Source organism: Aeromonas sp. 600276, from assembly GCF_049175815.1.
GTDB classification, from domain to species: domain Bacteria; phylum Pseudomonadota; class Gammaproteobacteria; order Enterobacterales; family Aeromonadaceae; genus Aeromonas; species Aeromonas dhakensis.
Genome location: NZ_JAAKVU010000011.1, coordinates 1 through 57671, shown reverse-complemented (window position 1 = coordinate 57671; position 57671 = coordinate 1). Strand labels below are relative to the sequence as shown.

51 protein-coding genes (1 of these 51 running past the window's edge) are annotated in these 57671 nt (G+C 56.0%); 15 read left to right on the top strand and 36 right to left on the bottom strand.

Going from position 1 to position 57671, the window contains the following annotated elements; genetic code table 11:
- Nucleotides 1–219, top strand: the 3' end of a protein-coding gene (locus G5134_RS12490; protein ID WP_043169717.1) for an EamA family transporter. The gene continues 675 nt to the left of window position 1, outside the view; 219 of the gene's 894 nt are visible here — the last part of the coding sequence; the start codon falls outside the window, past its left edge; the stop codon is at nucleotides 217–219.
- 121 nt (nucleotides 220–340) lie between these two features.
- Nucleotides 341–2191 (top strand): extracellular solute-binding protein, encoded by a 1851-nt coding sequence (locus G5134_RS12485; protein ID WP_065016993.1) that lies wholly within the window; start codon nucleotides 341–343, stop codon nucleotides 2189–2191.
- A 107-nt stretch (nucleotides 2192–2298) separates the two neighbouring features.
- Here the strand turns inward: G5134_RS12485 and G5134_RS12480 are convergent, their stop codons facing one another.
- Both G5134_RS12480 and G5134_RS12475 read right to left on the bottom strand, forming a co-directional pair.
- Nucleotides 2299–2691: a DUF2750 domain-containing protein gene (locus tag G5134_RS12480; RefSeq protein WP_005302792.1), complete on the bottom strand. Its 393-nt coding sequence runs from the start codon at nucleotides 2689–2691 to the stop codon at nucleotides 2299–2301.
- A 94-nt stretch (nucleotides 2692–2785) separates the two neighbouring features.
- The gene (locus tag G5134_RS12475; RefSeq protein WP_065016992.1) at nucleotides 2786–3343 is read right to left on the bottom strand and encodes a hypothetical protein; all 558 of its coding nucleotides are present in this window, start codon (nucleotides 3341–3343) and stop codon (nucleotides 2786–2788) included.
- Between the two features lie 248 nt (nucleotides 3344–3591).
- Here G5134_RS12475 and G5134_RS12470 point away from each other — a divergent pair, with 248 nt between their 5' ends.
- Nucleotides 3592–3840 (top strand): TIGR02647 family protein, encoded by a 249-nt coding sequence (locus tag G5134_RS12470; RefSeq protein WP_005302794.1) that lies wholly within the window; start codon nucleotides 3592–3594, stop codon nucleotides 3838–3840.
- Here the strand turns inward: G5134_RS12470 and G5134_RS12465 are convergent.
- The 7 genes from G5134_RS12465 to G5134_RS12435 form a co-directional block, all read right to left on the bottom strand.
- Entirely contained in the window at nucleotides 3827–4132 is a 306-nt protein-coding gene (locus tag G5134_RS12465; protein ID WP_065016991.1) for a hypothetical protein, read from the bottom strand. The genes G5134_RS12470 and G5134_RS12465 overlap by 14 nt on opposite strands.
- 120 nt (nucleotides 4133–4252) lie before the next feature.
- Entirely contained in the window at nucleotides 4253–4462 is a 210-nt protein-coding gene (locus G5134_RS12460; RefSeq protein WP_005302803.1) for a cold-shock protein, read from the bottom strand.
- A 204-nt stretch (nucleotides 4463–4666) separates the two neighbouring features.
- Nucleotides 4667–5767, bottom strand: coding sequence for a dihydrolipoamide acetyltransferase family protein (locus tag G5134_RS12455; protein WP_017778578.1), 1101 nt, complete (start codon nucleotides 5765–5767; stop codon nucleotides 4667–4669).
- Nucleotides 5764–6750, bottom strand: coding sequence for an alpha-ketoacid dehydrogenase subunit beta (locus tag G5134_RS12450; protein WP_065016990.1), 987 nt, complete (start codon nucleotides 6748–6750; stop codon nucleotides 5764–5766). Before G5134_RS12450 ends, G5134_RS12455 begins: the two co-directional genes overlap by 4 nt.
- Nucleotides 6747–7838, bottom strand: a complete 1092-nt coding sequence (gene pdhA / locus G5134_RS12445; protein ID WP_017782312.1) for a pyruvate dehydrogenase (acetyl-transferring) E1 component subunit alpha — start codon at nucleotides 7836–7838, stop codon at nucleotides 6747–6749. Before pdhA ends, G5134_RS12450 begins: the two co-directional genes overlap by 4 nt.
- Nucleotides 7839–8118: 280 nt before the next feature.
- The gene (gene astE / locus G5134_RS12440) at nucleotides 8119–9144 is read right to left on the bottom strand and encodes a succinylglutamate desuccinylase (RefSeq protein WP_065016989.1); all 1026 of its coding nucleotides are present in this window, start codon (nucleotides 9142–9144) and stop codon (nucleotides 8119–8121) included.
- A gap of 284 nt (nucleotides 9145–9428) precedes the next feature.
- A complete protein-coding gene (locus G5134_RS12435) occupies nucleotides 9429–9638 on the bottom strand; it encodes a DUF1127 domain-containing protein (protein ID WP_005302810.1) in 210 nt (69 codons plus the stop codon).
- 504 nt (nucleotides 9639–10142) lie between these two features.
- On the opposite strand from G5134_RS12435, the gene G5134_RS12430 reads away from it, so the two are divergent.
- Complete coding sequence (locus tag G5134_RS12430) at nucleotides 10143–11036, top strand: DNA replication terminus site-binding protein (RefSeq protein WP_065016988.1); 894 nt, start codon at nucleotides 10143–10145, stop codon at nucleotides 11034–11036.
- A gap of 114 nt (nucleotides 11037–11150) precedes the next feature.
- Here the strand turns inward: G5134_RS12430 and G5134_RS12425 are convergent, their stop codons facing one another.
- The 21 genes from G5134_RS12425 to G5134_RS12325 form a co-directional block, all read right to left on the bottom strand.
- A complete protein-coding gene (locus G5134_RS12425; protein ID WP_065016987.1) occupies nucleotides 11151–14990 on the bottom strand; it encodes a DEAD/DEAH box helicase in 3840 nt (1279 codons plus the stop codon).
- 223 nt (nucleotides 14991–15213) lie between these two features.
- Nucleotides 15214–15867 carry a YceH family protein gene (locus G5134_RS12420; protein WP_017765643.1) on the bottom strand — a complete coding sequence of 218 codons (654 nt, stop codon included), beginning with the start codon at nucleotides 15865–15867 and terminating at the stop codon, nucleotides 15214–15216.
- Nucleotides 15868–15999: 132 nt separating this feature from the next.
- Nucleotides 16000–17715: a PglL family O-oligosaccharyltransferase gene (locus tag G5134_RS12415; protein WP_065016986.1), complete on the bottom strand. Its 1716-nt coding sequence runs from the start codon at nucleotides 17713–17715 to the stop codon at nucleotides 16000–16002.
- A 108-nt stretch (nucleotides 17716–17823) separates the two neighbouring features.
- The gene (locus G5134_RS12410) at nucleotides 17824–18906 is read right to left on the bottom strand and encodes an LPS O-antigen chain length determinant protein WzzB (RefSeq protein WP_231939751.1); all 1083 of its coding nucleotides are present in this window, start codon (nucleotides 18904–18906) and stop codon (nucleotides 17824–17826) included.
- Nucleotides 18907–19247: 341 nt separating this feature from the next.
- Nucleotides 19248–20285 carry a UDP-N-acetylglucosamine--undecaprenyl-phosphate N-acetylglucosaminephosphotransferase gene (gene wecA / locus G5134_RS12405; protein ID WP_065016985.1) on the bottom strand — a complete coding sequence of 346 codons (1038 nt, stop codon included), beginning with the start codon at nucleotides 20283–20285 and terminating at the stop codon, nucleotides 19248–19250.
- A gap of 52 nt (nucleotides 20286–20337) precedes the next feature.
- Nucleotides 20338–21405, bottom strand: coding sequence for a DUF1972 domain-containing protein (locus G5134_RS12400; protein ID WP_082969906.1), 1068 nt, complete (start codon nucleotides 21403–21405; stop codon nucleotides 20338–20340).
- 137 nt (nucleotides 21406–21542) lie between these two features.
- Nucleotides 21543–22751 (bottom strand): hypothetical protein, encoded by a 1209-nt coding sequence (locus tag G5134_RS12395; protein WP_156559745.1) that lies wholly within the window; start codon nucleotides 22749–22751, stop codon nucleotides 21543–21545.
- Nucleotides 22751–23863, bottom strand: coding sequence for a glycosyltransferase (locus G5134_RS12390; RefSeq protein ID WP_156559742.1), 1113 nt, complete (start codon nucleotides 23861–23863; stop codon nucleotides 22751–22753). The genes G5134_RS12395 and G5134_RS12390 overlap by 1 nt, the downstream gene beginning before the upstream one ends.
- Nucleotides 23860–24681, bottom strand: coding sequence for a glycosyltransferase (locus G5134_RS12385; protein WP_197495581.1), 822 nt, complete (start codon nucleotides 24679–24681; stop codon nucleotides 23860–23862). The genes G5134_RS12390 and G5134_RS12385 overlap by 4 nt, the downstream gene beginning before the upstream one ends.
- Before the next feature lie 50 nt (nucleotides 24682–24731).
- Nucleotides 24732–26168, bottom strand: coding sequence for a hypothetical protein (locus G5134_RS12380; protein WP_156559736.1), 1437 nt, complete (start codon nucleotides 26166–26168; stop codon nucleotides 24732–24734).
- 18 nt (nucleotides 26169–26186) lie between these two features.
- Entirely contained in the window at nucleotides 26187–27437 is a 1251-nt protein-coding gene (locus G5134_RS12375) for an O-antigen translocase (RefSeq protein ID WP_065016983.1), read from the bottom strand.
- Nucleotides 27434–28537 carry a DegT/DnrJ/EryC1/StrS family aminotransferase gene (locus tag G5134_RS12370; RefSeq protein WP_065016982.1) on the bottom strand — a complete coding sequence of 368 codons (1104 nt, stop codon included), beginning with the start codon at nucleotides 28535–28537 and terminating at the stop codon, nucleotides 27434–27436. Before G5134_RS12370 ends, G5134_RS12375 begins: the two co-directional genes overlap by 4 nt.
- A gap of 26 nt (nucleotides 28538–28563) precedes the next feature.
- Nucleotides 28564–29091 (bottom strand): GNAT family N-acetyltransferase, encoded by a 528-nt coding sequence (locus G5134_RS12365; protein ID WP_065017048.1) that lies wholly within the window; start codon nucleotides 29089–29091, stop codon nucleotides 28564–28566.
- 13 nt (nucleotides 29092–29104) lie between these two features.
- Entirely contained in the window at nucleotides 29105–29506 is a 402-nt protein-coding gene (locus tag G5134_RS12360; protein WP_082969904.1) for a sugar 3,4-ketoisomerase, read from the bottom strand.
- 1 nt (nucleotide 29507) lies between these two features.
- Entirely contained in the window at nucleotides 29508–30053 is a 546-nt protein-coding gene (gene rfbC / locus G5134_RS12355) for a dTDP-4-dehydrorhamnose 3,5-epimerase (protein ID WP_082969903.1), read from the bottom strand.
- Between the two features lie 101 nt (nucleotides 30054–30154).
- On the bottom strand, nucleotides 30155–31030 hold the full coding sequence (rfbA, locus tag G5134_RS12350) for a glucose-1-phosphate thymidylyltransferase RfbA (RefSeq protein WP_065016980.1): 876 nt from the start codon (nucleotides 31028–31030) through the stop codon (nucleotides 30155–30157).
- A 110-nt stretch (nucleotides 31031–31140) separates the two neighbouring features.
- Nucleotides 31141–32028: a dTDP-4-dehydrorhamnose reductase gene (gene rfbD, locus G5134_RS12345; RefSeq protein WP_017783932.1), complete on the bottom strand. Its 888-nt coding sequence runs from the start codon at nucleotides 32026–32028 to the stop codon at nucleotides 31141–31143.
- Nucleotides 32028–33113 carry a dTDP-glucose 4,6-dehydratase gene (rfbB, locus tag G5134_RS12340; protein WP_065016979.1) on the bottom strand — a complete coding sequence of 362 codons (1086 nt, stop codon included), beginning with the start codon at nucleotides 33111–33113 and terminating at the stop codon, nucleotides 32028–32030. Before rfbB ends, rfbD begins: the two co-directional genes overlap by 1 nt.
- A gap of 781 nt (nucleotides 33114–33894) precedes the next feature.
- Nucleotides 33895–35304: an efflux transporter outer membrane subunit gene (locus tag G5134_RS12335; RefSeq protein ID WP_065016978.1), complete on the bottom strand. Its 1410-nt coding sequence runs from the start codon at nucleotides 35302–35304 to the stop codon at nucleotides 33895–33897.
- The gene (locus G5134_RS12330; RefSeq protein WP_065016977.1) at nucleotides 35297–38446 is read right to left on the bottom strand and encodes an efflux RND transporter permease subunit; all 3150 of its coding nucleotides are present in this window, start codon (nucleotides 38444–38446) and stop codon (nucleotides 35297–35299) included. Before G5134_RS12330 ends, G5134_RS12335 begins: the two co-directional genes overlap by 8 nt.
- A 17-nt stretch (nucleotides 38447–38463) precedes the next feature.
- Entirely contained in the window at nucleotides 38464–39657 is a 1194-nt protein-coding gene (locus G5134_RS12325; RefSeq protein WP_065016976.1) for an efflux RND transporter periplasmic adaptor subunit, read from the bottom strand.
- Between the two features lie 143 nt (nucleotides 39658–39800).
- Here G5134_RS12325 and G5134_RS12320 point away from each other — a divergent pair, with 143 nt between their 5' ends.
- The 3 genes from G5134_RS12320 (at nucleotide 39801) to G5134_RS12310 (ending at nucleotide 42557) form a co-directional block, all read left to right on the top strand.
- Nucleotides 39801–40442: a TetR family transcriptional regulator gene (locus G5134_RS12320; protein WP_029305789.1), complete on the top strand. Its 642-nt coding sequence runs from the start codon at nucleotides 39801–39803 to the stop codon at nucleotides 40440–40442.
- Nucleotides 40443–40679: 237 nt separating this feature from the next.
- A complete protein-coding gene (locus G5134_RS12315; protein ID WP_193557976.1) occupies nucleotides 40680–41183 on the top strand; it encodes a methyltransferase domain-containing protein in 504 nt (167 codons plus the stop codon).
- A gap of 195 nt (nucleotides 41184–41378) precedes the next feature.
- Nucleotides 41379–42557, top strand: a complete 1179-nt coding sequence (locus G5134_RS12310) for a dicarboxylate/amino acid:cation symporter (protein ID WP_421232043.1) — start codon at nucleotides 41379–41381, stop codon at nucleotides 42555–42557.
- Between the two features lie 64 nt (nucleotides 42558–42621).
- Here G5134_RS12310 and tesB read toward each other — a convergent pair whose 3' ends face one another.
- From tesB to rnm, 6 genes are all read right to left on the bottom strand, one after another.
- A complete protein-coding gene (tesB, locus tag G5134_RS12305; protein WP_024942564.1) occupies nucleotides 42622–43485 on the bottom strand; it encodes an acyl-CoA thioesterase II in 864 nt (287 codons plus the stop codon).
- A gap of 189 nt (nucleotides 43486–43674) precedes the next feature.
- Nucleotides 43675–44598, bottom strand: coding sequence for a 23S rRNA pseudouridine(2605) synthase RluB (rluB, locus tag G5134_RS12300; RefSeq protein ID WP_005302885.1), 924 nt, complete (start codon nucleotides 44596–44598; stop codon nucleotides 43675–43677).
- Nucleotides 44591–45187, bottom strand: a complete 597-nt coding sequence (scpB, locus tag G5134_RS12295) for an SMC-Scp complex subunit ScpB (RefSeq protein ID WP_017783927.1) — start codon at nucleotides 45185–45187, stop codon at nucleotides 44591–44593. Before scpB ends, rluB begins: the two co-directional genes overlap by 8 nt.
- Nucleotides 45188–45219: 32 nt before the next feature.
- Entirely contained in the window at nucleotides 45220–46155 is a 936-nt protein-coding gene (locus G5134_RS12290; RefSeq protein ID WP_421232042.1) for a segregation and condensation protein A, read from the bottom strand.
- Complete coding sequence (locus tag G5134_RS12285) at nucleotides 46103–46723, bottom strand: L-threonylcarbamoyladenylate synthase (protein WP_005302891.1); 621 nt, start codon at nucleotides 46721–46723, stop codon at nucleotides 46103–46105. Before G5134_RS12285 ends, G5134_RS12290 begins: the two co-directional genes overlap by 53 nt.
- 116 nt (nucleotides 46724–46839) lie before the next feature.
- Entirely contained in the window at nucleotides 46840–47721 is an 882-nt protein-coding gene (gene rnm, locus G5134_RS12280) for an RNase RNM (protein WP_017780787.1), read from the bottom strand.
- A gap of 437 nt (nucleotides 47722–48158) precedes the next feature.
- On the opposite strand from rnm, the gene G5134_RS12275 reads away from it, so the two are divergent.
- The 8 genes from G5134_RS12275 (at nucleotide 48159) to G5134_RS12240 (ending at nucleotide 57593) form a co-directional block, all read left to right on the top strand.
- Nucleotides 48159–49790 carry an anthranilate synthase component 1 gene (locus G5134_RS12275; protein WP_421232041.1) on the top strand — a complete coding sequence of 544 codons (1632 nt, stop codon included), beginning with the start codon at nucleotides 48159–48161 and terminating at the stop codon, nucleotides 49788–49790.
- On the top strand, nucleotides 49787–50404 hold the full coding sequence (locus G5134_RS12270) for an aminodeoxychorismate/anthranilate synthase component II (protein WP_017780789.1): 618 nt from the start codon (nucleotides 49787–49789) through the stop codon (nucleotides 50402–50404). Before G5134_RS12275 ends, G5134_RS12270 begins: the two co-directional genes overlap by 4 nt.
- A gap of 10 nt (nucleotides 50405–50414) precedes the next feature.
- Nucleotides 50415–51428, top strand: coding sequence for an anthranilate phosphoribosyltransferase (gene trpD, locus G5134_RS12265; protein ID WP_421232040.1), 1014 nt, complete (start codon nucleotides 50415–50417; stop codon nucleotides 51426–51428).
- Nucleotides 51428–52924 carry a bifunctional indole-3-glycerol-phosphate synthase TrpC/phosphoribosylanthranilate isomerase TrpF gene (gene trpCF, locus G5134_RS12260; protein ID WP_408840037.1) on the top strand — a complete coding sequence of 499 codons (1497 nt, stop codon included), beginning with the start codon at nucleotides 51428–51430 and terminating at the stop codon, nucleotides 52922–52924. Before trpD ends, trpCF begins: the two co-directional genes overlap by 1 nt.
- A gap of 80 nt (nucleotides 52925–53004) precedes the next feature.
- Nucleotides 53005–54198: a tryptophan synthase subunit beta gene (trpB, locus tag G5134_RS12255; RefSeq protein ID WP_017410364.1), complete on the top strand. Its 1194-nt coding sequence runs from the start codon at nucleotides 53005–53007 to the stop codon at nucleotides 54196–54198.
- Nucleotides 54195–55001, top strand: a complete 807-nt coding sequence (gene trpA / locus G5134_RS12250) for a tryptophan synthase subunit alpha (protein ID WP_421232039.1) — start codon at nucleotides 54195–54197, stop codon at nucleotides 54999–55001. Before trpB ends, trpA begins: the two co-directional genes overlap by 4 nt.
- Nucleotides 55002–55673: 672 nt before the next feature.
- On the top strand, nucleotides 55674–56510 hold the full coding sequence (locus G5134_RS12245; protein ID WP_421232038.1) for a restriction endonuclease: 837 nt from the start codon (nucleotides 55674–55676) through the stop codon (nucleotides 56508–56510).
- 96 nt (nucleotides 56511–56606) lie between these two features.
- Entirely contained in the window at nucleotides 56607–57593 is a 987-nt protein-coding gene (locus tag G5134_RS12240; protein ID WP_279972040.1) for a hypothetical protein, read from the top strand.
- Nucleotides 57594–57671 lie beyond the last annotated feature (78 nt).

Sequence of the window (57671 nt, the reverse complement as noted above, 5' to 3'; positions counted from 1 at the left end):
TACGGCCTGTGGGGACGGCTGCTGATGCACTACCCGGTGGCGCAGGTGGCCCCCCTCTCCCTGCTGGTGCCCTGCGTCGGCATGGTGGCGGCGGCCCTGTTGCTGGACGAGCACCCCACCCCCTTGCAGTGGCTGGGCTCGGCCCTGGTGTTGCTGGGGTTCGTGGTGCATCTGCTGGGCGGGCGGCTGCGCTGGTTCAAATCGCAGACCGCCGCCTGACGCTTATTTATCCGTCGCCATTGACCGGGGCGGAGAAACTTTTCATGATGAGCCAGCCCCCAACGGGGCTCGCGTCATCAACACATGGCCTGCAGGACGCAGCCATCAGGAGAGCAAGGACATGCCATCGACAGTCACCGCCGGCCCCCGGATCATCCCGCGCCTTCTGCGCACCAGTGCCATCACCCTGACCCTCTGCCTGAGCCACTACGGCTGGAGCGCCACCCTGCCGGCTGACCTCAAGTGGGAGAGCAACAACACGGATCCGGTGTTCGCGGATCCGGCCGCCAAGCGAGGCGGCACCTTTCGCGGCTTCATGACCAGTTTTCCGCTGACCCTGCGGGTGTACGGTCCGGACTCCAACGGCGGCTTCGCTGGCTATGTGCGGGAGACCAACCTGCCGCTCTTGAGCACCCATCCCGTCACCGGCAATCCCATGCCCATGCTGGCCAACGAATGGGCTTTCGGAGCCGACCACAAGACCCTCTATCTGCGCATCAACCCTAAGGCTCGCTGGTCAGACGGCCAACCGGTCACCGCCGATGACTGGCTGTTCACCCTCAAGCTGCTGCGCAGCAAGGAGATCAACGACCCCTGGTACAACAACTACTACAGCACCCAGATAAGCGACGTCACCAAGTTTGACGACCACACCCTGGCCATCTCCAGCGGCAGTGCCAAGAGTCGCCAGGATCTGCTGGAATCCCTCCCCTTCACCCCGGCCCCCAGCCACGCCATCAAGATCACCGCCGACTGGGTCAAGGAATACAACTGGAAGGTGCTGCCGGTGACCGGCCCCTACCAGCTTGGCGAGGTGAAGAAGGGCAAGTCGGTCACCTTCGAGCGGGTCAAGGATTGGTGGGGCAATGACGAGCGCTACTTCCAGCACCGTTTCAACCCGGACCGGATCGAGCTCAAGGTGCTCAGGGATCAGAACATCGCCTGGCAGCACTTCCTGCGCGGCGAGCTGGATACCTTCCCGCTGGTCATGCCCAACTGGTGGCACGACAAGACCAGGACGCCTGAGTTCGAGCAGGGTTATATCGAGCGACTCTGGTTCTACAACCAGACCCCCCAGTCCCCCATGGGGCTCTATCTCAACACCGCCGATCCGCTGCTGCGCGACCTCAATGTGCGGCTCGGCATCCAGCACGCCCTCAACCTCGACAAGATGCTCACCACCCTGCTGCGGGGGGATTACCAACGCCTCAACAGCTACGGCTCAGGCCAGGGGGAGTTCACCAACACGGCGCTCAAGGCCCGCCCGTTTGACCCCGAGCTGGCGCGCCAGTACTTCGCCAAGGCCGGTTTCACCAAGCCCGGCCCCGACGGTACCCTGCAAAACGACAAGGGCCAGCCGCTGACCCTGAGCATCACCTACACCACGGCGGAGCACGCCCAGCGCCTCACCCTGCTGCGCGAAGAGGCCAAGAAGGCGGGGCTCAACCTCGAGCTCAACCTGATGGATGCCTCGGCCGGCTTCAAGTCGATGCTGGAGAAGAAACACCAGAGCGCCTGGATGGGCTGGAGCACCAGCCGCTATCCCGCCTACTGGGAATATTTCCACAAGGTCAACGCCAACAAGCCACAGACCAACAACATCATGAACATAAATGACGACGCCATCACAGCCCTGGTGGAGCAGTACGACAAGGAGTTCGACTTCGCCAAAAAGGCGGCGCTGTCGCGCCAGATCCAGCAGCGGCTCTATGAACTGGCCAGCTTCGTGCCCGCCTATCAGGTGCCCTACACCCGGGAAGGGGCCTGGCGCTGGATAAAACTGCCCAAGTTGCCGGCGACGCCCAAGAGTGAACTGCTCTACTGGCCGCTGGACGGCAGCAACAGTGGCTACAGCTACGGCGGCCTATTCTGGATTGATGAAGAGACCAAGGCGCAGACCCGGGCCGCCATCAAGGCAGGCCAGCCCTTCCCGCCCGTCACCCTGGTTGACACCACCTATCAGCAGAAATAGGGCAACCTGCTTCTCTGCCAGGGTGTGCCAAGGCCATCAACAAAAAGACCCCGCACAGTGGCGGGGTCTTTTTTGCAACCTGGGTTGCTCGCTGAGGCAGAAGGCGCTTAGCCGCGCTTGGCCTGCTTCTGGGCGATGGCGTCGGCCACGTCGGCCGGCTCCAGCACGATACCTTCCTGATCCGGCGTCGGGAAGACGGCCACGCACAGCTCATCCTGCTCCATGCCGTCAATCCAGCGCTCCAGCCACACCTTGAGGGTGATGGACTGCGGCTTGCAGTCGGCCCACTCCCCTTCGGCCCACGCCTTGGCGTACTCCGGGTGCGGCCATACCGGGATGCAGTCTTCATCGTCGGTGGTCAGCATCATGACACCGTGCTCGTCGGTCAGAACGAACAGCTCTTCGTGCTCGACCAGCTTGCTGATGAAGTGATCAAAGCGGTAGTCCGCGTTCAGTTGCAGCGCTGCATTGCGCTCGGTATCGCTCAGTTCATAGCTCATCGGTCAAGTCTCTTGTGCAATAAAGGGCGCCATGTTCACATCTTGCCGGCGCCTTGTCCAGTATGAGAGATCGGTCACCGATTTTTGGGCCGGTTCACCCGAGCTCAGGAGTCACCAGGTCGATCTCCGCCATCTCGCCAAGGCGCTGGCGCAGCCAGTAGGCCGCCTCCACTTCGACGAAGCAGAGCTGATCCCGACCGGCCCTCGCCCCCGCCAGGATCTGTGCAAGACGAGCCTGCTGCGCGCTGTCCCAGGCATCGGCCAGCTTGCCGCCATGAGCCTCTTCCACCACCTCGCGGCGCAGCTCGAACAGGTTGTCGGTGATCGGGCTGTTGATCTTGGCCGGGCTGTGCCAGTACATCTGCAGGTTGTCCATCATCTCGCTGTCGTAGTTGGCCAGCGCGTCCAGCTCAGGCGTCGCCCCCTCTTCACCGATCGCGAAGTCACACCAGGCCGCCGTCAGCGGCGCCAGGCTCTGGGCGGTTGCGCCCTTGCCATGCTGGCGCAGGGCGGCGACATCAGCCCCCTTGCAGGCGGGTAGCCAGAGATCCCCTTCATGTTGTTCGAGCAGCGGCAACAGCAGAGAGACCGGGTAGACGGAAAAACGGGAACCCAGGGTGTGCAGCAGGGATACCAGTGTGATCTTGACCATGGAATGCGCCTTGAACCGGGGGCCGACAGACAATATCAGCCAGATAGACAAAGGAAGCCCTATCCTATCATGTTTGGCGCCGCAAAGCCGGACTCAAACAATTCTCAATTTATTCACCAGATGACGGCCAAAAAAGCAGCGTTCGAGCACGCCAGGGAGAGAGAAAGCCCAATAGTTTGAGCCAGCGCCCACTAAAGTGGATCCGGGAGTGCTAGTTTGCATACATCTTTAGCGTAAGGAGTGCATTCATGATCGGGATCGACCAGGTTTCCAGCGAGTTTGTAAACGATTTGAAAATACTGGCATGCTTTGATCCGGCCAACATGAGCCTGGGGATCAAGTTGCGCAGCGACATGTCCGACGAACTCTGCCAGGCGGCTGTTCGCCTGCACCAGCAGGGACTCATCAGCGCGGAAGATGGCGGCTATCTGACACCATTCGGCATGACCATGGTCGAGCACCTGCAGCACCTGCTGGTGGCACTCAAACCGCTTTGACCGCCTTGGGAGCCCACAGCGAAAAGTTGAGCAGCTCCCAGCGTTTCCCTTGACGCAACAGACAGGCAAACAGCAAAGGACCTTCGGGTCCTTTTATCTTGCCATCGACCATCCACTCCCCCGCCCGTTGCGGCAACGACTGCGCCCTGATCTCGTCCGGGAGCCTGCCAGCGCCCACCCGCACCTGCACAAACTGCTGGCACACGGTCATGGCCTCTTTCTCAACGAGGTTCGGCCCCTGTTTATCGGTGGAGGCTATCAGAGTGGTGGCGAGCAGAAGGGATGGCAGCATAGTCGGCACAACATGCAGAAGTAGAAGGTCACGCCTCCCACCGACGGACGGTGAAAAGCGCCCATAAACAAAAAGCCGTGGAACCCAAAGGCACCACGGCTTTCTTAAATTCTGTAAGAATTACAGAGCAGTTACGTTCTCAGCCTGCGGGCCTTTTTGACCTTGGGTCACGGAGAACTGTACGCGCTGACCTTCAGCCAGGGTACGGAAGCCGTTACCTTGGATGGCGCTGAAGTGAACGAAAACGTCCGGGCCGTTTTCTTGCTGGATGAAGCCAAAACCTTTGGTTTCGTTGAAAAACTTAACGGTACCGGTGATCATGTTAGACATATCTTTAAACCTGTATTCAAAATAATTACTTATGCTTTTCAGCGGATAAAGCTCAAAAAACGGGATTAACTTATGAACAACAGGAAAAGATGTAAAACATCATATTCATTGACATAACTATCGCCCTTTCAAGCTGGTTGAGATTATACGTGGCTTTGGGGATTACGCAAACAATTTGTGCCCTGCCACGGCAGGGCACAAACGTTACAGCGTAGGTGCTTCCAGTGCTTGAACCAGGGCTTTGAGGAAGCGTGCCGCCTCGCCGCCGGTACAGGCTCTGTGGTCGAATGTCATCGACAGTGGCAGCGCTCTGACCGGGCGCGCCTCCCCATGGATGAACACCACCTTCTCGAACAACTTGCCCGCGCCAATGATGGCCACCTGGGGCGGCGTCACGATCGGGCTGGCATAGCGGCCCGCGATGGCGCCGAAGTTGGTGAGGGTGATGGTCGCCCCCTGCAGCATCTCGCGCGGTACGGCGCGCGCCTTCACGTCGGCGATCATGCGATCCAGCCCCTGGCGCAGATCGGCCCCTTCCCGCTCGGCCACGTTTTCCATTACCGGCACGTAGAGCCCATGTTTGGAATCCACCGCAATGGCCACGTTGACCTCCCTGAACAGCCGTCTTGACAGGGTGTCGCCGTCGAACCAGGCATTCATGGAGGGCTCGGCCCGACAAGCCACACCGATGGCCTTGATGAGGCGCACCGTGACGTCTTCATCGGGACGCCAGTGGCGCAAGTCCACCTCGTCGGTGATGCTGACCGGCACCACCGTCTGGTGCGAGAGTTCCATCGCCTTGGCCATGGCCCGGCGCGAGCCCTTGAGGAACTCGTTGCCGCTGCTCTGCTGGGCCTCGAACGCCTGCTGCACGTCCTGCTCGGTCACCATGCCGGCACTGCCGCTGCCCTTGATCCGCTCGATGTCGAGCCCCAGTTTCTGGGCCAGCAGGCGCACCGCCGGCATGGCCTGCACCAGGGCGCCGCCGGGGGCGATGGCGCCCACCACGAAGTGATCCTCGATATGCTGTTGATGAGCGTTGACCTTGCCGACCACGGTGCCGTCATCCTCGCCGCCTTCGAACTCCACCAGCGGTGCACCTATGTGCAGAATGTCCCCCTCGGCACCACACAGCCTGGCGATGACCCCAGCTACCGGCGAAGGAACATCCACCAGCGCCTTGGCCGTCTCTACCGACAACAACACCTGGTCGACACTCACGGTATCGCCGGCGCTGACCTTCCATTCGACGATCTCGGCTTCGGCCAAGCCTTCACCCAGATCCGGTAATTTGAAAAATTTCATAGCCACTGGTTCTCCATCAGCTGATGAGCCGCATCGGCAATGTCCTGCTCGGTGATGAGGTAATACTCTTCGTTGCGGTAGTAGGGGACGGCGGCGTCCACCCCGGTAAGCCGTCTGGGCGGAGCCTTGAGGGAGGTGAGCGCCTCCTCGGTGACCCGTGCCACGATTTCGGCGCCGACTCCGAAGCTGCCGCACGCCTCGTGCACCACCAAGAGGCGGCCGGTCTTGCGCACCGATGCCAGTATGCTCTCCATGTCCAGCGGCTTGATGGTGGCCAGATCCAGCACCTCGCACTGGATATCCTGTTCCGCCAGCAGGTTTGCCGCCCGCATCACCTCCTGGATGCAGGCCCCCCAGGCGACGACCGTGAGGTCGCGGCCTGGACGCAGGGTGAAGCAGACATCCAGCGGCAGGCCGATGCCGTCATCCACCACGTCGGACTTCATGGAGCGATAGATGCGATCGGGCTCGAAGAACATCACGGGATCCGGGTCACGGATAGCCGACAACAGCAGGCCATATGCCCGCTTCGGGCTGGAGGGGATCACCACCCGCAGCCCTGGAATGTGGGCAAACAGGGCTTCCACGCTCTCGCTGTGGTGCTCGGGGGAGTGAATGCCGGCGCCGTAGGGGGAGCGGTAGACGATGGGACAGGTGATGCGGCCCCGGGTGCGGTTACGCATCCGCGCCGCCTGGCAGATGATCTGCTCCATGCCCGGGAAGATGAACCCCTGAAACTGGAATTCAGCCACGGGTTTGAGCCCCTGAGTGGCCATGCCGACCGCCACCCCGGCGATCAGCCCCTCGGCCAGCGGCGTGTCGATCACCCGCTTGAAGCCGAACTTTTCGCGCAGGCCCACGGTGGCGCGAAACACCCCGCCGTTGACCCCCACATCCTCGCCGAGCACCACCACATCCGGGTCCCGCTCCATCTCGTGATGCAACGCCAGATTGACGGCCTCGAGCAACGTCATATCACTCATGCTTCCTCCCCGCTGTGCTGCTGCATGCCTTTGGCGATGATGCGCTGGCGCTGCGTGCGGTAATCCTTCGGCAACTCGGCAAACTGATAGTCGAGCAGGGTTTCCGGGGCCTGCGCCGCCGTTCCTTCATAGACGGCCACGGCGCGCTCGACCTCGCGGGCCGCCTCGGCCAGCAGTGCCTGCTCCTGCTGCTCGTCCCACCAGCCCTGTTCAAACATGAACTGACGCAGCCGCTTGACCGGCTCCTTGGCCCAGGCGGCTTCCACTTCGGCCGCTTCCCGATAGCGGGTCGCATCGTCGGCCGTGGTGTGATCCCCCAGCCGATAGCTGACCGCTTCGATCAGGGTCGGTCCCTTGCCGCTACGGGCGCGTTCGACGGCGCTGCGGGTGGCCTCATAAACGGCGACCACGTCGTTGCCATCCACCTGGATACTGCGCACACCGGCCCCTATCCCCTTCTGGGCCAGGGTGGGGGCGCTCGACTGCAGCTTGCGCGGCACCGAGATGGCCCACTGGTTGTTGTTGATGATCATCACCATGGGCAGGTGCCATACGCCGGCACAGTTGAGCCCCTCCAGGAAGTCACCCTTGGAGGTGCCACCATCGCCGATGGTCACCACGGCGACCCTGGGTTGATTGCGCAGTTTGAAGGCCGCGGCGATACCGGCGGCATGGGTGATCTGGGTGGCGATGGGCACGCAGATGGGCAGATCCTCGGAGAGTTCACCGTCGGCCTTGTAAAAGACGCTGCCGCGCTCGTCCCCACCCCAGTACTGCAGGTTTTTCTCCATGGGCACGCCCCGCACATAGAGGGTGGGCATGTCCCGGTAGTAGGGCACGTAGACATCCTGCGGCTGCATGGCGAGCCCGACGCCTATCCCGACCGCTTCGGCCCCCAGATGGGAGGGAAACGTGCCGAGCTTGCCGGTTCGCTGCAGCGCGATCGCTTTCTTGTCATAACTGCGCACCATCACCATGTTTCGGTAGAAGGTGTGCAGCATCGCCTTGTCCAGCCAGGTCGGTAGTGTAGCGACCGGGCGCCCTTCCTCATCGAGGTAACGAAGGAAAGGGATGTCGACATGGGTCATAACTGGCTCCTTGCCGTTGTCAACGTCACCACCATGAGGTGACCCTTTGAATGTAAATAGATTGTTAACCAAAGGGCAATGAGATTTAGCCAGGTAAGACCAGTAGAAACTTCTTTAATTTCAGAAAGAAGCTGGATTTTTCGGCTGAAAGAAAACGAAACAGGGAGCCACGTCGGGCTCCCTGTCAGGGCGGAGCGGGAGCTCCTGGGGCTCCCGCTCCGAGCTGCACGGCCGGCAAGGCCGGCGGCAGCCTGAGATTGTCATCAGGGGTAGCGCCGGGTTACTCCCACAGCCGGGTCGGCACCACCAGCAACACGGTGCGCTGGCCGATGGCCACGTTGGCGTTGGGGAACACCACCGCCTCCCGCGGTTTCTCTACCATGTAGCGCAGTTCGCCATCCTCGGCCAGCACGAAACCCTGGGGAAATTCGGTGAAATTGTCCACATCGCTGGCAAACAGGAAACGAAACTGCTCCGAGCGTTTGTTGATCACCCGATCGATGGCAAAGATGGTGAAGTCATCCGCTCGCCAGGGCTCCAGCTCCACCTCATCCCGGGTCACCAGATCCTGCAGCGCCTGCCGGGTTTCGATGAAACGGGTCATGTCATTCTCGCCAAACGGACGCACCTTGCCCAGCTCCACCGTGAAGGCGTGAGCGCCATGGCAATGGGAGCTGTAATAGCTGAAGGTGGTGGTGGGGCCGCTGGAGAGCAGAATGGTGCGCACGCCGCAGGCACCGAGAAACTGTACCTGCTCCTTGCAGTGAGGCCGCTCGTGGGGGAAGGGGTAGACGGCAAACTTCTCGTGGCGCGAGCCGCGAATGGCGGTGTGCAGATCGTAGTGGTAGCGAGGCCTGGCCGCGTCGGCAAAGAAGCGGCTCACATACTGCTCGAGGCGCATGGCGCGGATCCGCTCCTGGTTGCACAGCCCCTCCCCCTTGCTGTGGGCGCCGGAGAAGAGCCGGTTCATGTTCTCCTCCACTTCCCGCACACCCAGGTTCATGGCTGCCGGGTTGCCGAACAGGAACAGTACCCGATGGCGGGCCTTGAGCTCACCGCAGAGCAGGCGAGTCAGCAGCTGGTTGCAGATCTCGATGGGCGCGGTTTCGTTGCCGTGAATGCCGCAGGAGAGCACGATATCCTTGCGCCCACCCGGTTGCTCACCGGCCCCGAAGGCGGGCTCGAGGCAGAGCACGCCGGTATCCCAGACACTCACCCTGTCGCCATTGGCCAACGCATAGGAAAAAGGCTCAAGCTGCCACTCGTGGCGGCGGGTCAGGGCCAAAAAGTCATGCTGGGGAATCATCCATCTCACCCTTTTGTCAGGAACGCTATGGGCGGATTATACGCAAGGCGCTTCGGCTTAAAATCAATTTTTAAACAAATTCAAACAGTAATGTTACAAGTTTGAGTGAGGAGCAGGATCGGGGCGCGGGGAACAGAGAGAGGTCGGCACAGAGCCGTGAGGGAGGAAATCGGGTAAGGCGATCAGCGTGAGGCAGCTGATGAACAGGGCAATCCATCAACCCGTGACGGCGGCGGTCTGCGGCCGTGGATCAGCAAAAAAACGAGGCATCCTTGCCCGGCAGATCAACCACGCCAGAACGGCTTGGTGGTCTCTTGATAACGATCGGCTTCGTTCAGACCGATGTCCTTGAGCAGGTATTCGGGCAGCTCGGAGAGCTGACGACGGCTGCGGCTACGTTCCAGCCAGGTCAGTACGGTCATTTTGACGCGAGCAACCAGATTCAGTTGGCTGGAATGCTGGTAACCGGCGGCGGTATAAGTCATGTTGGCCATGATATGGCTCCTCTGTAGGGTGTCTGCGCGGGTGCAAATTTGTTGCGCAAAGCTTAGTCAGGGGGTATGGCCGACTCAATTGACGAATTTTGATAGCAGACATTAGTAAAACTAATGGTTGATGTCCGTGGTGGGATAAACATAAGATACTGATTATAAAAGACTAACAAACCTTTTCTGGGCCTAATGAAAGGCTGCAGCATATTCTCCTGCATGGCTCCCTTCTAACTATGCAGTTTCCTCTGCTGGCTATGCACTCCCGTCCTTGGCAAAAAGCAGGGTCAACCGACTGTTTACATTCAATTGTTAATGAAGAGATCTTTCATTGATCTTCAATTAACACATTGATACACAACAGTTACCTTCCAGTGACCCATCGCCTTGCCCGCCTCTCGCTCCCACTTGGCACGCATGCACAGGGCTGATATGGTTATTTATACAGTACCTTTACCGCCTTGCCGTTTCCCGCCCCATGGGCCGGCAAGGGCGACACAGGATATGCCGATGGAGACATTCACCCCCACCGCCGCCTTGCGCCAACAGATGGAGCGGCTCGAAGAGGCGCTGGCCAGGCTGGCGGATCAATTGACGCAGCTGGAGCTGCTGGAAGCCCACGTCTATCCCCTGCCCGCCGTCGCGCAGGGAGCGGAGCACGAGCCCATCGACACCATCACGGTGGGCTACCTCGATGGTGAAGAGGCGCTGGCCGCCACCCTGGCCGCCTATCGGGATCACTGTGCCCGCGCCGGCTGCTCCACCAAGGCCACCCATCGCCTGCCGGGCTGGCTGCGCCTGCCCGCCGCCAGCGCCCCGCTGCTGCGACCGCTGATCGACGAGATCAATGAGTGCAAGCTCACCTTCAAGGCCCTGGTACAGCAGGCGGGCAGCCGGGACGAGAAGTTCGAGCTGGTGCACAGGGCGCTGCCCGGGGTCATCACCCTGCAGGTCTATCGCAAGCTGACCCTGCTGGAGGGTGACCTGCATTCGCTGGGCTTTACCTGGGCCGACAAGCAGAGCATCAACCGCCTCAGCCGCGAGCAGGTGCTGGAGATGCTGGAGCGCAGCCGCCGCTATGTTCCGGCGCTGTCGGACAACGAGGAGTGGAGCAAGATGGTGGATCAGGAGGTCTACGATATCCGCCGCCTGCCGGCGGATGCAGAGCTTAGGATCCGCCGCCCGGTCAAGACCCACCCCATGATCAACCTGCTCTGGCTGGATCGGGAGCCCCGCAAGCAGCAGATCAAGGCGAGCCTGCCTCTGCTGCTCTGCTCGGACAACCAGCCGGCCGTCACCCATCTGGGCCACTACCCGCCCAAGCTGCGCCAGGCCAGGCAGGATCGCAAGATTGGCGGCGAGCCCGTCATAGAGCGGCTCCACCTCTACCTCTATCAGGGCTAAGGGGCCCTTGTCCACCAGGCACAACCCACTCACCTCACAACACGTATCGCCCAACAACAAGGGGGAGCATCACAGGATGCTCCCCCTTGTTTCTTGCGCCGTGTCAGCCCCTCGTCAGCTCATCAGCAGGGCCCGCAGGCTCTCCACATCCAGCCCGCGCACTTCCGACTGGCCGCTCAGCAGGCCATCGGCCAGCGCCCGCTTCTCGTCGTGCAGGGCGACAATCTTCTCCTCCACCGTCTGCTCGCACACCAGGCGATAGACGGTGACCGGCTGGGTCTGCCCCATGCGGTGGGCCCGGTCGCTCGCCTGATCCTCCACCGCCGGGTTCCACCAGGGGTCGAGGTGCAGCACGGTATCGGCCTGGGTGAGGTTGAGCCCTGTGCCCCCCGCCTTGAGGCTGATGAGAAACAGCGGCACCGCTTCGTGGCGAAAGCGCAGGATGGAATCCTGCCGCGCCTTGGCCGAGCAGCCACCATCCAGATAGCAATAATCCCACTGCCGCTGCTCGATGCGGGTGCGCAGCAAGCTCAGCAGATCGACGAACTGGCTGAACACCAGCACCCGATGACCGCCGTCGATGGCCTCCTCCAGCAGCGCCATCGCCTCGTCCAGCTTGCTGCTGGCCTCGGCCCACTCCGGCATCACCAGCTGGGGCGAGCAGCAGAGCCGGCGCAGCCGGGTCAGGCCGCTCAGCACGTGCATCAGGGCGCGACCATCGGCACTTTGCACCTGCTGCACCACTTCGCGCCGGGTCGCCTCGTAGAGCTGGCGCTCCGCCGGGGAGAGGCTGATGTGGTGGATGATCTCGGTCTTGTCCGGCAGCTCGGTCAGCACCTGGTGCTTGAGCCGGCGCAGGATGAAGGGGCTGATCACCGCCCGCAGCAGCGCCATGTGCTGGGGATCCTTGACCGCCTTGCCAAAGCGGCGCTTGAACTCGCCAAGGCTGCCGAGCAGCCCAGGGTTGATGAAGGTGAACAGGCTCCACAGCTCCCCCAGATGGTTCTCGATGGGGGTGCCGGAGAGGGCGAGCCGAAAATCACCGTCGAGCTGGAACAGCAGCTTGGCCCGCTGGGTACCGGCGTTCTTGATCTGCTGCGCCTCATCCAGCACCATGCTGGACCAGCGCCGCGACTTGAGCGCCTCCGCCAGGCTGCCGAGCATGCCGTAGTTGAGCAGGATGATCTGCCCCGCCTTTGCCTCGCGCACCATCCCCTCCCGCTCGGCGGGGTTGTCGAACACCACCACCTCCAGCTCGGGGGCGAAGCGGGCCACCTCCTCCTGCCAGTTGGTGACCACTGACTTGGGTACCACCACCAGGGCCGGCCCCAGATGCTGGCGCATGCGCAGCACGATGAGGGCCTGCAATGTCTTGCCCAGCCCCATGTCATCGGCCAGACAGGCACCGAAACCGTGATGGGCCAGGGTCGCCAGCCAGCGCACCCCCTCCTTCTGATAGTCCCGCAGCGGCCCCATCAACTCGTCCGGGCACGCCACCTCCTGTTGCCACTCCTGCTGAAGGTTCTGCCAGGCGGCATCCCCCTCGGTGGTGATGACGGAGAGCAGCCGGGTGAGCGGATAGGCCAGCTTGTTGTTGATGCGCTGCTCGTCATCCAGCATGGCCCCCAGCATGGTGAGCCGCTCCACCAGCTTGTCGCTCAGCATCAGGCTGGTCTTCTCGTCGAGCTGGACGGTGCGCTGGCCCGGCGTCAGCTGGCGCAGGATCAGGCGCAAATCGAGGATCTGGTGCTCATCGAGGGAGAGGACCCCCTCCACCTGGAACCAGTCCTGACGCCGCTCGATGCGCAGGCTCAGCGCCGCCTCATCGAGGCTCTTCAAACGTGCGCTGTCCTGATGCCAGTGAATGACCACGCCGGCATCCACCAGCTCCGGCAAGGCGTTGACCAGCGCCAGTGCCTGCTCCCCTTCGAGCCGCCATTCGCTGCCCGGCAGCTCGATGGGCAGCTGGTTGCGCAGCAGCTGGGCCTCGCCCCGCTCGGCCGCCAGATCCCGCTGCCAGTAGTGATCATCCTTGATCCCCTGGCGCACGATGGCTTCTCCCTTGCCAAGGGGCAGCGGCGGCAGCTCCTCGAACCGGGTCACCAGCCTGACTGCCAGCTGGCCATCCTGCCAGTCGAGCTGCACCGAGGCCACACCGGGCCAGGGCGTCAGCTCGGCGTTGCCGTGCAGCCCCGCCACCTGGCTGTGCCAGGGCAGATCCGGGATGGCATCCAGGGTGCGTTGCAACTCAGCCAGTCCCTCGGCCGGCAGGTCTGGAATGGCCTCCAGCGCCGGCAGGCGATCCTGCAGGGCCTGGGGGGTGAGGATGAGCTGCCACAGATCCTGCGCCAGCGGCAGTATATGCGCCCCGCGTGCGGCTGCAGCCGGGCTCAACACGGCCCCCATGCCCTGCTCGGTGGCCACGATCTGCAGCAGTGGCGCCGTGATGGCGAGCTGCAGCTTCTGCCCTCTGGCATTGAACAAACGGGAGTGGTTGGCCAGCGGTGCCCACACCTCGCGCGGCAGCCGCCCCATGTTGCGCGGCAGGGTACGCACCAGCGCCCAGTCCTCTTCGTCGAGCAGGGCGGCGTACTGGGTGGAGAGCAGGGCGGGATCGACCCGGCGACCGGCGGTCCACTCCCCCTTGGTGCTCTGTTTCTGGATCTTGCACTCGAGCTCGGGCCCTTCGGCGTGAAGCAGCCAGACCAGTCGTTCCTGCGGTTTGCGCACGCCGCTGGAGCGGCCCAGTCCCTGCAGCCAGTTGAGCCAGCTGGCCGAGGCGGGAGCCTTCTCCTCATCTTCAGGCGCACTCCCCTGCTCATCCTGCCCGGCGGCCCGCAGCTGCTGCAGCGGGGCGCGTTTTGCCCCCTGCCCCAGCATCAGGCGCAGCAGATCCTGGCAGAAGGCCATCAAGCGGTGGCGGGGCGCGGCCTCCAGCACGTGGGAGAGATCCCACTTGTGCAGGATGGCCACCTGGGGACTCTGCTCGCCGTGCCGGGCCAGCGCACAGAGATCGAGCCAGAGGTAACCCCAATGGAGCTCCTCCAGCGGCAGTTGCAGGGTGTCGAACAGCCCGACCGCCTGGCCGTGGCGCTCCCCTGCCCACTGTCCCAGCAGATCGGCCAGCAGGGGGAACTGATTGGCCAAAGTGCGCAGCCACTTCTTGCGCTGCTCGCTGGCCAGCACGGGATCCGCCTGCTGCAACCAGCCCAGCCAGAGCAGGGCACTGAAGGTGGCAGGCCACTGACCCGCGCCCGTCGCGTCCGCTGACGCCTGCCAGGCACCCAGCGCAGCCAGCAGGCGCTCGGCCAGCGGCTGCTCGTCTTCCTGCTCCGCCAACTGCTGCAGGGCGGGCCAGTAAGTGGTCGCTTCCCCGCTCGGCTCGCCGCAGAGCCATTGCCACTCGGCGGCAAAGCCCTCGGTCAAACTTGCCAGCTCGGGCGCACAGTGCTGGGCAAGCGGGGTGAGCGGCCACTGCGGGTGGGGCTCGGCATCGAGCAGGGTCTGCAGGGCAAAGTGCTGCATCAGCAACCGCTGCCACTGCGGGCTCGAGCCGGCCAGCAGCAGCTGGGCGTCGGGCAGATCGAGCAGACTCAGCAGGTCGGCCGCCAGATAGTAAGCGGGTACTTGCCCGGCCTCTCCCAGACAGAGCTCGCGCACCAGCGCCTGGGCCATCTCCTGACCGGTGACCGACGGCACCCGTGCCCAGTTCGGCATGGGGCAGTCGCCGCGGCGCACCGCCAGGATGAGTGCCAGCGTCCCCTCCGCCGTCAGGCTCCACTGCTGCTCCCCGCGCTGGCGAACCAGCCCCTGCTGCTGCAACTGACCGAGCCGATCCGGCAGGGCCTGTCCAGATGGCAGTTGTTCTTGCAAATAGCGGGTACTGGCGGTGCGCTGCAACTGCAGCTCGCCAAGCAGGGCATAACAATCTGAAGAGAGAGTGGACGCAGACATCGAGACTCACGGGCCGGTGCAAAAGCGGAATTTTAACGGGAAAGCGACTGCGGCTCGACCCTTAAGCGCGAAATAACGCAAAAAAGCTGGCGCCTGCTGGTCGGGCCGACCATGACGACGGGACGCAGACAACCCGTCATTGCCGCCCCCGCAGCCCTGACGGGGAAACGCGGCCATAAAAAAAGGCGCCGTAGCGCCTCTTGGAAAAGATCCTGTTCTGGCGTCAGCCTTCCAGCCGGGCCAGACGCTCGGCCAGCGCCTGCAGCTGCGCCTTGAGGCTCTCGACCTCCTCTTCCAGCGCACTCAGCCTGTCCGCCGCCGGCGATGCATAGTTGCCGACGGGGGCCGCCTCGGCCAGCGCCTGCAGATCCACCTCGCCGCTGAACAGGTGGGCGTAACGGGACTCCCGCTTGCCCGGCTCGCGCGGCAGCTTGACCACATAGGGGCCACGCTCGATGAGGGTTGCCAGCACCGCATCCACCTCGGTCACGTCATCGAAGCTGCACAGCCGGTTGGTGCGTGAGCGCAGTTCACCCGGCGTCTGAGGGCCGCGCAGCAGCAGCTCGCAGATAATGCCGAGCTCCTGGGCGGTGAACTTCAGCTCGCCGAACTCGGTGTTGCAGAAGCGGTGTTGATAACGGGGAACCCGGGCGTTGAAGCCGGCGGTATTGACCACCAGCCGCTTGCGGATCAGCTCATCCACCACGGCCCGGATGTCGAGCTCGGACAGCTCGAGCACCGGCTCGCGGTTGCTCTTCTGGTTGCAGGCGTTGACCAGCGCATTGAGAGAGAGGGGGTATTGATCCGGGGTGCAGATCTCTTTTTCGATCAGACAGCCGATCACGCGGGCCTCCAACGGGCCAAGCACTAACTCCATTTCATACTCCCTACTAAGCAAGACGTTGAGGCCACTATCTTAGCCATGGCGCCTCTGCCGTCCAGCAGTGGCCGCCATTTTTGCGAGGCGATGGGGCAGTTGATGAAACATCGCACAACCGCCCCGCCACCGTCAGGAGGAGGGCTTGCGCTCCAGCGCCGTGGCCACGGATTTGGCGGCCGTGCCAATCAGCAAGGGATCTGCCGGGTAGAGTGCCAGCGCTTCGCTGCGCAGGGCCCGCGCCTCCTCTTTGCGTCCCAGCGCATCCAGCGCGATCACCATGTTGGCGTAGATGTTGGCCCTCGGCGTATGCTGCACGAAGGCTTGCCCCCAGTCGAGATAGGCCTCCAGCTCCGCCTTGTTGTTGCTCTGCAGGCCCACCGCCAGCCGCACCGAGTTGACGTCAAACTCCACCCGGGTCAACCAGGCCATGGGATTGATGACATCGAGCAGCAGGGTCGGCTCCTTGTAGCCGCCGCGCTCGTACTTGGTCACCACCCAGGCGGTGTGTAGCGCCGTCAACATGAAGGGCACCACCAACAGGGGGATGGCAATGGCGGTAAAACGCAATAACAGCCAGGGGCGGTAGACATGCTCGCGCCAGCTGGCTCGTCCTGCCTCAAGCAGCTCCTCCTCCACTTCCGCGTCCAGCACGTACAGCAGCATCAGCAAGGCCCACCAGAGCGCGATGGCGTGGTAGAGCGGGTATTCGGTCTGGGTATGCAGCAGGATGGGGGTCACCAGCGCCAGCAGGGCTGTGCCCTTGCGCCAGCCGGCCCTGCTCGCCCGCCACAGCAGGGCAGCGCCCATCAGCACCATGCCCAGCATGGGGGCTATCCCCCCCTCTACAGCCCAGTAGAGGAACTCGTTGTGGGGGTGATCGAGGTTGTAAATAACCATGCCAACATTTGGATCTACTTGCCGGGCCTCTGTGTAGGCGTGAAAGAATGTGGATTCAAATCCACCATACCCAACCCCCAGTAACCAATGTTGAAGAAGTAAATGTAAAGTAAAGGGCCAGATATCTGACCGTGCTCCACCAGAGATATATTCATTCATCCCCCGGTTGGAACCTGCCACCCAATATTGGGAAGCCAGTCCGACAATAACGCCAAGTAAAACCAAGCAGAGTATTCGCACCAACAAACCTTGTCGATGTAACTGGGGTACAAGCAGCAACAGCGCCAGCAAGCCTCCCAACTGCCCCACCCGGGATTGCAGCACCACCAACAGCAGGCTGGCAGCCAGGATCACCCCGTAGCGCAACCCACGCAGCCAGACATGGGGATTGCCACGCAGCTCCAGCCAGCTGGCCAGCACAAGTCCGGTCGCCATGAAACTGGCCATCACATTGGGTTGTTGAAAGATGCCGTAGGGGCGGTTGGCGTGGGTGTCATAGCCGATCCAGTTGCCCGGCACCAGCAGGTAGTACTGCACCAGGCCCAGCAGAGCCTCGATGGCCACCGCCCCTAGCAGCAGATAGATCAACCGGTCACGGGAAGCCCGCACCAGCTGCCACTGATAGAGACAGAACAGAAACAGCAGACCGGCGAACAGCCCCAGCAAACGGGGAATGGCGTAGTCTTTCAGTTCAAAGCCGGGATAGGCCATGGGCAGCAGCAGCAACAATCCCCCGAGCCAGAGCCAGCCCTGCAACAAGGAGAATACCAGCCGCTGCTGCAGCGTCACCCGCCACAGTCCCAACCCGATGACCAGGCTGGCGAAGATCCAGCCCCAGGCGTTGAACGGCAGATAGAGCCCGGCCCCACCGGGGTTGTGCATGAAAAAATGCATACCCAGCAACCAGTAGAGCGCGCTGACGGCAGCAAAGAGACCCGTATTGGTCATCTTCCTTGATCCCCTTTATGTTGTTGAGCAATGTTCATACGTCAGTGGCGCTGATGCAAACATCAAAAAAGGGGGCCATGGCCCCCCGTTTATTATTTCATTTTGTCATCATACCTGTTCTGGCCGGCGAAAAGCATGACGCATCAATACAATACCGACACCTAGTATGGCGCCAAGTAGGGTGGCTAGCGCTACGACCAAGGGACGCTTGGGCTTGTCACGACTCAATGGTTCATTTGGAGAGGACTGATAGGAAAAAGACTGGAACGGCAGATCCTGGAGCTTGATAGCCTGAAGGCTACCCAATTGTAGACGCAGGCCGCTCAACGTCGGGTTCAAGAATTCGGGGTTTTTGATCTCCTTTAGCACTTTGAGTTTCTCGGCCAAGGCGCGAGCTCCGAGATCAATGGCAAGACTACCCTGATTCTGCAGATTCTGTATTGGTGCCTCCAGCCCTGCAGCCCGACTGATTCGCAGACTGTATTCGGTACGCAGGATATCGTCCTGCAACATTTTGAGAGTATCGACCTTGGCACTATCGAACTGGGTCTGCAATGTCTTTATACGGTTTTGCCAGATAGTGTTGAGCTCTTTGCCCTTAGCCGACGACTCCTGCTGCTGAATAAAGGTTATATATTGCTCCAAGAGTAACTTGGCATCGTCTGCCGTTTCGGCAGCAAAAGAAAGGGTGACGTCCTCACGCAACTTATCTGAGGCCTTGGCATTGATCCCCTCAGCCATCGCCTTGAGCAACATCCGTTTTCCTTTCGAGTCGGTGATCCCGCTCTTAGTGGCATTGGCATCCAGATAACCCCTTTCAACCAAGAACTGGCGTTTGTTATTGAAGCTATTGAAATTGTCGACGAAGTCAACATAGAGCGCCTTTTTGTCAAAGGAAGTGAAAGCCGTTGCAGGCACCTGAGCATTCATCAACTGGTTAATATTGAGCTCAAGTGACTCTACCTCTTTGAGTGTGGGCAACTTGATCTCAGCCTGACTGACCCAAACCTGAGGAGCCAGCAGGGCATAAGCAATACCTGCCGCGGCAAATACTCCTGATACTAATAGGATGAGGACTTTCTGGCGCCACAACACCATGAGCAGTTCGCGCAGGTCGGTTTCATCGCCAGAAGAGGCTTGCCAACCCTGAGGCAACTGATTGCCTGAGTTATCGAATATCTGTTCTTTCATAATGGACTCTAAAAATGAAGTAATTTTCAAAGAAGGGACGTGATGGTCTTTGTTTAGATAGCACAGTGGCGCATTCCCGAAGAGTAGTAACTCAATGGCCTGTGTCGCATATGACCTATTTTTATTAGGGAACATAGCATTTGGTGCACCAGAAGTTTTTCAATCCCCCAAAATCATTCAGGTATCAAAAGTCGTTAACTGCTCGTAGAGGCAGAGTAAATTAGGATGGCTAGATTACTTATATAGTTCCCTTCACATAAACGGCCTCTTTCCAGCAACATCAAACAATAGAAATAGCTCAAGTTGATAGATAAAGATGCGGACTCATCAGCAAGACTACCTTATAATTTCAACCTTATTTTCGCCAGTATTCGCCAGATATTATTAAGTAACTGGTAATATAATAAAAAAATCAGTAAAAACAACAATAAACTAATCCATTCTGGCACGCCACTATATTCAAGAGTTATGCCAATAATGGCCAGAAACATGGCAAGACCGCAGATTACAACCAACGCCTGATGGGATGATAGTCCCGCTCGCAAACAAATATGATGTAGATGCTCGCGATCAGGTTTAAAAGGAGAAACGCCCTTACGGATACGCCGCACCATAATGCAAGTCATATCCATTAATGGAATGGCAATTAGCCAAAGTGCGGTAACTGGGGTCATCTGTGCTTTTGGCCCCTGAGTGCCTTGCAACAACACCCAAATCACGGTAAAACCGATCAACATGCTGCCAGCATCCCCCATAAAAACCTTATTTCGCCCCCCGAAGGGAAAGCCCAGATTGAGGCAAATATAGGGTATCACTACGATCATCATTAACAGGCAGAAACGGGCTAATGGCAATTGCCCATCAGCGTAGTGAATATAAGCTAATGCACCAAAGGTTACCATAGTTAACCCGCCTAATAGACCATCAATGCCATCTACCATATTAAAAGCATTAATCGCACCCAGAACAGCAAAAATAGTCACGATATAGCCAAACGGTCCCAAATTAATTTCATAATTCAAGAGTATATGACCAATGCTTTTTAAAGAAAGACCGGCGGCAAAAATCATCGCACAAGAGATAAGAATCTGTACAACTAACCTGACGCGATAATCAACATCATACTTATCATCAATGGCGCCCATCATCACTAAGATTGATGCGCAGAGCACATAGATATCCGAGTTGGTAAGTAATTCAGGTTTAAACCATAATGCTAACATAAGTGTTAGATAAATTGAAATTCCTCCCACCAAAGGCACAAGACCTTGGTGTAGCTTTCTCTCATTAGGTCGATCAACCAAATTTACTTTTTTTGCTAACTTCCTAGTGAAAAACAATATCAAGAACGAAAAAATAAAGAATATTATATATAACATACTTAAGCGCCCTAAGAGTGCAACAACAATACGCGATGGCTAAAGTTATCTACTACTTAGTAAAAATTTCTTCGTATCTATAAGAAATATAAGCCCATTGATATTTTTCGTTTGCAATTCTCTTCATTATGTCACCCGAAGCATAATTGTTATCATCGTCCAGTGAGAACTGCAAAGACTCGCTATTGGTAAAGTATAACGCTTGACTTCCAGTTGTATACCTATTAAAGGAACAATCAAAAGCATAAATAGGCATTCCAAACTGCATTGCCTCAACTAATGAAGGATTTGTCCCACCAGCAGAGTGCCCATGTATATATCCCTTACACTGAGATCTTAATTCAAAAAGAGTTTCGATATCATAAATAGGATCAATTATTTCAATATTATTATATTGAGAATATGCCTCCCTCAAGCTGCGCCCATAAGCACTTGCATTCCAGTTGCCAACAAAACGCAATTTTGCTGAGCTTTTTGAAAATGCATCCAATATCATTGCTACATTGTTTTCTGGCTCTATACGGCAGATAGAAAGAAAGAAATCTTCCTTTGTTGAGGGTATCTCGTGACCTTCTAATAAAGTATGATCACCACCATATGCAATTACTTCGCTTTCTATACCGTACTCAGACTTAACATAATCTGCTATTGCTTGATTATCAGATATAACCGTATCAGAAAATAAAACAGCAATTTTTTCTGATAATTTCAAGAAAGCTTTTGTTAATTTACCCCACTTTTCCCTTTTCCATTCTAAACCATCAATGTTTACAACAATCTTTGAATTACTCAAGGCTTTATATATTGGTAAAAAGATACAACCAGAAACACCAAGTATAAGCGTTACATCAGGTTTTTTAAAAAGGCAAAAAATAAGGCTGAGAATATCATAGGCAATACTAGAAACACCATTTGCTTTCAGTGGGAGATATAACAGACTGGCATTCTTATATAGTTTATGTTTATGAATATAGGATTCACTAGAGCAGAATATTTTATATTTTATATCCTTGGATTGATAATCGACCAAATTCTGTACTAAAGATTCAAACCCACCATAACACGCTGGAACACCAACAGTACCGATAATATAAACTTCTATCTCTTTTCGGCAGTTCATTTATTATATACTCGACAGATAACTCTATGCATAGACAAACACCACTACTAAAGAAATAGCTGGATGACTTTCAACTACATCATGACAGATTTATATTTCCAAGGTGGCACCATAAACTACTTCACGGAGCAAGAAAATTAGCTATATTTAACCTTACTTATTGATAATATATAGAAACAAAATATCCACACAAAATAATACCCTATGTTCTGAAAAAGACAGAGATAACATAGACTAATAAATAATGATATTGCAAATCCATTCTGACAAAGGCATTTAATAACATTGTAATAGCAATAAAAAAATATCATTATACTAATAATGCCACCCATATATAGGTACGAAATAAATTGGGAATCAGGCCATACCATTAACCCTTGCCCAGCGCTGCCGACGCCAAGTCCGAAAGGATTAGAATATAAAAAATAGAAAACGTTTCTCCACTGGGTCAATCTATGTAACGCAGATGGCTCATCAGTACCAAAATAGATAGCACCTAGAGTAATAATGAACAATGCAGGGAGAGAACTAAGATAAATATATCTTTTAAATGAAGCATATCTAATATAAGATATACCATACATAAACAAGAATATTATTAATGATAGCAATATTCCCCGAACGCCAGTCAATATAATTGTTATAAAACCACTTGCCATCAGCAAGTATTTTGCAAGGCCATTATAATAATAGAATGCACCCATAAATACCAATAGGGATAAAAATCCTAATCCTAAGGTACTGGTAAAAAATCCAAAAGGGCGAAGCATTTCATTTCTGAAAAAATCCCATGGCATGACTTCTAAATCCAAAAATTGATAAGCTCTATAAAACCAGAAGCTCTCCAACGATTTATAATATTCCATTTGATACATTGCATATGCAATGTTTGGTACAAAAACAAAAACTATTAATGCATTCAAGTAATATTTGAAATCTAGGCTTGGCTTTGTTATTAGAATCCCAATTAGCAAGAATAATGTTGACACGTAAGATCTGTAACCTGAAACAACATCACTAACACCAAAATGAACTAGGCCATTAGATATAATGAATAATGTGAACATCAATAATAACTTCACATTAAAATTTTTATTTTCAGCATTCACTAGCAGTGACTTTAAAAAAAACATCAACACAAATACATCATAAAGAGCGCCTACTGCAAGTGGCTGGTAATAACCAAGCTCAACCTTTAGCATTAAAAATATAAAATCATAATATGCAGTAAAAATAGTAAAAAATATTAATACCACACCCTCAAGCCTTCTTTGCAAAAGAAAAGAAAAAACAATAACAGATGGAAAGACAAGGTAGAGAATATTTAAGAAAGCGCTTACGTCCATTACGATGTAAAAACCCCAAGTTCAGAAATAATTCTATTCTTATACTCATTATAATTGAATTTCTCTGCGCGGTGACGAGCATTTATTGCAAGAGCTTTCCAATGCTCATACTCTTGTGACAGACGATGAGTGCAGCTAATCAGATCTACCGCATTTGAAGAATCAATCAGATAACCATTAAATCCATTAAATACTATTTCTACAGGCCCCCCAATCACTGGAGCAATGACAGGGTTATACTGAGACATCCCTTCGATCAAAGTTAGACCAAAAGTTTCCACCCACTCATTTTTACGAGATAGATTAACCACAAGAAAAGCTTCTCTATAAATATCAATAATGTTTTCCGGCCGATATAATATATATAGATTGCTAGGCAATATAAATTCAGAGAAAAAACTATCACCATTTTCCTGCTTATCATTGATCACCAGCAAGAAAGAGCATCCCGATTTTTCCAGCGATGAAGCAAGATTAATAAACTCAGGAATACCCTTATAACTCTTCAATGAAGATAATAACACCACTTTTTTAGCATTCCATTTCTTACGAAGCTCACGCTCATCCAATAAATGCCCATTCAGATAATCCTCAGATAGTGTATTATAAATAATTGAGCTTGGCTTATAACCTAAGTAGCTATCCAGCATATCTTTGGTATATTGTGATACGAAAAAAGATTTTGATATTGTTTTGGAGTGAATGTATAAAATTACTTTTTTTAAAATTTCGGGAGATATAGAGACCTCATGAGAATATAAAATCACACTATCCGCAAACAGTTTACCGGCAAGAGACGCCCCAAACGGAAGCATAGTATTAACAATAACAATCTTTTCTTTTTTTTCTTTAATGAGAGCATGTGATAGTTTTAAAAATAATGAAAGCTGGCTAACCAGATAAAGAAAAAAAGTAAGTATCTTGTACGTTGAACGTCTATAGAAAAACCTTTTTATATTTAAGGCCTGATCCGATATGAATCCATAACTACCACTACCTATAAAAACAACGTTATCTATACCGTTCTCATCTAACACGTTTAAACACTGTGATAATACTTTAGGACTACCACTATAATCATCATAAAGATGGCAAAGAAAATATTTTTTCAAAACTTCCTCCCTTTAATGTTCTCATATAAGAAATAATATATCTTAGTAAGGAGAAAAATAAAAAAAGAGCGTTTTTTATTTATATAAATAGTGGCTTTCTTATTATTTTCAAACCTAAATTTTTTAACTTCACTTGACTCAGACTTTGAAGATTCACTTTCCATCGAAAGATCGTGTGATATTCTTGCATCTAATACAAAAAGCGGGATGATTTTATTGGATATTTGAATAAAAAAATCTGTATCAATACCATACAATGATAGATTTTCATCAAACTTTACATTGTGGTATTCAAAAACTTCTTTCTTTATAATGACGCCACTTGTAATCGCAATAAGCCCATAATTAGGCCCCGATTGTACAGAAGAAATATGTTTTCCAACTATTATACCAAGCTTAGCTGGGCTAAAAAGACGTTCTTGAGAGTACACTTGTGGAACTGCAACCAAGTATCTTTCTTTAACAAATGAATATAACTGAGAAAGATAAATAATATCATAACAGGTATCATCGTCAGATATGACGATATAATCAAAAGAATTTTCATGCACTACTTTATTATAAATATAGCTAAGAGAACAATTTTTTTTCTCAGAAAAATAGTTATATCCCTCCCGGATAGAAAAATATTTATTTCTATCTCTATACATGTCTATAGTACTATTGTCCCATACAATGACTTCTCTATCATAAAGTGCATCCAAATCATTATGTGGACTCATAAATGAACTGATGGATTGGATGTTTTCTAAAACTTTATTGTATATAACAACCAAAAATATCAATTTGGACTTTTGATTCAAAACCATCCTACCCATCCTATATTCCATACATTTCTGAAATGCTCATATATGAGAAAACGATCGTTTCAATTAAGCCTTGGTATCATTTTTTTAATTACATATTTAAAGAAGCAAAAAGTAGTGGACACTCTCCACATTTTACATAAAAAAGCAAAGCTAAATACATTGAAACTGTCAGGTATATGTTCTATTTTATGTTTGACTACAGGGGTTATATTTATAATATAATTAGACCAAGCATTAGTTGAAAAACTATTTCCCTCTACAGCAGAAATAAACCTGTTCTTCACATTATCTATACCATGAGTGGCTATTGTTGCATCATAGACAGAGTTGAAATCATAAGTGTAACTATTTTTTATAAATAATATTACGTCATGTTCATTATTTGCTTTTAGCATTTCTACGGGGCTATAGCCTTGATAGCAACTTATTAATCCGGAACATAATCGCCCTTGTAAAAATTGCTCAGCGAAGGCTGTACCACCAGGAAAAGGATGGCTATCTATATATAGTTTAGCTTCACTTGTTGTTTTTAAATAATCATCATATGGTAACGTGCTTGATATTTTTAAACGCCCGCGGTACTTTAGCTTAAGTAGCCACCACCAGTAATTAGTAATTAAATTAACCCCAATAACTTGAAACTTTGATTCATTATATTCATCTAATAATGCACCAATCAATGGCATGATGCTATGTACATTATTAGGTTTATATTTAAAAGCAGAAGCTGCGGTTAAAATTAAATCACCATTTTTAAATTTATATTTTTCTTCATATATATTTTTAGATGTGTCGATTGGTATACCAAGAAAGCATTTTTGTGCATTCAACCCCCGCATAGCATCAATTGCTATTCCATATTCACTAATCTCATACCACACATCGGAAATTGAGCTACCATAACTAAAAGTATGATCAGCATGATTAATGAAATGAATTTTTAGATTATTATTTATCTTTTTTGCTAAGCCACAAGCAATAACTGCATAAATATCTTCTGGATGTATATTTAGAACAAGCAAATCATAATTCAGCACTTTCTTTACAAGAGATAATATCTCGTCTACAACTGAAACATGACATTCTAAACCATGACTAACATCAGAGAAAAAAATCCTTTCCCTTTGAACAACATCATCTGTCGCTCTCTTTGTTATTAATAGATCAGGCTTAGATTCTAGGAACGTAGCAAGCCGTTCCATGAGGCGAGTGTGGCCACCAATATGGTATAACTCTGTAGCTATAAAAAGAATTTTTGCAGGTTGATGATCATCAACACTTTTAATGTTGGGACCTATCGGCATAGACTTGATAAACTTATCGATTAAAAATGACTCTACATCATTTAAAGAATAAATACCAATCTCATTTGTACGTAAAAAAAGTCCTAGCTGCTCAGCCTGACGCATTGCCTTATCAATTGGTAGTTGATATAGCTCCACCTTAAATAAATCAATAAACTCTGCTATTTTAGGATTAATTTTTTCTTGTATCATTATACATTTATCATTCTGTTACCGAGCAATTTTCTTAATGCAAAAAAACATCAAGAAAAAATAGATTATATAGTTTAGTACATATGCCATGTTTGCTCCTAATACACCATATTGTGTAACCAATCCATGAGTTAACGCAACAAGACTAGCAGTAAACATAATCTCGGTCGCGATATACCATTTTATGGCTCCACGGGATAACATCGGATAGGCATATAACCAACTGGCAATTTTAATAACATCACCGGTTAATTGAACAGAAAACAACTCACGTGCGAAACGAAATTCATCAGTGAATAAAAGAGAAATAATTACATCACGTAGCAAATACACACCAAAGGCCATAACGGCAACAATTGGTATAATTATACTAGCCGTTTTATGTATCTCACTAAGAATTGTATCCACACTAGTTAACGACGCCAAACGTGGTAAATAATAAGTGCCTAGAGCCATGGTGATCACCCCTAAATAGACTTCAGAGATTTTATAGACCGCTTGCCATTGGCCAGTGGTATCCCACCCAACTTGGTCAATTAAAATATTGCGCACCAAAATTAACGATACCGGCACAGTCAAAGCGCTGGTGATTGCCATTAACATATAGCCACCGATCTGTTTGCGGGCTTTGGGATCAACAGCCCCCCACCAATAACGTAATTTAAACCAGGGCTGACGCAAGTTGGCAATAAGCATGACTATGCCAATTAAAGCTGCTTGCACTGCGGCTGCTAACAGGGCACCTTGAATGTTATAAAGGGTGATCATTGAGAGCATCACACCACCAGAGATCGCAGCAGAAAGCATGCCAAGACCTATATAACGGCGATATTGCTGCTGGCCATTAATTACGGAGTTAAACAGGGTACCGATGGCAGTAGAAGGTAAGACGCAGACTGTCACCATCACTACCCAAGCAAGCTGAGGGTCTTGAAATAGCCAAGCAGCTATCGGTTGGGCCAATAACAACCCCGTAGGGATGGCAAAGCCTGAGATAATCAACACCCATTGCAGTGCTGCGCGCCACCAAGGTGCACAGGCAGAAAAACCTTGCTCTTTATATTCTGCGGTAAAACGCACCACTCCACTACCGACAGGAGCATTAATAATGCCGTTTAAACTACTAACCATACTTTGCACTTGGCCAAGCATCGCCATCCCAGTGGGGCCGGTATAAACGGCCACCACCTTGGCAATCACGAACCCCATCGCCATTCTGAGCAAGGTCAGTAACCCTGTCATAGCGGTGACTTTGAGCAAACGCTTCATGCATTGAATCCATTTACAGCAGCAATCACTCGTGCAACTGCCTCTTTACTCATCGTCGGATCAAGTGGCAAAGAGAGAACTTGCTGATGAATTGTCTCCGTCACTGGCAGAGAGATGTGATTCCATTGGCTATATGCCTGCTGTTTATGGGGTGCAATGGGATAGTGAATCAGGGTTTGGATACCTTGTTCAGTTAAATATTTTTGCAATGCTTCACGTTGCTCACAACGCACAACAAACAGATGCCAAACATGTGCTAGCTCATCGATAATATGAGGTAATGTTACCAGTGGATTTGTGATCCCAGAGCGATAAGCATGGGAAATTTTTTGGCGACGAATGGTTTCGGCCTCCAGATAGGGTAACTTTACACGCAACATGGCCGCCTGAATCTCATCAAGACGGCTATTTACCCCCTGATACAGGTTTTCATACTTCTTATGAGAACCATAATTACGTAAAGCTTTTAGTGTCTGCGCAAGCTCATCATCATTGGTAGTGATAGCACCAGCATCACCAAGAGCCCCAAGGTTCTTGCCGGGATAGAAGCTAAAACCAGCTGCATCGCCCCAATTACCGGCACGCTTGCCATCGATTTCCGCCCCGTGAGCCTGAGCACAATCTTCCAGCACCAACAGATTATGCTCTTTAGCGATGGTCATCAACTCAGGCATAGGGGAAAGCCGACCATAGAGATGCACTGGCAAAATAGCTTTGGTATTGGGGGTAACGGCTGCGCGAACTACCACAGGATCGAGATTATAAGTATCTGAATCAGGCTCTACCAGCACGGGTACAAGATCATTTTCGGTAATCGCCAATATAGAGGCAATATAGGTATTGGCCTGTACAATGACTTCATCACCAGCCTTTAGCTTACCAAGCTGTTTCCAAGCTCGCAGCACCATGATCAAGGCATCTAAACCATTAGCCACACCAATGGTATGTTTGGAGCCACAATAAGCTGAAAATTCAGACTCAAACTGGTTTAATTCATCACCCATTATATACCAGCCAGAATCAATTACACGTGCACATGCATTTTTCAACTCTTGCTGATATGTACTATTTATAGATTTAAGATCAAGAAAATTAATCATTTTTATTCCTAAAGAAAGTTTAAAAGTCACAGGAAACGAATCAGCTTACTCCTCGCATTCATAACTGCTTCCTTTTCAATTTCAAAAAATATATCAAGATCATTTTCCGCTACAATCTTAGCACCCATTTTCTGGTGAAATGCTATCACCTTTATATTTTCTCGTCTTACATCAAAATGAGCTCTTTCAAAGCCTAATTTTTCAAAAGCTATTTGATACACAAGAAATGCGCTTTCCATGGCTGCGTATTTTGTTTTATTTTCATTTAAAATCCAGCTACCCCAACAGAAAGACTTTTTATCTTCAATGAAATCATATAATCTTACAGTACCGACTGCCTCATCATTATCATTTCTGAATATTATGAAATAATATTCATCACCTTTTTTCTCTCTTTCTTTATAATTACGAATCCATTCTTTTTGTTGTGCCACGGAACTACTGGTTTGAGATAAATGCTTATTTAAATTCCCGTTTGTTCTTAACGAAAGTATAAACTCAGCATCATCAATAGTGATTAATCTAAAGTTTATTGTTTTTGCTATTTCATTCATAAATACATCCCTGTTATTGAGCATTTGCTATCCTCAGGAAATCTTCATATTTTCTTATATAATCTGATTCATCATATAGCTGGTCTGCCAATACCATCAGTACACAATCATCAGAAAAGTCATGCATCTCCCGCCAAATAAATGATTCAATCAGCAGGCCTTGAGCTGGGTTATCAAGCAATATATCTACCCGTTCCTTAGCATTATCCAATACAAAGCGGCAAGACCCTCGAACGGCAATAGCCACTTGTTTTAATTCTCTGTGGGCATGAAAACCACGGCTTACCCCTTCTTTAGTATTGAATAAGTAATATACTCTTTTAACTGAGAAAGGAATATTTTTACCTTCTTCCAATGCTATTAAAGAACCACGTTCATCACCATGGGCTTGGAGTGAAATTAGTTTAATTTCCATGTTAAAAAACTTTTTTTAATTGTAGAAAGGGTTGAGCTTTTTTATCTTTTTCCGACAACAAGGCACCTTCAACAGGCCATTCAATGTTTAAGTCAGGATCATTCCACATAATCGCACCTTCACTTTCGTAATGATAATAATTAGTGGTCTTATATAAAAATTCTGCAGTCTCACTCAAAGTAACAAAACCATGAGCAAAACCTTCTGGAATCCAAAATTGTCGCTTATTTTCAGCAGACAAGTGCACACCAACCCACTGACCAAATGTAGAGGACTTACTACGAATATCGACAGCAACATCAAATACTTCGCCAACGACACAACGTACCAGTTTACCTTGAGCATAAGGGGGAAGTTGATAGTGCAGTCCACGAAGTACGCCCTTGCTGGACCTAGAATGATTGTCCTGAACAAATTTAACGCTGTAACCAATAGCCTCTTCAAATTCCTGCTGATTAAAGCTTTCAAAAAAGAACCCACGTTCATCACCAAATACCTTGGGTTCTATAATTTTTACATCGGGAATTTTTGTATTGATTATGTTCATTTTTCTCTTGAGTCTAAATTTTGAGATTACGAAACGGGTATTATGAACAGAAAGTGGAGGCTGTCAGTGACAAATACCATTCTCTATTAACCAATATCTATTCACTTACCAACCATCTTCAGCAGATATTGACCATAAGCATTCTTTGCCAACGGAGCCGCGAGTTCACGAACTTGGTCGGCAGTAATAAACTTCTGGCGATAGGCAATCTCTTCCGGGCAGGCCACTTTCAACCCCTGACGGGTTTCGATGGTCTGAATAAAGTTGCTCGCTTCAATCATGCTTTCGTGGGTGCCGGTATCAAGCCAGGCATAACCCCGGCCCATCATGGCCACCGACAGATTGCCTTGTTCCAGGTAGATACGGTTCACATCGGTGATTTCCAGCTCACCACGCGGCGACGGCTTCAGGCGCTTGGCGATTTCCACCACGCTGTTGTCGTAGAAATAGAGGCCGGTCACCGCATAGTTACTCTTGGGCTCCAACGGCTTCTCTTCCAGTGAAATAGCGGTACCTTGCTTATCAAATTCCACCACACCATAACGCTCAGGGTCATGCACATGGTAGGCAAAGACGGTGGCGCCACTCTCTTTGGCTGCGGCCGTCTCCAGCTGTTTCTGCAGGTCGTGGCCATAGAAGATGTTGTCACCCAGCACCAGCGCACAGGGGTCTGAGCCGATAAACTCTTCACCCAGAATAAAAGCTTGCGCCAATCCGTCCGGGCTTGGCTGTACCTTGTATTGCAAGTTCAGGCCCCATTGGCTGCCATCCCCCAGCAGTTGCTCAAAACGGGGGGTGTCTTGCGGGGTGCTGATGATCAAAATGTCGCGAATGCCCGCCAGCATCAGGGTGCTGAGCGGATAGTAGATCATCGGTTTGTCATAGATGGGCAGTAGTTGCTTGCTCACTGCCATGGTGACTGGATAGAGACGGGTGCCGGAGCCACCGGCCAGAATAATGCCTTTACGTTTGGTCATAATGCTTGTTTCTTATTTTAAATTTCAAAAGAGAGGGTGGCTTGACACCACTCCTTTCTGTTTTATCCCTGCCAGCCAGGGACGCGTTCAACACATCCCTGGCCAGTGATTTATTTGCCCAGGATCTCGGTCAACATCCGCTCCACACCGACGGTCCAGTCCGGCAGCACCAGATCGAAGGTGCGCTGGAATTTGCTGGTATCCAGGCGGGAGTTATGTGGGCGTTTGGCCGGGGTCGGGAAGGCGCTGGTCGGCACGGCATTGAGTTGCGTGACCGCCAGTTCAACCCCCGCCTCTCTGGCGTTGGCAAACACCAGCTGGGCGTAGTCAAACCAGGTGGTGGTGCCGGAGGCAATCAGATGATACAGCCCGGCGACCTCGGGCTTGCTCTGCGCTACACGGATCGCATGAGCGGTGCAATCGGCCAGCAACTCGGCACCGGTCGGGGCGCCAAACTGGTCATTGATGACCGACATTTCGCTACGCTCCTTGCCAAAACGCAGCATGGTCTTGGCAAAATTGGCGCCGCGGGCAGCATAGACCCAGCTGGTGCGGAAGATAAGATGACGAGAGCAGAGTGCTGCCCCTTGTTCCCCTGCCAGCTTGGTTTCGCCGTACACATTCAGTGGTGCGGTCGCATCGGTTTCCAGCCAGGGGCGCTCACCACTGCCATCGAACACATAATCCGTGGAGTAGTGCACCAACCAGGCCCCCAATGCCTCCGCCTCTTTGGCGATAGCGGCCACGCTGGTCGCGTTGAGCAACTCGGCAAACTCCCGCTCGCTCTCGGCTTTGTCTACCGCAGTGTGGGCTGCTGCGTTCACGATGACATCCGGCTTCACCAGGCGCACAGTCTCCGCTACGCCGGCCGGCTTGCTGAAGTCACCGCAATAATCGGTCGAGTCAAAATCAACGGCAGTGATCCGCCCCAGCGGGGCCAGTGCTCGTTGCAGCTCCCAGCCAACCTGACCATTCTTGCCAAACAGCAGAATATGCATCAGGCACGCTCCCCATAGTTTTGCTCGATCCAGGATTGATAGGACCCGCTCTTCACATTGTTGACCCACTGCTGATTATCCAGATACCACTGCACTGTCTTGCGGATACCGGATTCAAAGGTCTCTTGCGGTTGCCAGGCGAGCTCGGCGCTCATCTTGCTGGCATCGATGGCATAGCGGCGATCGTGACCGGGGCGGTCGGCGACGTAGGTGATTTGATCGCGGTAGGAGCCGGCCTTGGGCACCATCTCGTCGAGCAGATCACAGATGGTATGAACGACGTCCAGGTTCTGTTTCTCGTTATGACCGCCGATGTTGTAGGTCTCGCCGATGGCACCAGTGGTGACCACGGTATAGAGCGCGCGAGCGTGATCTTCCACATAGAGCCAGTCACGGATCTGGTCGCCCTTGCCATAGACAGGCAGCGGCTTGCCATCGAGCGCATTGAGGATGACCAGCGGGATCAGCTTCTCGGGGAAGTGGAACGGGCCGTAGTTGTTGGAACAGTTGGTGACGATGGTCGGCAGGCCGTAAGTACGGCGCCAGGCGCGCACCAGATGGTCACTGGAGGCCTTGGAGGCAGAATAGGGGCTGCTGGGGGCATAGGGGGTGGTTTCGGTAAAGAGCGGCAGTGCCACACCGGGGACGACTTCATCCGGATGGGGCAGGTCGCCATATACCTCGTCGGTGGAGATGTGGTGGAAACGGAAGGCCGCCTTGCGTACCTCGTCCAGACCGTTCCAGTAGGCGCGAGCGGCCTCCAGCAGCATGTAGGTGCCGACAATATTGGTCTCGATGAAGTCGGCAGGGCCTGTGATGGAGCGATCGACGTGGCTCTCGGCCGCCAGGTGCATCACGGCATCCGGTTGATGCTGGGCAAACACCCGATCCAGTTCGGCGCGGTTGCAGATATCCACCTGCTCAAAGGCATAACGTTCACTGTTTGCGACACTGGCCAAGGATTCCAGGTTGCCCGCATAGGTGAGTTTATCGAGGTTGATAACTGAATCGTTGGTATCCCGAATGATATGACGAACAACCGCCGAGCCGATAAAGCCTGCGCCACCAGTGACAAGAATCTTCATAGTTATGCTCTTGAAAAGTAATAGAAATTCGGTTCTTTTTGAACCAGTTACCATTGTTCATGGTGGTGAAAATGCTCGCTCAAATGGCGGATTTCTGACACCAACCACGAAAAAGACAATAGCTACCGCCCCTGGGTTACAGCCCCCAGATTGCTGCTTTTGACCGGATTGTGTGTGCTGTTGGCCATAGCGCCCTCCAGCTTGGGAAAATTCTGTCACCGCTCCCTGATGACAAAAGTGCGATTTCTCTTGCACATTGAACATGCCAGTTTACAAAAAAACCGCCGTCAATCGTTGCCATGCCCCAAGGGCAAAGTCCGGATTTTAGCGCCTTTCCAGGCCGCTTGAACAGCCATAACAACCCTTCTTAAAGTAAGCGATTTACGCCCTCTCCCGTAGCGGTTCTCTGCTCTTCCAGCAGAAGAAGATGATCTGCCAACCGCCAACAAAGCCTCTTTTGAGGCCAAAAAGGTCGTTACCAGCCGGATTCAAAAGTAAAAATAGTGACAAGCGACGCATTAGTGCGGAGCGCGCTCACAAGACCGCCACTTTTTGCCAATCCGGATGGAGACACGTAACACTTTCTTACAATTGCCCCCCGCCGCACACGTAAAAATTCAGCTCTTCCACCAGAGTCTGATACCGATCACAACTCTGTCTGCACGACGTATTATGTCACTTGAGCTTCATATGTATATGTTTTTGCAGCAAACAAACAGGGCGAACCTGATGGTTCGCCCTGTTACGGTAAGATAACGCAAGGAGGAAAGTGTGGCTACTGTCAGCTTTTTCCTTTGCCACCCTCGCTATCGGAAGCTTGCCAGCCACCACCGACGGCCTTGTAGAGCGCGACCTGGTTGCTGAGCTGCGCCAGACGGGTAGTGATCAGCCCTTGTTTGGCGCTGAACAGCGAACGCTGGGCATCGAGCCGGGTAAGATAACTGTCCACCCCCTTCTCGTAGCGTACCTCTGCCAGCTTGAAGTAGGTCTGACTCGCCTTCACCAACTCCTGCTGGGCCTGCAGTTGCTGCTGATAGTCAGCCTGGGCGCCGAGCGTATCCGCCACTTCCTTGAAGGCGGTCTGGATGCTCTTCTCGTAGCTCGCCACCGCCTGCTTGGTGCTCACCTCGGCTACGTCCAGATCCGCGATGCGCTTGCCACCGTCAAAGATCGGCAGGTTGATCTGCGGCATGAAGGTCCAGGTACCGGTGCCGCCGTCAAACAGCCCGCTCAACTGGTTGCTGGCAGTGCCCGCCGTCGCGGTCAGCGAGATGGTCGGGAAGAAGGCCGCACGGGCGGCGCCGATATTGGCATTGGCCGCTTTCAGGCTGTGCTCGGCCGCCAGGATGTCCGGGCGCTGTTGCAGCAGGCTGGAGGGGGCCCCCACCGGGATGGCCGCCAGCTGCACCTCGGCCAGGGTCGCCGGCTCGGTCATCAGCGCGGGGACACCAGTCCCGAGCAGCAGCGCCAGGCCGTTGCGATCCTGCTTCACCTGTCGTTGGTACTGGGCCAGGCTCACCTTGGCGCTCTCCAGCGCGGTACGGCCCTGGGCCAACTCCATCTCGGAGGCGGCCCCCAGCCGGTACTTGTGCTCGGTCAGACCATAGCTCTCCTGCTCGGTGGCCAGGGTCGCCTCGCTCAGCGCGAGCAACTCCTGATCCGCCAGCAGGGTGAGATAGGCGTTGGCCACCGAGGCCACCAGGGCGATCTGGGTGCTGCGCTGGGTCTCCACCTGCGCCAGATAGGTCTCCAGCGCCTGATCTTTCAGACTCTGGATCCGGCCGAACAGGTCCAGCTCGTAGGCGGTGATGCCGATGTTGGCGCCGTACTGGCTGCTGATGGTGCCCTGCCCCGTGCTGCTGAGATCGTCCGATCCCTGCTGGCGGGTACCCGAGCCATTGGCCGCCAGGGTCGGCAGCTGGGCCGCCCGCTGGATCCGGTATCTGGCCTCGTAGGCCTCCACGTTGAGCGCCGCGATACGCAGATCCCGGTTGTTCTCGAGGGCCGTGGCGATCAGCTGCTGCAGGGCGGGATCGAGGAACTGCTGGCGCCAGGAGGAGACGGCCGCCTCCCCTGCCGGGTTGCTCTGCCAGGTGGCGCCTTGCGGCAGCTCGGGGCGCTGGTAATCGGGGGCCATGGAACAGCCCCCCAACAGCAGAGTCACGCTCAAGGCGATCAGGGTCTTAGTCATGTTTGATCTCCTCGGCATGGGCCAGACGCGCTTGCTTGGTGCTGTGTTTGGTGAAATAGCGCATCACCAGCACGAAGAACAGCGGCACAAAGAAGATGGCCAGCACGGTGGCACTGATCATCCCCCCCATCACGCCGGTACCGATGGCGTTGCGGCTGCTGGCGCCGGCGCCGGTACTGATCACCAGCGGCAATACGCCGAGGATGAAGGCGAGCGAGGTCATCAGGATCGGACGCAGACGCAGGCGCGCCGCCTCCACCACGGCTTCGCTCAGCCCCATGCCCCTGTCATAGAGCTCCTTGGCGAACTCGACGATGAGGATCGCGTTTTTGGCCGACAGCCCTATGGTGGTGAGCAGGCCCACCTGGAAGTAGACATCGTTCTCCAGCCCGCGCAGGGTGGCGGCCACAATGGCCCCCAGCACCCCGAGCGGCACCACCAGCATCACCGAGAACGGAATGCTCCAGCTCTCGTAGAGGGCGGCCAGACAGAGGAACACCACCAGCAGCGAGATGGCGTACAGAGCTGGTGCCTGGGAGCCCGCCTGCCGCTCCTGATAGGAGAGACCGGTCCACTCGATGCCGATGCCTTCCGGCAGCTGCTTCACCATCTGCTCGATGGCGGCCATGGCGTCACCGGTACTCTTGCCCGGCGCCGCTTCCCCGACGATCTCCATCGCCGGCACGCCGTTGTAACGCTCCAGCCGTGGCGAGCCGAAGCTCCAGTCGGTGCTGGCAAAGGCGGAGAAGGGCACCATCTGACCGGCGCTGTTGCGCACGTACCAGAGCTTGAGATCTTCCGGGTTCATCCGGAAGGGGGCATCTGCCTGCAGATAGACCTTCTTGACCCGGCCTCTGTCGACAAAGTCGTTCACATAGGCAGAACCCCAGGCACTGGAAAGCGTGCTGTTGATGTCGCTGATGGAGAGCCCCTGCGCCAACGCCTTCTCGTAGTCGATCTTGATGTCGAGCTGAGGGGTATCTTCCATCCCGTTCGGGCGCACCCGCACCAGGTTGGGATCCTGCGCCGCCATGCCGAGCAGCTGGTTGCGCGCCGCCATCAGCTTATCGTGGCCGACGCCGGCCCGATCCTGCAGATAGAAGTCAAAGCCGGTCGCCGTCCCCAGCTCCGGGATTGGAGGCAGGTTGAAGGCGAACACCTGGGCTTCCTTGATGCTGAACAGGTAGCCCATGGCGCGGCCGATGATGGCATTGGCGCTGCGATCCGGCGTGTTGCGTTCCTTCCAGTCTTTCAGCTTGATGAAGGCCATGCCGCTGTTCTGGCCGCTACCGGCGAAGCTGAAGCCCGCCACCGTCAGCACGGAGTCGACGTTCTCCTTCTCGTTCTTCATGAAGTAGTCGCGCATGTCGGCCAGCACCACCTCGGTGCGCTGCTTGGTGGCACCGACCGGCAGTTGCACCATGGACATGATGACCCCCTGATCCTCTTCCGGCAGGAAGGAGGTGGGCATGCGCATGAACAGGATGGCCAGTACCGCCAGCATGGCCGCATAGATGATGCCGTAGCGCACCCCTTGCTTGACCACCTTGCGCACGCCGCTCTGGTAGCGGTTGGCGCTGGCGTCGAAGGCCCGGTTGAACCAGCCGAAGAAACCGCGCTTGGCACCGAACTCGCCATGCTTGATGGGCTTGAGCAGGGTGGCACACAGGGCCGGAGTCAGGATCAGCGCCACCAGCACCGACAGCACCATGGCCGAGACGATGGTGAGGGAGAACTGGCGATAGATGGCACCGGTGGAGCCGCCGAAGAAGGCCATCGGCACGAACACCGCCGAGAGCACCAGGGCGATCCCCACCAGGGCGCCGGTGATCTGGGTCATCGACTTGCGGGTCGCCTCGAGCGGAGAGAGATCCTCCTCGCTCATCAGGCGCTCCACGTTCTCCACCACCACGATGGCGTCATCCACCAGCAAACCGATGGCCAGCACCAGACCGAACATGGTCAGGGTGTTGATGGAGAAGCCGAACGCCGCCATGACGCCGAAGGTCCCGAGCAGCACCACGGGCACCGCGATGGTCGGGATCAGGGTGGCGCGGAAGTTCTGCAGGAACAGATACATCACGCAGAACACCAGGAAGATCGCCTCCACCAGGGTCTGCACCACCTCCTCGATGGAGATCTTCACGAACGGCGTGGTGTCGTACGGATAGACGATCTCCATGTTGGCCGGGAAGTAGGCGGAGAGCTCGCCCAGCTTGCCACGCACCTTCTCGGCGGTATCCAGCGCGTTGGCACCGGTCGCCAGCTTGATGGCCACCGCCGCGGTGGGTTGCCCGTTGTAGAGCGCCTCGGCATCGTAGCTTTCACCGGCCAGTTCGACCCGGGCCACGTCTTTGAGCCGTACCTTGGAGCCGTCCTGGTTCACCCGCAGCAGGATGTCGTTGAACTGCGCCACGGTGGAGAGTCGGGTCTGCCCCATGATGGTGGCGGTGAACTGCTGATCGGTCACCGCCGGGGTGCCCCCCAGCTTGCCGAAGGCCACCTGGGTGTTTTGCGCCTTGATGGCGGTCTGCACATCCCCCGGGGTCATCTGCACCCGGTTGAGCTTGTTGGGATCGAGCCAGACCCGCATGGAGTATTGGCTGCCGAACAATGTGATGTCCCCTACCCCGTCCAGACGACTGAGCGGCTCCTTGATGTTGGCCACCACGTAGTCGGCCAGGTCATCGTTGGTCATGGCGCCATCTTTGGAGATGAAGGCGGCCACCATCAGGAAGCTGCTGGAGGTCTTCTGGACCCGGATCCCCTGCTGCTGCACCTCTTGCGGCAACAGCGACATGGCTTGCTGCAGCTTGTTCTGCACCTGTACCTGAGCGATGTCAGGGTCGGTCCCCGGCTGGAAGGTGAGGGTGACCGATACCCGGCCGGAGGAGTCCGACTGGGAGGACATGTAGAGCAGGTGATCCAGCCCGGTCATGTTCTGCTCGATGATCTGGGTCACCGAGTCTTCTACCGTCTTGGCGGAGGCGCCCGGGTAGCTGGCGGAGATGCCCACCGCCGGCGGCGCAATGCTCGGATACTGGGCAACCGGCAGGCCTATGATGGCCAGGCTGCCCGCCAGCATGATCACCAGGGCGATCACCCAGGCGAAAATGGGTCTGTCTATGAAAAATCGTGCCATGAGGCGACTACTCCATCCTACTTGTTGACCGGGGCATTGGCCGGCGCCTGGGCAGACGGCGCAGCGGCGCCCTGTTCAGCCGGCGCCACGACGACCCCGGGTTTTACTTTTTGCAGGCCGGCGACGATCACCCGCTCACCCGCCTTGAGACCGGATTCCACCACCCAGTCACTGCCGACAATGCGGCCCAGCTGCACTTCACGCAGCTCCACCTTGTTGTCCGCCGTCACCACCATCACGGTAGCGCCGCCTTTCGGGGTACGGGTCACCGCGGTCTGCGGCACCAACAGCCCTTCGGCGCGCTCGCCCTCCTGCAGGGTGGCACGCATGAACATGCCGGGCAGCAGCAGCTGATGAGGGTTGGGGACGATCACCCGCAGGGTCACCATGCCGGTGGTCTCATCCACGGTCACGTCGGAGAACTGCAGCGAGCCCTCTTCCCCATAGGTGGAGCCATCTTCCAGCTGGAAGCTCACCCGGGCGCCTTTCTGCTCGTCCTGGGTCAGCTTGCCGGTCGCCACCTGGCGCTTGAGGCGCAGCAGATCGGCGGTGGACTGGCGCACGTCCACATACATGGGATCGAGCTGCTGGATGGAGGTGAGGCTGTCGGCCTGCTGGGCCGTCACCAGTGCCCCCTCGGTCACCGCAGACTTGCCGATGCGACCGCTGATGGGTGCCGTGATGCGGGTGTAGGCCAGGTTGATGTTGGCACTTTGCAGCGCCGCCTTGGCGGCACCGATTTCGGCCAGCTGCTGCTTCCAGGCTGCATCGGCGTCGTCATACTCCTGGCTGCTGATGGCCTTCACCTTCACCAGCTCGGCATAGCGCTTGGCCTTGAGGCGGGCGCTCTGCTCGTTGGCCTGCGCCTTGGCCAGGTTGGCCTTGGCACTGGCGACGGCGGCCTGATAGACGGCGGGGTCGATCTGGTACAGCAGCTGACCGGCCTTGACGTCGCTGCCCTCGGTAAAGAGGCGCTTGAGAATGATGCCGCTCACCTGGGGGCGCACCTCGGCGACCCGCAGCGGGGCGCTGCGGCCGGTCAGCTCGGTGGTGAGCTGCAACGGCGCCGTGTGCAGGGTGACGACATCCACCGCAGCCGGCGGCATCGCACCGGGTCCTTGCTGGGCGGGGCCCTGTTCGCCGCAAGCGGTCAGCAGACCGCTCGCCAGCAGCGCAAGGCCGACTGAACGTGCGAGAATATGTTTATGCATGAAAAACCTGAGCCTCTGTCTATCAATGAAAAACCACAGGGTTTATAGGACCCGGTTGGTAAAATTGGAAAGATGAGGCAATATACATACATTCATAAATGTATGTAAGTGACTTTTTTTACTTTTACAAGGTGCGCAGAGAGATGGCCAGAAGAACCAAAGAAGAGGCGCAGCAGACCCGCTGCCACATCATGAGTACGGCCCTGGATCTGTTCTGCTCACAAGGCCTGGCCAAGACCAGCCTGACCGACATCGCCAGGGCCGCCGAGCTGACCCGGGGCGCCATTTACTGGCATTTCAAGAACAAGGAAGAGCTGTTCGTCTCCCTCTGGGAGGAGCTCTGTCAGCCCCTCTCCCACCAGCTCGATGCCTGCGTCTCCGAGCAGGAGCCTGACCCCCTCGGCAAGCTGCGCAGCTTCCTCAAGGGGGTGATCATCAAGATAAGCACCGAGCCCGCCCATCAGCAGATGTTCACCATACTGTTCAACCTGGAGTCGCTGGAGGGAGAAGCCATCTCACTGCGCGAGCACATGCGCAGCCAGTCCAATAACTTCTTCCGGGATCTGGAGATCACCCTGGGCAATGCGGTGCGCCTCGGCCAGCTGCCGCAGGAGCTGGATCTGCAACGTGCCGCCACCCTGCTGCACTGCACCCTGGATGGCTACATCATCAACTGGCTGCACTTCCCGGATCGCATCGACTTGCGCCAGGAGGCCGACTTTGTGCTGGACAACCTGTTCGCCCTGATCGCCCAGTCCGGCGGCCCGGCCACCCGCCGCACCTGACTCACAGTCGCTCAACACAGGTCCATCGGCCGGCGCAGACACTCCCCAGTTCCCTCCCCTTCCTTTGGCGCCCCGGCGCCAAATTCGCTCAAATTTGCTATAGTCACGCCCCCGAAACAGAGTAGCGTCCCCGAAAAAGTGCCCGCCATGTCCCGTTCGTCTCCCCATTGCCCGCCGATGTCCCTTGCCACCCCCTCAGCCGACCCACTGTCCGTCGCGCGTCAGCAGTTTCTGGCCTTGCTCCATTGTGGTGCCCATCTGCTGGAGGCGGGCTGCGGCGAAGGCGACGATCTCTGCTTCTTTCGCCAGCAGGGGCTGGTGGTGACGGCCTTCGATGCCCGCCTGGCGCAGGCCAGAGTAGCGTCGCGGCGCAGCGGTCAGCCGGTGCGGGTCTGCCGCATCGATCAGCTGCGCAGCGTGGTGCCCTATGACGGCATCTGGGCGCGCGGGGCATTGCCGCTGCTCGCGGCCAGCGAGCTCAGCAACGCGCTGGCGCACCTGGCTGGCCTGCTCAAGCCTGCCGGGCCGCTCTACTGCGCCTTTCCCCACCCCAGTGGCCAGCCGGCCTCCAGCGACGGCACGCCTGAAGCCGCCTCTCCCTTAGCCGAAGATCGCCTCTCCCGACTCGATGAGGAGGACCTGCGCCGGCTCATCGCCCCGCTGCCGCTGCAACTGCAGCAGTGCTGGGAGAGCGAGCAGACGGATGGCCGCTGGCTGCACGCCCTGCTGCTTCGCAGCTGAAGGGCCGCACCAAATTAATCACCCGCAGCACTTCGCGCTCACCTGGTCAGTGGCTATCACCACCACGATCACATTTAACAATATTTAACTCGACATTAACGCACCTAAGACAGACATGATGCGGATTTTGTGTTAAAAAGCGGCATTAAAATCAAAATTAAATAACAAATCAGACACTAACACCTGGATTTACTTATGAAACTTGTCCTCAAACTGGTTGCCGGCATCCTCGCCGGTCTCTTGCTCGGTCTCTACGCCCCTGAATGGGTCGCACGCGTGCTGTTTACGGCCAAGACAGTCATAGGTCAGCTGATCACCTTCACCATTCCGCTCATCATCCTCTTCTTCATCATGAGCGGCATCGCCAGCCTGCCGAAGAACTCCGGCAAGCTGCTGGGCAAGACGGTCGCCCTCTCCTACTGCTCCACCATACTGGCGGGGCTGTTCGCCTTTACCGTGGCCAGCAACCTGATCCCGCGTCTGACCAGCGCCGCCGAGTCCATCGCCGAGAGCGCCATCAAGCTCACCTCCTACATCAATCTGGAGATCCCGCCGCTGTTCGGGGTGATGTCGGCACTGGCCGCCGCCTTTGTGTTCGGCATCGGCATCAGCGCCACCCAGGCTACCGATCTGCGCCGGGTCGCCGATCAGGGCCGCGACATCATCGACCGCCTGCTGGCCAAGGTGATCATCCCGCTGCTGCCGTTTTACATCGCCGGCGTCTTCGTCGAGATGACGGTGGAAGGCACCGTCTTCGCCACCCTGAAGACCTTCGGCGTGGTGCTGGTGATGGCCATCATCATGCACTGGCTCTGGCTCTCCGTGCTGTTCGTCGGCACCGGTCTGGCCCTGGGCCGCTCCCCGGCTCAGCTCATCAAGAACATGCTGCCGGCCTACTTCACCGCCCTTGGCACTATGTCCAGCGCCGCCACCATCCCGGTCGCCCTGCAGGCCAGCAAGAACAACGGCGTGAGCGCCGGCATCGCCAACTTCACCGTGCCGCTGTGCGCCACCATTCACCTGTGTGGCTCCACCATCACCCTGGTGACCTGTGCCACCGCCGTGATGTTCCTCTCCGAGCATCTGGCCATTCCTGGCATCGGCACCATGCTGCCCTTCATCATGATGCTGGGTGTCATCATGATTGCCGCCCCGGGTGCCCCGGGTGGTGGCGTCATGTCCGCACTGGGCCTGCTCACCTCCATGCTGGGGTTCGGTGAGGCCTCCATCGCCCTGATGATCGCCCTCTACCTGGCCCAGGACAGCTTCGGCACCGCCTGCAACGTCACCGGCGACGGCGTCATCGCCCTGTGGGCCGACCGTTTCGCCCAGAGCGGCGAACCAGCCCTCAGCACCGAGCAAGACGCGGCCTGATAGAGCAAGCAGATAAAAAAACGGGAGCCGATGGCTCCCGTTTTTTGTTGACGCTCAGCGCTAATCAACCGCGGCGGCGGATCACCCCCTCCTGCGCCGTGCTCGCCACCAGCACCCCGTCGCGGGTGAAGAACTGGCCGCGCACCAGGCCACGACCGGCGCTGGCACTCGGGCTGTCCACCACGTAGAGCAGCCAGTCGTCCAGCCGGAAGTCTCGGTGGAACCACATGGAGTGGTCTATGGTGGCCACCTGCATGTCCGGCTCCCAGTACGACACCCCGTGGGGCTGCAGGGCGGTGAACAGGAAGTGGAAGTCGGAGGCATAGGCCAGCAGGTACTTGTGCACCCGCTGATCGTCCGGCATCTGGCCATTGGCCTTGAACCAGACGTGGCGCAGCGGCTCGTGCACGTCGGGGCGGATCGGGTCGACCAGGGTCACCGGGCGAATTTCGATGGGCTTCTCGCACATGATCTTGTCGCGCAGGGCGGGCGGGATCTGCTGCTCGTAGGGGCGCACCAGCTCCAGTTCGCTCTTGAGCTGCTCGGGGGGCGTGATCCCCGCCGGCATGGCGATCTGATGTTCAAACCCCTCGGCCTCGACCTGGAAGGAGGCGTTGAGATAGAAGATGGGCTTGCCGCCCTGAATGGCTTTGACCCGGCGGGTGGAGACGGTCTGACCGTCGCGGATGTTCTCCACGTCGTAGACGATGGGACGGTTGGCATCGCCGGGGCGCAGGAAGTAGGAGTGGAAGCTGTGCACCTGGCGATCGCTGGCCACCGTCTGCTTGGCAGCTGACAAGGCCTGCCCCATTACCTGTCCGCCAAACACGGCCCGCAGACCGAGATCCTGGCTCTGGCCCCGAAACAGGCCCTCCTCGATTTTTTCGAGCGCCAGCAACGCCAGCAGCTCATCAAGTACCTTGCTCATTATTATCTCCTGTGTCAGTGCCGGAAGGCTAACAAGCCCGCCCCCGCCGGGCAACCACCCCGGCCCCCGCCAGCTACCTGCCTGGCCCCATTAATTCAGCAATCTTGCACATTGAACAATAACGGACGCAGCAGGCGCCAACGAAAAGGCCCGCCGAAGAGGCGGGCCTTTTACAGTGCGACTTGGCGCTTACTTGCTACCGGTGCCGGAGTTGCGGGTCGAGGCTTGCGGCTTGCGACGGGCGGTAGTGGCGCGGGCGCGCGGCTCCTTGCCCTGCATCTCCTTGTGACGCTTGACGGCGCGACGGATCTGGGCGGCCTGCTTGTGGCGGCTGGCCTTGCCATCCTGCTGCAGATCGACCTTGGACTCGGTCTCCGGCGGCAGGTTGACCAAGCCGCGCAGGTAGTTCACCTCGGGCAGTTTGAGCTCCTGCCAGCCGCCGCGCGGGATGCCGCGATCCAGCTTGACGTCGCCATAGCGAATACGCATCAGGCGGCTCACCTGCACTTCCTGGGATTCCCACAGGCGGCGCACTTCACGGTTGCGACCCTCGGTCAGGGTAACGTTGAACCACTGGTTCAGACCCTCGCCGCCGGCCGGCTTGATCTTGTTGAACTTGGCCATGCCGTCTTCCAGCTGCACGCCCTTGCGCAGGCGCTGCAGCATGGCTTCGGTGATCTCGCCAAACACGCGCACCGCGTATTCCCGCTCCACTTCGTGGCTCGGGTGCATCAGCCGGTTGGCCAGCTCACCGTCTGTGGTGAACAGCAACAGACCTGAGGTGTTGACGTCGAGGCGGCCGACCGCGATCCAGCGGGCCCCTTCCATCTTGGGCAGACGATCAAACACGGTGGGGCGACCTTCCGGATCGTGACGGGTACACATCTCCCCTTCCGGCTTGTGGTAAGCCAGCACGCGGCAGATCACTTCCTCTGCGGCGCGGGTCTTGACCTGGTGACCATCCACCCGGATCACGGCGTTCACTTCGACGCGATCCCCCAGCGTGGCGACCTTGCCATCCACGCTGACCCGACCTGCGGTGATCAGGGCCTCCATCTCACGACGGGAGCCGTGACCCGCGCGGGCCAACACTTTTTGCAGTTTTTCACTCATCGGGGTTACCTGATTGTTGATCGCTGCCCGTCTCTGCCAACGTCAGAGTGGACAACGAGGGTTGCAGTTCGGGATCAAGCTCGGGAAGCTGCTCCAGACTCCGCAGATTAAAATAATCCAGAAATTCTCGGGTGGTGGCGAGCAGCTCCGGGCGACCCACCACCTCCTTGTGACCTATGCTGCGCACCCAGCCACGTTCTTTCAGGGTATTCACTATCTGGCTCGAGACCGCCACCCCGCGGATGGCTTCGATCTCGGCCCGGGTGATGGGCTGACGATAGGCGATCAACGTCAGCGTCTCCATCACGGCGCGCGAATAGCGCGGGGCCCGCTCGCTCCAGAGCCGCGAGAGCTCCTCGGCATACTCCTGGCGGGCCTGAAAGCGCCAGCCGGAGGCGACCTCTTTGAGCTCCACCCCCCGCTCGCTGTAATCCTGCCTGAGCTCCGCCAGCAGCAGCTGCACGTAGCGGCTGGTGACCGGGTAGTCCGCCAGCACGCTGCTCTTGAGCTCGCTGACGTTGAGCGGGCGCCCGGCAACGAACAGCGCCGCTTCGATCAGCGTCTTGAGTCGTTCAGCCGGCAGCGCCATGGTCCGCTCCTCGCATTATCGGCCGCAGCCGTTCAGTGGGCAGCGCCACGCTCACTCTCCTCATGCTGGCTGGCCAGGGCAAAGTGAATGGGCCCCAGGGGTTCCGCCTGCAGGATCCAGATCAGCTGCTCCTTGCAGAGCTCCAGCAGCGCCAGAAACGTCACCAGCACCCCCATGCGCCCCTCTTCGGCGCGCAGCACCTGCTCCAGGAGCAGGGTCTGGCCCAGCGAGAGCATGGCGAGGATCTCCGCCATGCGCACCCGGGTCGGGATCTGCTCGCGGCGGATCTGGTGATGTTCAAAATGAGTCGCGCGTTTTACCACACTTTGCATGTAAAGGGCGAGCTCAACCAGCGAAACATCGGGCGCCAGTGGTTTCAGATCGCCAAAATCCGGCACCATGGCGCTGGCGACAAAGATCTCCCGCTCCAGCCGCGGCAACTCGTTGACCCGCTCAGCCCCCACCTTGAAGCGCTCGTACTCCTGCAGCCGGCGGATGAGGGTGACACGGGGGTCTTCCCCCTCCTCTTCGTCCTCCAGCTCCGGCGCCTTGGGCAGCAGCATGCGGGATTTGATCTCCGCCAACCAGGCCGCCATCAGCAGGTACTCGGCCGCCAGCTCTAGATTGAGGCCCTGCATCAGCTCCACGTACTCCATGTACTGGGCGGTGATCTGCAGGATCGGCAGGTTGAGGATGTCGAGCTGCTGGCGCCGGATGAGGTAGAGCAAGAGATCGAGCGGCCCCTCGAAGGTATCGAGAAACACCTCCAGCGCATCGGGCGGGATGAACAAGTCTTGGGGCAGCTCGTGATAGGGCTGCCCCAGCACCCGGGCGATGGGAGAGAGCGCCGACGGTGCACCCTCTCCAGCCCCTGCGGGCGGCTGGGCGGCCGTCATGGCAACCGGTTCGACCGTATCACTCAAACGGAGTCGGGTCCCCGGCACCACGCCGACGCAGCACGGGTTCATCGTCGGAAAAGTCCACCACGGTAGTGGGCTGCTCGCCCAGATAACCGCCGTTGACCACCAGATCCAGCTGTTTGCCCAGCTTGTCGAAGATCTCCTCCGGGTCAAACTCCGCCATGTCAGATTCCGGCAGGATCAGGGTGGTGGAGAGCAGCGGCTCACCGAGGGCCTCCAGCAGCGCCTGGGCAATCTTGTTGTCCGGTACCCGGATGCCGATGCTCTTCTTCTTCTCGTTCATCAGGCGGCGCGGCACCTCTTTAGTGGCCTTGAAGATGAAGGTGTAGGGGCCGGGGGTGTTGTTCTTGATCAGGCGAAACGCACTGTTGTCCACCTTGGCATAGGTGGAGATCTCGGAGAGATCGCGGCACACCAGGGTGAAGTCGTGGTTGGGATCGATGCGGCGGATGCGGCAGATGCGCTCCAGCGCGCCCTTGTCGCCCATCTGGCAACCCAGTGCATAACCCGAATCGGTGGGATAGACGATGACGCCGCCATTCTGGATGATCTGCACCGCCTGGCTGATCAGACGGGCCTGGGGATTTTCCGGGTGTACGTAAAAGTGCTGACTCATGACTCGTTCTCGCAATGGGGGCAGCAATCGCTGCCCGCTTGATGGCCGCGAAGCCGGGCTTCACGACACTACCTTACTCTGTTTGGCACCCGTTGGCGCCTGCAATACCGGGGCGGTTACCGACTCGCCAGCAACTCTGCGTGTTGCTCAGTGGTAAGCCCGAAGTGACCGGGATAGGCCAGCCATACCGGCATCCCCTCCTTGGGCAACCAGAGGTGGCGACCCAATTCGGTCCAGTTGGAGGGGAAGTGAAAATCCGACCCCACCGAAATGTAGAGGTCGTGCTCTTTGGCCCACTGGCCGAGATTCGCCCGCTCCTGGGGGCTCTGCTGGGGCAGCGAGACCTCCATGGCATCCCCTCCGGCCGCCTTGAAGGCCACCAGCAGCCGCTTGATCCACTTGGCGGTGAGATCGTAGCGGCTCGGGTGGGCCAGCACAGCCAGGCCACCGGCGCCGTGAATGGCGCTGATCGCCGCGCCCATCTCGGGCCACTCGGCCGGCACATAGCCCTTGTTGCCCCGGCTCAGGTACTTCTTGAATACCTTCTGCATGTTGTCGGCCACCCCGCGCGCCACCAGCACCCGGGCAAAGTGGGCCCGGGTCACGGCCGCATCACCAGCCAGCTGCTTGGCCTCTTCATAGGTGCCAGGAATGAGACACTTCTCCAGACGACGCCCTATTTCCTGGGCGCGTGCTTCGCGACGAGCCTGTTGGCCGACCAGAAAATCGGTGAGCGCCACATTTTTTTCATCCACCCCCAGCGCCACGATATGGATCTCGTGATGCTCCCAGCCGGTGGAGATCTCGACCCCGCTCACCAGCCGCAGCGGCAGTTGCTCATTCTCGATGGTGCAGCGCACCTCATCAAGCCCGGCAAGGGTATCGTGGTCAGTAACTGCTAACACCTCGACCTGTTTTTCGGCGGCGCGGCGCACCAGTTCGGTGGGGCTCAGCACCCCGTCCGAGGCCGTGGAATGGCAGTGTAGATCGAATCTCATCAGATTATTCCGCTCTCGTGGTCAGGTCACCATGGGTACACATTCGGTGAAAGAAGGCTAAAAAGCGACTTGACTTGGCCGCGGCTTTATCGTTTTCTGTAGGCACTTCATTGCAAACATCTTTTTACAGGACTTTATCATGCAAACGACTTCCATCCTGACCATCTGGTGGTGGCACACTCCCTGACATGCGGGCGTGTGGTCGTTGCTGTACCTGTAAATCTGACAGCAAATAAAGAACCCAAAGAAAAAGCCCGCTGACCCCAGCGGGCTTTTTTATTATCCGGCAAATGGACCTGTGATGAAACCGAGAATTCAGACAAGCAAGCTGACCTGGCGATGGCGCCCCTGAACCAGCCACCCCGGACCCATTAAATTTTCAAGGAATTCAACGTCATGAACATCGGTAAACAGCATCACACGCAAGGGAACGCACTATGACAGCCAGCCATCGCCTTCCTCTGGGTGAATTCGATACCCTCACCCTCAACGCCCCCTATGTGGCCGATCCGCTGGCACTCTACAGCGAGCTCTGCCAGGGTCGCCCCAACAACCTGCTGCTGGAATCGGTGGAGATCGACTCCAAGGCGGGCAAACAGAGCCTGCTGCTGGTGGACGCCTGCCTGCGCATCGAGTGCCGTGGTCGCACCGTGCGGGTGCGCAGCCTCAACGACAACGGCGCCCAGCTGCAGAGCCTGCTGGCCGAACGCCTGCCCACCGCCGTTGCCCAGAGCCTGGTGGCCGGCGAGCTGCAGCTCGACTTCCCGGCCTCTGATCGGGAGCAAGACGAAGACAGCCGTCTCAAGGGGATCAGCGTGCTGGACGTGCTGCGCACCCTGCAACGGGAGCTTGATTGCCAGCTCGGCAAAGAGGCGCTGTTTATGGCCGGCAGCTTCGCCTACGACCTCATCGCCTCCTTTGAAGATCTGCCCGAAGTGCCAGAGGGGAGCAACGACTGCCCCGACTACTGCTTCTACGTGGCCGAGACCCTGATCACCATCGACCACATCGCGCGCTCCACTGCACTGCTCGCCTGCATCTTTGGCGGCGACAGCGACGAGAGCCGGGTGGAAGACAGATACCACCGCCTGAGCGAGCGTCTCGCCCAGTTCAAGCACGCCTGCCAGCAAGCCCCCGCGCAGGCACCGGCCACCCCGCCCCTCGTCGGCGGCATGAGCGTGGACAAGAGCGACAAGCAGTTCTGCGCCGAGGTGGAGAAGCTCAAGGGCTTCATTCGCCGCGGTGACATCTTCCAGGTGGTGCCGTCCCGCTGCTTCTCCCTCCCCTGCCCCAGCCCTGTCGCCGCCTATCGCCGCCTCAAGCAGACCAACCCCAGCCCCTACATGTTCTACGTGCAGGATGAGGGCTTCACCCTGTTTGGCGCCTCCCCCGAAAGCGCGGTGAAATTCTGCGCCACCAGCCGCGACGTGGAGATGTACCCCATCGCCGGTACCCGCCGCCGCGGCTTCAACCCCGATGGCAGCATCAACCGGGATCTCGACGGCCGCATCGAGCTGGAACTGCGTCAGGACGAGAAAGAGGTGGCCGAGCACCTGATGCTGGTAGATCTGGGCCGCAACGACATCGCCCGCATCTCCGAGCCGGGTACCCGCTACGTCAAGGAGCTGCTGAAAGTGGATCGCTACAGCCACGTGATGCATCTGGTCTCCAAGGTGGTCGGCACCTTGCGCGCCGACCTTGACGCCCTGCACGCCTATCAGGCCTGCATGAACATGGGCACCCTCACCGGCGCCCCCAAGATCCGCGCCAGCGAGCTTATTCGCATGGTGGAAGGCAAGCGCCGCGGCAGCTACGGCGGCGCGGTCGGCTACATCAACGGCGCCGGCGAGATGGATACCTGCATCGTCATTCGCTCCGCCTTTGTCAAAGCGGGTGTGGCCCATGTGCAAGCCGGTGCCGGGGTGGTCTATGACTCCAAGCCGCAAGCCGAAGCGGACGAGACCCGCGCCAAGGCGGCGGCCGTGCTGGCCGCCATCGCAGCCAGCCATGGCACCTCCCTGCAAGCCCTGAGCGCCCAGCAGGAGCAACATAAGGACGTGAGCCAATGAGTACTGGATCAACAGCCACTAATATCTTCCTGCTCGACAACTTCGACTCATTTACCTACAACCTCGTCGACCAGTTCCGCTCCCTCGGCTATCCGGTGCGGATCTACCGCAACAGCCTGCCGGCCAGCCGCATCATGAGCGAGATCGCCGCCTGCGAAGGGGATGCCGTACTGGTGCTCTCACCGGGCCCGGGCGCCCCCCATGAGGCGGGTTGCCTGATTGATCTGATCAAGCTGGCCCGTGGTCAGGTGCCCATCCTCGGTATCTGCCTCGGTCATCAGGCTCTGTGCGAAGCCTACGGCGGCACCGTCGGCGCGGCGGGCGAAATCGTCCACGGCAAGCGTTCCCTGATTGAGCACAACGGCCACGGCGCCTTCGCGGGGCTGCAAAGCCCCTTGCCGGTGGCCCGCTACCACTCGCTGGTCGCCACCTATGTGCCGGAAGAGCTGACTGTGATTGCCCACTATCAGGGCATGCCCATGGCCATCGAGCAACAGGATGAGCGGGTGCTGGGCTTCCAGTTCCACCCGGAATCCATCATGACCTCGGAAGGGGCCCGTCTGCTGACCCAGGCGCTCGCCCATATCACCCGTCCAGTTAGCAGTGTGCGGTAAGGAGACCAACATGCATCATCATCTCAACACCCTCTACCAGGGTCAGTCTCTGAGCCGTGAAAGTACCCGCGACGCCTTCGGCCAGGTGGTTCGTGGCGAAGTGGATCCCATCGTGCTCGCCAGTCTGTTGACCGCCCTCAAGATCAAGGGGGAGACCCCGGAGGAGATCGCCGGCGCCGCCGAGGCCCTCTTGGCAGAAGCGCGCGACTTCCCGCGTCCGGACTATGAGTTCTGCGACATCGTCGGCACCGGTGGCGATGGTCTCAACACCATCAACGTTTCCACCACCTCGGCGCTGGTCGCCGCCGCCTGCGGCCTGAAAGTGGCCAAGCACGGCAACCGCTCGGTCTCGAGCAAGTCGGGGTCGAGCGATCTGCTGGACAAGATGGGCATCAAGCTCGACATGAGCCCGGCCCAGGCGCGCCGCTGCCTGGATGAGCTCGGCATCTGCTTTTTGTTCGCCCCCCAGTATCACGCTGGCGTGCGCCACGCCATGCCGGTGCGCCAGGCCCTCAAGACCCGCACCCTGTTCAACGTGCTGGGGCCGCTTATCAACCCGGCTCGCCCCACCTATCAGCTGATGGGAGTCTATGCCCCCGAGCTGGTGCGTCCCATCGCCGAAACCCTGCTGGCACTGGGGCTGAAAACCGGTATGGTGGTGCACGGTGCCGGCCTTGACGAGATTGCCATCCACGGTCCGACCCAGGTGGCCCAGATCCATGATGGCGAGATCCGCGAGTTTCTGCTCACCCCGGCTGACTTTGGCCTCGAGACCTATCCGGTCAGCGCCATTCAGGGGGGAGAGCCTGAAGAGAACCGCGCCATCACCGCCGCCATTCTGGAAGGGCGTGGCACCCCGGCCCACAACGCAGCCATCGCCGCCAACGTGGCTCCACTGCTACTGATGGCGGGCAAAGCGAAGGATCTCAAGAGCGCGGCGGCCCAGGTGCTGGCGGTGCTGGCAAGCGGCAAAACGGCGGATCTGGCTGCTCGGCTGGCCACTTTGAGCCATCAGGAGGCATGATGTCAGCCACGACTCTACACAGCAGTCATTCAGAACGCCCAACCGGCAATAACCAGCTTCGCAAGGATAACGAGATGTCAGACCTTATTGCCCCCCATGCTTTTCTGAACATGGCCTCCATCAGCCAGACCATTCTCGGCAAAATCGTGGCGGCCAAGCAGGAGTGGGTCGCCGCCCGCAAGCTGGCCCAGCCGCTGGAGAGCTTCGAGAGCGCGCTGACCCCAAGCGATCGGGATTTCGTCGGGGCGCTCAAGGCGGGCTCCACCCGCTTCATTCTGGAGTGCAAGAAGGCCTCCCCCTCCAAGGGCTTGATCCGCGACGATTTCAGCCCGGAGGCCATCGCCGATATCTATGGCAAATACGCCACTGCCATCTCGGTGCTGACCGACGAGAAGTTCTTTCAGGGGGATTTTGCTTATCTAAGCCGGGTGCGCAGTCGCGTCAGCCAGCCGGTGCTCTGCAAGGATTTCATGATTGACCCCTATCAGGTCTATCTGGCCCGCCACTATCAGGCGGACGCCATCCTGCTGATGCTCTCGGTGCTCACCGACGAGGGCTATCGCGCCCTGTTCGCCGTCGCCAAGGCGCTGGGCCTTGGCGTGCTCACCGAGGTGAGCAACGAGGAGGAGCTGACCCGCGCCATCGCGCTGGGGGCGCCGGTGATTGGCATCAACAACCGGGACCTGCGGGATTTGAGCGTCGACCTCGCCCGCACCAAACTGCTGGCCAAAGACATTCCAAGCGATCGGGTAGTGATCAGCGAGTCCGGCATCAACCACCGCGCTCAGGTGGCGGATCTGCGCCACCATGCCAAGGGCTTCCTGGTGGGCTCTTCCCTGATGGCCGAGCCGGATCTGGAGGCGGCGGTGCGCAAGCTCACTCTGGGCCAGAACAAGGTGTGCGGCCTGACCCGCGCCGAGGACGCCGCCGCAGCCCATCAGGCAGGCGCGGTATTTGGCGGCTTGATCTTCGTAGCCAAAAGCCCGCGTTATGTGGACATTCCCGCCGCCCGCGCCGTGATGGCGGGCGCGCCGCTCTCTTACGTCGGGGTATTTCGCAACGCCCAGCCCGCCACCATCGTCAAGACGGTGGAGACTCTGAACTTGGCGGCAGTCCAGCTGCACGGGGATGAAGATGCCGCCTATATCGAGACGCTGCGCCCACTGCTACCGGCTGGCTGCCAGATCTGGAAGGCCGTTGGAGTCACAAGTGGTGAGCCGCTGCCCGCCCTCGACTATCCGGCCGATCGCCTGCTGCTGGATACCAAAGTAGGCAGCCAGAGCGGCGGTACCGGTCAGGCGTTCGACTGGGCCCTGCTGGCCCATCTCGATAAAGCCAAGCTGATGTTGGCGGGCGGCCTTAACCCCGACAACGCCCTGCAAGCGACGCAAGTGGGCTGCCTCGGCCTTGATTTCAACTCCGGGGTGGAGAATGCCCCGGGCCAGAAGGATGCACACAAGCTGGCGGCCGCGTTTGCCGCCCTGCGCCAACTGTAAGCGCGCCCTGTGAGGCCGCCACTGAATCACCGTTTCGTAATTGATGTTCCGTTTTCGACTCAAGGTATAAGGAAGAAACCATGACCCTGCTCAACCCGTTTTTTGGTGAATTTGGCGGCATGTACGTGCCCCAGATCCTCATCCCCGCCCTGCTCCAGCTGGAGAAGGCCTTCGTCGACGCCAAGGATGATCCGGCCTTTATCGCCGAGTTTCAGACCTTGCTGACCGAGTATGCCGGTCGCCCGACCCCGCTCACCCTGACTCGCAACCTGACCAAGGGCACCAAGACCCGCCTCTATCTGAAGCGTGAAGACCTGCTGCACGGCGGCGCCCACAAGACCAACCAGGTGCTGGGTCAGGCGCTGCTGGCCAAGCGGATGGGCAAGAAAGAGATCATCGCCGAGACCGGCGCCGGTCAGCACGGCGTTGCCACCGCGCTGGCCTGCGCCCTGCTCGGCCTCAAGTGCCGGGTCTATATGGGTGCCAAGGATTGCGAGCGCCAGAAGCCCAACGTCTTTCGCATGAAGCTGATGGGCGCCACCGTCATTCCGGTGCACTCAGGCTCCAGCACCCTGAAAGATGCCTGCAACGAGGCGCTGCGCGACTGGGCCGCCAACTACGAGTCGGCCCACTACCTGCTCGGCACCGCCGCCGGCCCACACCCCTTCCCCACTATCGTGCGGGAGTTCCAGAAGATGATCGGCGAAGAGGCCAAGGCCCAGTGCTTCGAGAAGGAAGAGCGGCTGCCCGATGCGGTGATCGCCTGCGTCGGCGGCGGCTCGAACGCCATCGGCATGTTTGCCGACTTTATCGATGAGCCGTCGGTGCGCCTCATCGGCGTCGAGCCGGGTGGTCACGGTATCGAGAGCGGCGAGCACGGCGCGCCGCTCGGTCACGGCAGCAAGGGGGTCTTCTTTGGCATGCACTCCTACCTGATGCAGGACACCCAGGGCCAAATTCAGGAGTCCTACTCCGTCTCGGCGGGGCTGGACTTCCCCTCCGTCGGCCCGCAGCACGCCCACCTGGCCGCCATCGGCCGCGCCGAGTACCCCTCGGTGACCGACAAGGAGGCGCTTGACGCCTTCCAGGAGCTGGCCAAATCCGAAGGCATCATACCGGCGCTGGAGTCCTCCCACGCGCTGGCCCACGCCCTCAAGATGGCCCGCAGTGAACCGGAAAAAGAGCAGGTGCTTATCGTCAACCTCTCCGGCCGTGGCGACAAAGATATCTTCACCGTGGCAGACATTTTTGAAAAAGAAGGAACCTTGTCATGAACCGTTACGCACAACTCTTCTCCCGTCTGGATGAAGCCAATCAGGGCGCCTTTGTGCCGTTCGTGATGCTGGGTGACCCGACTCCCGAATTGTCGCTGGCCATCGTCGATGCGCTGGTCGCAGGGGGCGCCGATGCCCTCGAACTCGGCATTCCCTTCTCCGATCCGGTGGCGGACGGCCCCACCATTCAGGGTGCCGCCCTGCGGGCCTTTGCCAGCCACACCACCCCGGACGACTGCTTCGAGCTGCTCGGCCGCATCCGCGCCAAGTACCCGCAGTTGCCTATTGGCCTGCTGGTCTACGCCAACCTGGTTTATGTGCGCAAAATTGACGGCTTCTATGAGAAGTGCCAGCAGGCCGGCGTGGACTCGGTGCTGGTGGCCGACGTGCCGGTACAGATGTGCGCCCCCTACAAGGCGGCTGCCGACAAGTTCGGTATCGACAGCATCTTTATCGCCCCACCCAATGGAGATGCCGAAACCCTGCAACAGGTGGCGGTGCTCGGCAATGGCTACACCTATCTGGTGAGCCGCGCTGGCGTCACCGGTGCCGAGACCAAGGCCGGCATGCCGGTGGAGGGGCTGATCAATACCCTGCGCGAGTTCAACGCTCCCCCCGCCCTGCTCGGCTTTGGCATCAGCGAACCGGCTCAGGTGCGTGAAGCCATCGCCGCCGGCGCCGCCGGTGCCATCTCCGGCTCCGCCGTGGTGAAGATCATCGAGACCCACCACCAGAACCCGGAGCATATGCTGACCCGTCTGAAAGAGTTTGTGGAAGGGATGAAGGCTGCGACCAATCGATAAGGGGCGGCATTGGTCAAATGCCATTGGCCATGTCTGCGAAAAGGGAGCCTGATAGGCTCCCTTTCTATTTCCTGCTTGTTGCCGCTCCCAGCGTCTTTGTCCCCTCTCCCCTTGGGAGAGGGCTAGGGTGAGGGGAATTCCCGCTATTCAGCTCACCCACCAGCCAACTAGAACGGCAGTTGCTCACTAATTCATTGAACCAGCTCAGATTTCTATCAGCCCCCCCTTCCCATGCCTCGTTCAGGGCCCTTAAGATAGCCAAACAACAATCCATCTCTCGGGAGAGCACCATGGCTGCGATTGTTGCTTTCTCGCAGGTTAAAAGCAGCGGGCTGGGGGCTGAAACCCAGGGGCGGTAGCCTGTGAGGGCTTACCATAGCCAACTCCTCAACGGTTTCTTTATACGATGCTAACTGCTGACATTAAAAGAGGATGTCAAGCAATTACGCCTACGTATAAGAGGCAGGCTGGCAATGTTGTAATTTTATTTTTATGTGACCATGAGAACAGAGCAAAGTTATATTTACGACAATTTTATCTGATAAGTTATTTCGACCATCTAATTAATGTCATGTGTAAAAGGGGGTATTCGATTTGGCATCAAAAATTACACCTCGACTAATAGAATTGACATATGAGGCAGTTCTTAAGTCCTATTGGCGTCGGAATGCCTTGAAAAAATTTTTGCTTGCATCACACGTCAAAGAGAGTTTTTTAGCTGCGTGGTCAAACGATGAATCTAAGCGTGATTTGCTTGACCAGCTTTTCCTGAAATTGCAAGCAACAGATACTGGCAAAGTAGTAATTTTTGAAATGGCAAGAAGCCTGTCAGAACAAGCGACATTCCCGGATCTGAGAAACTGGGAAGATTCTGCTAAAAAAATCCAAGAAGCACATAAAGCTGTCCAAGAGCTTAAGGCGTATCTCAGACAACAAGATGAAGAAATAAAAAGTGAAAAAGCTAGAAAAGAAGCACAAGAGCGTGCTCGGGAGCAAAGAAAAGTAATCCAACGCTCACGAACGGATAAAGCAAAACTACAGCAACAGCTTGATGCAATGCACCCCAAGGTCGGTACCCAAGAAGGGGGGTACGAATTTGAAGAGTGGTTCTACAAGCTTCTTGATTTCTGTGAAATAATAAATAGAAAGCCTTATACAAGTGGTGGGCGACAAATCGATGGGTCGATGACCCTTGAAGGCACTACATATTTTGTTGAATTAAAGTTTACAAAAGATCAGTCTGGCGCACCGGATATTGACTCATTAAAGGCGAAGGTTCATAAAATGGCCGACAACACCATGGGGATAATGGTGTCAATCTCTGGCTATAGCAGTACAGCAGTTGCGGATGCTTCGGGTAGTAAAACACCACTGCTAATAATGGATGCTAGTCATTTGTATATGTTTTTATCTGGTGCAATGGAGTTCGGGGAAATCGTATCGAGAGTGAGGCGTCATGCCTCACAAACAGGTGAAGCATACTTGCCAATCAATAAGTTCAATGGATAAAGTTTGCGTAACAATAGGCTTCAACCGTCACCCAATATATTAGATCGCTTTTTGGATTAGCTGAGCTAAAGTACTAAACCTCTAGGGAGTTAAGTCATGCATCTTCTGGCACAGATAGCAGAGGAAATAAATAAAAAAGCTTATGCATACGAAGTTGGTAATTTACAAAATATCCGTAAAAAAATTGGTGGCCTGTCTCGAATACCATCGAGCCAACTTTTCGATCAAAGGACTGTATTTGAAGAATGGGGCTGGCACTATGGTGGTAGAAAGGAACTACAGTTTAACATTGGCATTGAAGGAGATTATCTTCGGTATGGAGTAGCTTTCTCACTTGAGTGCAGCCAGTCCCTACCCAGCATAGATATTTTAAGACCAAAAATATTGCTATTTAATGAGTATTTATCTGAATATGGAGAACACTTCTCTGACTTAAGAATGTGGCACTACAAAATCCATAGAAGTGAAGATTATATGCCCTCACCAATCCCGGAAGAGCTAGCTCAAGAGGGAGTTTTTATATTTCTAGGAGAAAAGCAAAACAAACACAGTATAAACTACTCTCTTATCCTCGAAACATTAAACCGACTATTGCCACTTTACCTTTTCACTGAAAAGGCAGAACATAAGATTTACAATAAATCTAATAAATTTGGATTTAATTTTAAAACGGGTTGTTCAACAAAGGCTTCTTCTACGTCAGGCTCTGTAGCAGAAAAGAAACTAAACATACGATTGCGACATAATGATCTTCAGTACAAACTATATACTGAACTCTCTGAAACATATGGAGAGGATAATGTTGGCACAGAAATCAAAATTAATGGTTTAAGCATTGATCTCGTTGTGAAAAATGATGGTGGATACTGGTTCTATGAAATAAAAACTTCATCCACAGCTAAGGCATGCATACGACAATCTTTAGGTCAAATCATGGAGTATTCATATTGGCCAGGTCATCAGCAGGCAAAAAAATTAGTTATTGTTGGTGAGGCAATGGCAACCGAAGAGGAAACAAAATATCTTGATTTTTTGCGCAAAAAATTTCACATACCAATTGAGTACCGAACAATTAATACCTAACAATTGTACAGATCTAGTTATCACCTGACACCGGCCTCAAACCGGTGTCTTGTTTACGCTACTTTAGTGCGCACTTCC

What these genes read in the sequence shown, in the direction of transcription:
- G5134_RS12400 (WP_082969906.1), bottom strand. Translation starts at nt 21,405, where the DNA reads ATGAACTGCCGAAAAGAGATAGAAGTTTATATTATCGGTACTGTTGGT.
- G5134_RS12290 (WP_421232042.1), bottom strand. Translation starts at nt 46,155, where the DNA reads ATGAACCCGTGCTGCGTCGGCGTGGTGCCGGGGACCCGACTCCGTTTG.
- rfbD (WP_017783932.1), bottom strand. Translation starts at nt 32,028, where the DNA reads ATGCATATTCTGCTGTTTGGCAAGAATGGTCAGGTTGGCTGGGAGCTG.
- G5134_RS12460 (WP_005302803.1), bottom strand. Translation starts at nt 4,462, where the DNA reads ATGTCTAACATGATCACCGGTACCGTTAAGTTTTTCAACGAAACCAAA.
- G5134_RS12430 (WP_065016988.1), top strand. Translation starts at nt 10,143, where the DNA reads ATGGAGACATTCACCCCCACCGCCGCCTTGCGCCAACAGATGGAGCGG.
- G5134_RS12285 (WP_005302891.1), bottom strand. Translation starts at nt 46,723, where the DNA reads ATGAGTCAGCACTTTTACGTACACCCGGAAAATCCCCAGGCCCGTCTG.
- rfbA (WP_065016980.1), bottom strand. Translation starts at nt 31,030, where the DNA reads ATGACCAAACGTAAAGGCATTATTCTGGCCGGTGGCTCCGGCACCCGT.
- G5134_RS12475 (WP_065016992.1), bottom strand. Translation starts at nt 3,343, where the DNA reads ATGGTCAAGATCACACTGGTATCCCTGCTGCACACCCTGGGTTCCCGT.
- scpB (WP_017783927.1), bottom strand. Translation starts at nt 45,187, where the DNA reads ATGGCGCTGCCGGCTGAACGACTCAAGACGCTGATCGAAGCGGCGCTG.
- G5134_RS12370 (WP_065016982.1), bottom strand. Translation starts at nt 28,537, where the DNA reads ATGATTAATTTTCTTGATCTTAAATCTATAAATAGTACATATCAGCAA.
- G5134_RS12425 (WP_065016987.1), bottom strand. Translation starts at nt 14,990, where the DNA reads ATGTCTGCGTCCACTCTCTCTTCAGATTGTTATGCCCTGCTTGGCGAG.
- G5134_RS12420 (WP_017765643.1), bottom strand. Translation starts at nt 15,867, where the DNA reads ATGGAGTTAGTGCTTGGCCCGTTGGAGGCCCGCGTGATCGGCTGTCTG.
- G5134_RS12380 (WP_156559736.1), bottom strand. Translation starts at nt 26,168, where the DNA reads ATGATACAAGAAAAAATTAATCCTAAAATAGCAGAGTTTATTGATTTA.
- G5134_RS12310 (WP_421232043.1), top strand. Translation starts at nt 41,379, where the DNA reads ATGAAACTTGTCCTCAAACTGGTTGCCGGCATCCTCGCCGGTCTCTTG.
- G5134_RS12360 (WP_082969904.1), bottom strand. Translation starts at nt 29,506, where the DNA reads ATGGAAATTAAACTAATTTCACTCCAAGCCCATGGTGATGAACGTGGT.
- G5134_RS12335 (WP_065016978.1), bottom strand. Translation starts at nt 35,304, where the DNA reads ATGACTAAGACCCTGATCGCCTTGAGCGTGACTCTGCTGTTGGGGGGC.
- trpA (WP_421232039.1), top strand. Translation starts at nt 54,195, where the DNA reads ATGAACCGTTACGCACAACTCTTCTCCCGTCTGGATGAAGCCAATCAG.
- astE (WP_065016989.1), bottom strand. Translation starts at nt 9,144, where the DNA reads ATGATTCCCCAGCATGACTTTTTGGCCCTGACCCGCCGCCACGAGTGG.
- G5134_RS12375 (WP_065016983.1), bottom strand. Translation starts at nt 27,437, where the DNA reads ATGAAGCGTTTGCTCAAAGTCACCGCTATGACAGGGTTACTGACCTTG.
- G5134_RS12320 (WP_029305789.1), top strand. Translation starts at nt 39,801, where the DNA reads ATGGCCAGAAGAACCAAAGAAGAGGCGCAGCAGACCCGCTGCCACATC.
- G5134_RS12415 (WP_065016986.1), bottom strand. Translation starts at nt 17,715, where the DNA reads ATGACCAATACGGGTCTCTTTGCTGCCGTCAGCGCGCTCTACTGGTTG.
- G5134_RS12465 (WP_065016991.1), bottom strand. Translation starts at nt 4,132, where the DNA reads ATGCTGCCATCCCTTCTGCTCGCCACCACTCTGATAGCCTCCACCGAT.
- tesB (WP_024942564.1), bottom strand. Translation starts at nt 43,485, where the DNA reads ATGAGCAAGGTACTTGATGAGCTGCTGGCGTTGCTGGCGCTCGAAAAA.
- rnm (WP_017780787.1), bottom strand. Translation starts at nt 47,721, where the DNA reads ATGAGATTCGATCTACACTGCCATTCCACGGCCTCGGACGGGGTGCTG.
- trpD (WP_421232040.1), top strand. Translation starts at nt 50,415, where the DNA reads ATGCATCATCATCTCAACACCCTCTACCAGGGTCAGTCTCTGAGCCGT.
- G5134_RS12395 (WP_156559745.1), bottom strand. Translation starts at nt 22,751, where the DNA reads ATGGACGTAAGCGCTTTCTTAAATATTCTCTACCTTGTCTTTCCATCT.
- G5134_RS12410 (WP_231939751.1), bottom strand. Translation starts at nt 18,906, where the DNA reads ATGAAAGAACAGATATTCGATAACTCAGGCAATCAGTTGCCTCAGGGT.
- pdhA (WP_017782312.1), bottom strand. Translation starts at nt 7,838, where the DNA reads ATGACCCATGTCGACATCCCTTTCCTTCGTTACCTCGATGAGGAAGGG.
- G5134_RS12485 (WP_065016993.1), top strand. Translation starts at nt 341, where the DNA reads ATGCCATCGACAGTCACCGCCGGCCCCCGGATCATCCCGCGCCTTCTG.
- G5134_RS12435 (WP_005302810.1), bottom strand. Translation starts at nt 9,638, where the DNA reads ATGGCCAACATGACTTATACCGCCGCCGGTTACCAGCATTCCAGCCAA.
- G5134_RS12325 (WP_065016976.1), bottom strand. Translation starts at nt 39,657, where the DNA reads ATGCATAAACATATTCTCGCACGTTCAGTCGGCCTTGCGCTGCTGGCG.
- G5134_RS12365 (WP_065017048.1), bottom strand. Translation starts at nt 29,091, where the DNA reads ATGAATGAAATAGCAAAAACAATAAACTTTAGATTAATCACTATTGAT.
- rfbB (WP_065016979.1), bottom strand. Translation starts at nt 33,113, where the DNA reads ATGAAGATTCTTGTCACTGGTGGCGCAGGCTTTATCGGCTCGGCGGTT.
- G5134_RS12455 (WP_017778578.1), bottom strand. Translation starts at nt 5,767, where the DNA reads ATGAAATTTTTCAAATTACCGGATCTGGGTGAAGGCTTGGCCGAAGCC.
- G5134_RS12480 (WP_005302792.1), bottom strand. Translation starts at nt 2,691, where the DNA reads ATGAGCTATGAACTGAGCGATACCGAGCGCAATGCAGCGCTGCAACTG.
- trpCF (WP_408840037.1), top strand. Translation starts at nt 51,428, where the DNA reads ATGTCAGCCACGACTCTACACAGCAGTCATTCAGAACGCCCAACCGGC.
- G5134_RS12450 (WP_065016990.1), bottom strand. Translation starts at nt 6,750, where the DNA reads ATGAGTGATATGACGTTGCTCGAGGCCGTCAATCTGGCGTTGCATCAC.
- G5134_RS12270 (WP_017780789.1), top strand. Translation starts at nt 49,787, where the DNA reads ATGAGTACTGGATCAACAGCCACTAATATCTTCCTGCTCGACAACTTC.
- G5134_RS12470 (WP_005302794.1), top strand. Translation starts at nt 3,592, where the DNA reads ATGATCGGGATCGACCAGGTTTCCAGCGAGTTTGTAAACGATTTGAAA.
- G5134_RS12330 (WP_065016977.1), bottom strand. Translation starts at nt 38,446, where the DNA reads ATGGCACGATTTTTCATAGACAGACCCATTTTCGCCTGGGTGATCGCC.
- G5134_RS12275 (WP_421232041.1), top strand. Translation starts at nt 48,159, where the DNA reads ATGACAGCCAGCCATCGCCTTCCTCTGGGTGAATTCGATACCCTCACC.
- rluB (WP_005302885.1), bottom strand. Translation starts at nt 44,598, where the DNA reads ATGAGTGAAAAACTGCAAAAAGTGTTGGCCCGCGCGGGTCACGGCTCC.
- rfbC (WP_082969903.1), bottom strand. Translation starts at nt 30,053, where the DNA reads ATGAACATAATCAATACAAAAATTCCCGATGTAAAAATTATAGAACCC.
- wecA (WP_065016985.1), bottom strand. Translation starts at nt 20,285, where the DNA reads ATGTTATATATAATATTCTTTATTTTTTCGTTCTTGATATTGTTTTTC.
- G5134_RS12385 (WP_197495581.1), bottom strand. Translation starts at nt 24,681, where the DNA reads ATGGGTAGGATGGTTTTGAATCAAAAGTCCAAATTGATATTTTTGGTT.
- trpB (WP_017410364.1), top strand. Translation starts at nt 53,005, where the DNA reads ATGACCCTGCTCAACCCGTTTTTTGGTGAATTTGGCGGCATGTACGTG.
- G5134_RS12240 (WP_279972040.1), top strand. Translation starts at nt 56,607, where the DNA reads ATGCATCTTCTGGCACAGATAGCAGAGGAAATAAATAAAAAAGCTTAT.